This window comes from Streptomyces sp. NPDC094448 (genome assembly GCF_044763775.1).
Classification (GTDB): Bacteria; Actinomycetota; Actinomycetes; order Streptomycetales; family Streptomycetaceae; genus Streptomyces.
Genome location: NZ_JBIWGU010000008.1, coordinates 226,308 through 283,099, shown reverse-complemented (window position 1 = coordinate 283,099; position 56,792 = coordinate 226,308). Strand labels below are relative to the sequence as shown.

52 protein-coding genes and 4 tRNA genes (2 of these 56 cut by a window edge) are annotated in these 56,792 nt (G+C 70.2%); 32 read left to right on the top strand and 24 right to left on the bottom strand.

What is annotated here, in order from left to right:
• The 6 genes from rarD to ACIQ9E_RS17845 all read right to left on the bottom strand — a co-directional run.
• A protein-coding gene (gene rarD, locus ACIQ9E_RS17870) for an EamA family transporter RarD (RefSeq protein WP_403707829.1) crosses the window boundary here: on the bottom strand, positions 1-71 show its beginning. The gene continues 1,156 nt to the left of window position 1, outside the view; 71 of the gene's 1,227 nt are visible here — the first part of the coding sequence; its start codon is at positions 69-71; its stop codon lies beyond the left edge, outside the window.
• A 295-nt stretch (positions 72-366) separates the two neighbouring features.
• Positions 367-1,497 carry a 2-oxoacid:ferredoxin oxidoreductase subunit beta gene (locus ACIQ9E_RS17865; RefSeq protein ID WP_403707827.1) on the bottom strand — a complete coding sequence of 377 codons (1,131 nt, stop codon included), beginning with the start codon at positions 1,495-1,497 and terminating at the stop codon, positions 367-369.
• The gene (locus ACIQ9E_RS17860; protein ID WP_403707825.1) at positions 1,490-3,496 is read right to left on the bottom strand and encodes a 2-oxoacid:acceptor oxidoreductase subunit alpha; all 2,007 of its coding nucleotides are present in this window, start codon (positions 3,494-3,496) and stop codon (positions 1,490-1,492) included. Before ACIQ9E_RS17860 ends, ACIQ9E_RS17865 begins: the two co-directional genes overlap by 8 nt.
• A 250-nt stretch (positions 3,497-3,746) precedes the next feature.
• On the bottom strand, positions 3,747-4,406 hold the full coding sequence (locus ACIQ9E_RS17855) for a LuxR C-terminal-related transcriptional regulator (RefSeq protein ID WP_403708156.1): 660 nt from the start codon (positions 4,404-4,406) through the stop codon (positions 3,747-3,749).
• An 835-nt stretch (positions 4,407-5,241) separates the two neighbouring features.
• A complete protein-coding gene (locus ACIQ9E_RS17850) occupies positions 5,242-6,573 on the bottom strand; it encodes a sensor histidine kinase (protein ID WP_403707823.1) in 1,332 nt (443 codons plus the stop codon).
• Positions 6,574-6,702: 129 nt separating this feature from the next.
• Positions 6,703-8,166, bottom strand: a complete 1,464-nt coding sequence (locus ACIQ9E_RS17845; protein WP_403707821.1) for a sensor domain-containing protein — start codon at positions 8,164-8,166, stop codon at positions 6,703-6,705.
• Between the two features lie 188 nt (positions 8,167-8,354).
• Between ACIQ9E_RS17845 and ACIQ9E_RS17840 the strand changes: the two genes are divergently transcribed.
• The 13 genes from ACIQ9E_RS17840 to ACIQ9E_RS17780 all read left to right on the top strand — a co-directional run bounded on the left by ACIQ9E_RS17840 (position 8,355) and on the right by ACIQ9E_RS17780 (position 21,008).
• Complete coding sequence (locus tag ACIQ9E_RS17840) at positions 8,355-8,765, top strand: NADH-quinone oxidoreductase subunit A (RefSeq protein WP_403707819.1); 411 nt, start codon at positions 8,355-8,357, stop codon at positions 8,763-8,765.
• Positions 8,756-9,511 (top strand): NADH-quinone oxidoreductase subunit B, encoded by a 756-nt coding sequence (locus tag ACIQ9E_RS17835; protein WP_403707817.1) that lies wholly within the window; start codon positions 8,756-8,758, stop codon positions 9,509-9,511. Before ACIQ9E_RS17840 ends, ACIQ9E_RS17835 begins: the two co-directional genes overlap by 10 nt.
• Positions 9,508-10,998 (top strand): NADH-quinone oxidoreductase subunit C, encoded by a 1,491-nt coding sequence (locus ACIQ9E_RS17830; RefSeq protein ID WP_403707815.1) that lies wholly within the window; start codon positions 9,508-9,510, stop codon positions 10,996-10,998. Before ACIQ9E_RS17835 ends, ACIQ9E_RS17830 begins: the two co-directional genes overlap by 4 nt.
• Positions 10,995-11,960, top strand: a complete 966-nt coding sequence (locus tag ACIQ9E_RS17825) for an NADH-quinone oxidoreductase subunit H (protein ID WP_403707813.1) — start codon at positions 10,995-10,997, stop codon at positions 11,958-11,960. The genes ACIQ9E_RS17830 and ACIQ9E_RS17825 overlap by 4 nt, the downstream gene beginning before the upstream one ends.
• 2 nt (positions 11,961-11,962) lie before the next feature.
• Positions 11,963-12,709 carry a 4Fe-4S binding protein gene (locus ACIQ9E_RS17820; protein WP_403707812.1) on the top strand — a complete coding sequence of 249 codons (747 nt, stop codon included), beginning with the start codon at positions 11,963-11,965 and terminating at the stop codon, positions 12,707-12,709.
• Positions 12,706-13,506 carry an NADH-quinone oxidoreductase subunit J gene (locus ACIQ9E_RS17815; RefSeq protein WP_403707810.1) on the top strand — a complete coding sequence of 267 codons (801 nt, stop codon included), beginning with the start codon at positions 12,706-12,708 and terminating at the stop codon, positions 13,504-13,506. Before ACIQ9E_RS17820 ends, ACIQ9E_RS17815 begins: the two co-directional genes overlap by 4 nt.
• Positions 13,506-13,910, top strand: coding sequence for an NADH-quinone oxidoreductase subunit NuoK (gene nuoK / locus ACIQ9E_RS17810; RefSeq protein ID WP_403707809.1), 405 nt, complete (start codon positions 13,506-13,508; stop codon positions 13,908-13,910). The genes ACIQ9E_RS17815 and nuoK overlap by 1 nt, the downstream gene beginning before the upstream one ends.
• Entirely contained in the window at positions 13,907-15,919 is a 2,013-nt protein-coding gene (locus tag ACIQ9E_RS17805; RefSeq protein ID WP_403707807.1) for an NADH-quinone oxidoreductase subunit L, read from the top strand. The genes nuoK and ACIQ9E_RS17805 overlap by 4 nt, the downstream gene beginning before the upstream one ends.
• 3 nt (positions 15,920-15,922) lie before the next feature.
• Entirely contained in the window at positions 15,923-17,506 is a 1,584-nt protein-coding gene (locus ACIQ9E_RS17800; RefSeq protein ID WP_403707806.1) for a NuoM family protein, read from the top strand.
• Entirely contained in the window at positions 17,503-19,062 is a 1,560-nt protein-coding gene (locus ACIQ9E_RS17795) for an NADH-quinone oxidoreductase subunit N (RefSeq protein ID WP_403707804.1), read from the top strand. The genes ACIQ9E_RS17800 and ACIQ9E_RS17795 overlap by 4 nt, the downstream gene beginning before the upstream one ends.
• A gap of 164 nt (positions 19,063-19,226) precedes the next feature.
• A complete protein-coding gene (gene htpX, locus ACIQ9E_RS17790) occupies positions 19,227-20,084 on the top strand; it encodes a zinc metalloprotease HtpX (protein WP_006347300.1) in 858 nt (285 codons plus the stop codon).
• The gene (locus ACIQ9E_RS17785; protein ID WP_403707802.1) at positions 20,081-20,473 is read left to right on the top strand and encodes a YccF domain-containing protein; all 393 of its coding nucleotides are present in this window, start codon (positions 20,081-20,083) and stop codon (positions 20,471-20,473) included. The genes htpX and ACIQ9E_RS17785 overlap by 4 nt, the downstream gene beginning before the upstream one ends.
• 265 nt (positions 20,474-20,738) lie before the next feature.
• Positions 20,739-21,008: a GlsB/YeaQ/YmgE family stress response membrane protein gene (locus ACIQ9E_RS17780; protein ID WP_403707801.1), complete on the top strand. Its 270-nt coding sequence runs from the start codon at positions 20,739-20,741 to the stop codon at positions 21,006-21,008.
• A 36-nt stretch (positions 21,009-21,044) separates the two neighbouring features.
• Here ACIQ9E_RS17780 and ACIQ9E_RS17775 read toward each other — a convergent pair whose 3' ends face one another.
• From ACIQ9E_RS17775 to ACIQ9E_RS17765, 3 genes are all read right to left on the bottom strand, one after another.
• Entirely contained in the window at positions 21,045-21,815 is a 771-nt protein-coding gene (locus tag ACIQ9E_RS17775; protein ID WP_403707799.1) for an alpha-ketoglutarate-dependent dioxygenase AlkB family protein, read from the bottom strand.
• Positions 21,812-22,372 (bottom strand): methylated-DNA--[protein]-cysteine S-methyltransferase, encoded by a 561-nt coding sequence (locus ACIQ9E_RS17770; protein WP_403707797.1) that lies wholly within the window; start codon positions 22,370-22,372, stop codon positions 21,812-21,814. The genes ACIQ9E_RS17775 and ACIQ9E_RS17770 overlap by 4 nt, the downstream gene beginning before the upstream one ends.
• Before the next feature lie 234 nt (positions 22,373-22,606).
• Positions 22,607-23,095, bottom strand: a complete 489-nt coding sequence (locus ACIQ9E_RS17765; RefSeq protein WP_403707795.1) for a YajQ family cyclic di-GMP-binding protein — start codon at positions 23,093-23,095, stop codon at positions 22,607-22,609.
• A 208-nt stretch (positions 23,096-23,303) separates the two neighbouring features.
• On the opposite strand from ACIQ9E_RS17765, the gene ACIQ9E_RS17760 reads away from it, so the two are divergent.
• Positions 23,304-23,385: transfer RNA gene (locus ACIQ9E_RS17760), tRNA-Tyr, on the top strand.
• A 162-nt stretch (positions 23,386-23,547) separates the two neighbouring features.
• Here ACIQ9E_RS17760 and ACIQ9E_RS17755 read toward each other — a convergent pair.
• The 3 genes from ACIQ9E_RS17755 to ACIQ9E_RS17745 all read right to left on the bottom strand — a co-directional run bounded on the left by ACIQ9E_RS17755 (position 23,548) and on the right by ACIQ9E_RS17745 (position 26,176).
• Positions 23,548-24,072, bottom strand: coding sequence for a GyrI-like domain-containing protein (locus ACIQ9E_RS17755; protein WP_403707793.1), 525 nt, complete (start codon positions 24,070-24,072; stop codon positions 23,548-23,550).
• A gap of 71 nt (positions 24,073-24,143) precedes the next feature.
• Positions 24,144-24,800 carry an SDR family oxidoreductase gene (locus ACIQ9E_RS17750; protein ID WP_403707791.1) on the bottom strand — a complete coding sequence of 219 codons (657 nt, stop codon included), beginning with the start codon at positions 24,798-24,800 and terminating at the stop codon, positions 24,144-24,146.
• A gap of 155 nt (positions 24,801-24,955) precedes the next feature.
• Positions 24,956-26,176 (bottom strand): amidohydrolase family protein, encoded by a 1,221-nt coding sequence (locus tag ACIQ9E_RS17745; RefSeq protein ID WP_403707789.1) that lies wholly within the window; start codon positions 26,174-26,176, stop codon positions 24,956-24,958.
• 520 nt (positions 26,177-26,696) lie between these two features.
• Between ACIQ9E_RS17745 and ACIQ9E_RS17740 the strand changes: the two genes are divergently transcribed.
• From ACIQ9E_RS17740 to ACIQ9E_RS17705, 8 genes are all read left to right on the top strand, one after another.
• A tRNA-Thr gene (locus tag ACIQ9E_RS17740) sits at positions 26,697-26,769 on the top strand.
• 50 nt (positions 26,770-26,819) lie between these two features.
• A tRNA-Met gene (locus tag ACIQ9E_RS17735) sits at positions 26,820-26,892 on the top strand.
• A gap of 90 nt (positions 26,893-26,982) precedes the next feature.
• A complete protein-coding gene (gene rpmG, locus ACIQ9E_RS17730) occupies positions 26,983-27,147 on the top strand; it encodes a 50S ribosomal protein L33 (RefSeq protein ID WP_006347275.1) in 165 nt (54 codons plus the stop codon).
• Between the two features lie 413 nt (positions 27,148-27,560).
• Entirely contained in the window at positions 27,561-28,013 is a 453-nt protein-coding gene (locus ACIQ9E_RS17725; RefSeq protein WP_403707787.1) for a MaoC family dehydratase N-terminal domain-containing protein, read from the top strand.
• Positions 28,013-28,441: a MaoC family dehydratase gene (locus ACIQ9E_RS17720; protein ID WP_403707785.1), complete on the top strand. Its 429-nt coding sequence runs from the start codon at positions 28,013-28,015 to the stop codon at positions 28,439-28,441. Before ACIQ9E_RS17725 ends, ACIQ9E_RS17720 begins: the two co-directional genes overlap by 1 nt.
• A gap of 173 nt (positions 28,442-28,614) precedes the next feature.
• Positions 28,615-29,175, top strand: coding sequence for a TetR/AcrR family transcriptional regulator (locus ACIQ9E_RS17715; RefSeq protein ID WP_403707783.1), 561 nt, complete (start codon positions 28,615-28,617; stop codon positions 29,173-29,175).
• A 344-nt stretch (positions 29,176-29,519) separates the two neighbouring features.
• Positions 29,520-30,938 (top strand): DHA2 family efflux MFS transporter permease subunit, encoded by a 1,419-nt coding sequence (locus tag ACIQ9E_RS17710; RefSeq protein ID WP_403708153.1) that lies wholly within the window; start codon positions 29,520-29,522, stop codon positions 30,936-30,938.
• A gap of 186 nt (positions 30,939-31,124) precedes the next feature.
• Positions 31,125-32,180 carry a UDP-N-acetylmuramate dehydrogenase gene (locus tag ACIQ9E_RS17705; protein WP_403707781.1) on the top strand — a complete coding sequence of 352 codons (1,056 nt, stop codon included), beginning with the start codon at positions 31,125-31,127 and terminating at the stop codon, positions 32,178-32,180.
• Positions 32,181-32,257: 77 nt separating this feature from the next.
• On the opposite strand, the gene ACIQ9E_RS17700 is transcribed toward ACIQ9E_RS17705, so the two are convergent.
• Positions 32,258-33,280 carry an adenosine deaminase gene (locus ACIQ9E_RS17700; RefSeq protein ID WP_403707779.1) on the bottom strand — a complete coding sequence of 341 codons (1,023 nt, stop codon included), beginning with the start codon at positions 33,278-33,280 and terminating at the stop codon, positions 32,258-32,260.
• A gap of 129 nt (positions 33,281-33,409) precedes the next feature.
• Complete coding sequence (locus ACIQ9E_RS17695) at positions 33,410-34,636, bottom strand: pyridoxal phosphate-dependent aminotransferase (RefSeq protein WP_403707777.1); 1,227 nt, start codon at positions 34,634-34,636, stop codon at positions 33,410-33,412.
• Positions 34,637-34,909: 273 nt separating this feature from the next.
• Between ACIQ9E_RS17695 and ACIQ9E_RS17690 the strand changes: the two genes are divergently transcribed.
• From ACIQ9E_RS17690 to ACIQ9E_RS17645, 10 genes are all read left to right on the top strand, one after another.
• Positions 34,910-34,982, top strand: a tRNA-Trp gene (locus ACIQ9E_RS17690).
• Positions 34,983-35,093: 111 nt separating this feature from the next.
• The gene (gene secE / locus ACIQ9E_RS17685; protein WP_403707775.1) at positions 35,094-35,375 is read left to right on the top strand and encodes a preprotein translocase subunit SecE; all 282 of its coding nucleotides are present in this window, start codon (positions 35,094-35,096) and stop codon (positions 35,373-35,375) included.
• Between the two features lie 93 nt (positions 35,376-35,468).
• Positions 35,469-36,356 carry a transcription termination/antitermination protein NusG gene (nusG, locus tag ACIQ9E_RS17680; RefSeq protein ID WP_403707773.1) on the top strand — a complete coding sequence of 296 codons (888 nt, stop codon included), beginning with the start codon at positions 35,469-35,471 and terminating at the stop codon, positions 36,354-36,356.
• Positions 36,357-36,512: 156 nt separating this feature from the next.
• A complete protein-coding gene (rplK, locus tag ACIQ9E_RS17675) occupies positions 36,513-36,947 on the top strand; it encodes a 50S ribosomal protein L11 (RefSeq protein ID WP_003956479.1) in 435 nt (144 codons plus the stop codon).
• A 141-nt stretch (positions 36,948-37,088) separates the two neighbouring features.
• Positions 37,089-37,811 (top strand): 50S ribosomal protein L1, encoded by a 723-nt coding sequence (rplA, locus tag ACIQ9E_RS17670; RefSeq protein WP_403707771.1) that lies wholly within the window; start codon positions 37,089-37,091, stop codon positions 37,809-37,811.
• Positions 37,812-37,984: 173 nt separating this feature from the next.
• Positions 37,985-38,911 (top strand): hypothetical protein, encoded by a 927-nt coding sequence (locus ACIQ9E_RS17665; RefSeq protein WP_403707769.1) that lies wholly within the window; start codon positions 37,985-37,987, stop codon positions 38,909-38,911.
• A gap of 332 nt (positions 38,912-39,243) precedes the next feature.
• Complete coding sequence (gene rplJ / locus ACIQ9E_RS17660; RefSeq protein ID WP_006347262.1) at positions 39,244-39,774, top strand: 50S ribosomal protein L10; 531 nt, start codon at positions 39,244-39,246, stop codon at positions 39,772-39,774.
• 108 nt (positions 39,775-39,882) lie between these two features.
• A complete protein-coding gene (gene rplL / locus ACIQ9E_RS17655) occupies positions 39,883-40,269 on the top strand; it encodes a 50S ribosomal protein L7/L12 (protein WP_403707767.1) in 387 nt (128 codons plus the stop codon).
• 672 nt (positions 40,270-40,941) lie between these two features.
• Positions 40,942-44,424 carry a DNA-directed RNA polymerase subunit beta gene (gene rpoB, locus ACIQ9E_RS17650; protein WP_006347260.1) on the top strand — a complete coding sequence of 1,161 codons (3,483 nt, stop codon included), beginning with the start codon at positions 40,942-40,944 and terminating at the stop codon, positions 44,422-44,424.
• Between the two features lie 100 nt (positions 44,425-44,524).
• A complete protein-coding gene (locus ACIQ9E_RS17645; RefSeq protein WP_403707765.1) occupies positions 44,525-48,433 on the top strand; it encodes a DNA-directed RNA polymerase subunit beta' in 3,909 nt (1,302 codons plus the stop codon).
• A 104-nt stretch (positions 48,434-48,537) separates the two neighbouring features.
• Here the strand turns inward: ACIQ9E_RS17645 and ACIQ9E_RS17640 are convergent, their stop codons facing one another.
• The 10 genes from ACIQ9E_RS17640 to ACIQ9E_RS17595 form a co-directional block, all read right to left on the bottom strand.
• The gene (locus tag ACIQ9E_RS17640) at positions 48,538-48,819 is read right to left on the bottom strand and encodes a hypothetical protein (RefSeq protein WP_403707763.1); all 282 of its coding nucleotides are present in this window, start codon (positions 48,817-48,819) and stop codon (positions 48,538-48,540) included.
• Positions 48,806-49,057, bottom strand: coding sequence for a hypothetical protein (locus tag ACIQ9E_RS17635; protein ID WP_403707761.1), 252 nt, complete (start codon positions 49,055-49,057; stop codon positions 48,806-48,808). The genes ACIQ9E_RS17640 and ACIQ9E_RS17635 overlap by 14 nt, the downstream gene beginning before the upstream one ends.
• Before the next feature lie 47 nt (positions 49,058-49,104).
• Entirely contained in the window at positions 49,105-49,995 is an 891-nt protein-coding gene (locus ACIQ9E_RS17630; protein WP_403707759.1) for a peptidoglycan-binding protein, read from the bottom strand.
• 173 nt (positions 49,996-50,168) lie between these two features.
• Positions 50,169-50,885 (bottom strand): hypothetical protein, encoded by a 717-nt coding sequence (locus ACIQ9E_RS17625; protein ID WP_403707757.1) that lies wholly within the window; start codon positions 50,883-50,885, stop codon positions 50,169-50,171.
• Positions 50,885-51,994 (bottom strand): hypothetical protein, encoded by a 1,110-nt coding sequence (locus ACIQ9E_RS17620; RefSeq protein ID WP_403707755.1) that lies wholly within the window; start codon positions 51,992-51,994, stop codon positions 50,885-50,887. Before ACIQ9E_RS17620 ends, ACIQ9E_RS17625 begins: the two co-directional genes overlap by 1 nt.
• The gene (locus tag ACIQ9E_RS17615) at positions 51,991-53,073 is read right to left on the bottom strand and encodes a hypothetical protein (protein ID WP_403707753.1); all 1,083 of its coding nucleotides are present in this window, start codon (positions 53,071-53,073) and stop codon (positions 51,991-51,993) included. Before ACIQ9E_RS17615 ends, ACIQ9E_RS17620 begins: the two co-directional genes overlap by 4 nt.
• 49 nt (positions 53,074-53,122) lie before the next feature.
• Entirely contained in the window at positions 53,123-54,046 is a 924-nt protein-coding gene (locus tag ACIQ9E_RS17610; RefSeq protein WP_403707751.1) for a phage distal tail protein, read from the bottom strand.
• Between the two features lie 78 nt (positions 54,047-54,124).
• Positions 54,125-55,387, bottom strand: a complete 1,263-nt coding sequence (locus ACIQ9E_RS17605; protein ID WP_403707749.1) for a hypothetical protein — start codon at positions 55,385-55,387, stop codon at positions 54,125-54,127.
• Complete coding sequence (locus tag ACIQ9E_RS17600; RefSeq protein ID WP_403707747.1) at positions 55,384-56,562, bottom strand: phage tail protein; 1,179 nt, start codon at positions 56,560-56,562, stop codon at positions 55,384-55,386. Before ACIQ9E_RS17600 ends, ACIQ9E_RS17605 begins: the two co-directional genes overlap by 4 nt.
• Before the next feature lie 40 nt (positions 56,563-56,602).
• Positions 56,603-56,792, bottom strand: the end of a protein-coding gene (locus tag ACIQ9E_RS17595; RefSeq protein WP_403707745.1) for a hypothetical protein. It continues 500 nt past the right edge of the window; only the last 190 of its 690 coding nucleotides appear in the window; its start codon lies beyond the right edge, outside the window; its stop codon occupies positions 56,603-56,605.

Sequence of the window (56,792 nt, the reverse complement as noted above, 5' to 3'; positions counted from 1 at the left end):
ACCAGGCCCCACATGGCGTAGGCGCTGATCCCGTACAACAGCCCCGCTCGCTGCTCGCCGTCCGCTGACACTGAGACCTCCCGCCCCCGCCGCGCTGTACGCACCTCTGTACGTCGCCCGTGCGCCTGTCCGCATACTGCCGCCGACGACGGTACGCGCATCGGCCCCGAGCTGTCATGCCCGTATCGGCATACGGTCATGACCGGAGCGCGGGCGCTCAGGATCCGGGGCGGAGCATGGCGGCCGGGCCCTGGTCGGACCCCGGCGGCCGCCGGGCCGGGGCAGCGGAAACCGCCCCCGGCCGCGAGTAGGCGGCAGGGGGCGGCTCCATCGGACCGAACGGGTCCGGCGGGCTGTCGGGGCGGATCAGCCGACGACGGTCCAGGTGTCGTTGCCCGCGAGCAGCGAAGCCAGGTCGCCCTTGCCCCGCTGCTCCACGGCCTGGTCGAGCTGGTCGGCCATGAGGGTGTCGTACACCGGTCGCCGGACCGAGCGCAGCACACCGATCGGGGTGTGGTGGAGGGTGTCCGCGTCCGCCAGCCGGGAGAGCGCGAAGGCGGTGGTCGGCGAGGCGCTGTGCGCATCGTGGACCAGGATCCGGGGCTCGTTCTCCGGGGTGACCTCGACGACTTCCAGATCACCCGTCGCCTGGTTCCGGACGACGCCCTTGGCGCCGTCGGCGCCGAAGCGGATCGGCTCTCCGTGCTCCAGCCGGATCACCGCCTCCTCGGCCTGCTGCTTGTCCTTGAGGACCTCGAAGGCGCCGTCGTTGAAGATATTGCAGTTCTGGTAGATCTCCACCAGCGCCGTGCCCTCGTGGTCGGCGGCGGCACGCAGGACCGAGGTGAGGTGCTTGCGGTCGGAGTCGACGGTCCGGGCGACAAAGGTGGCCTCCGCGCCCAGCGCCAGCGACACCGGGTTGAAGGGGGCGTCCAGGGAGCCCATCGGGGTCGACTTGGTGATCTTGCCGACCTCGGAGGTGGGGCTGTACTGGCCCTTGGTCAGACCGTAGATCCGGTTGTTGAACAGCAGGATCTTCAGATTGACGTTCCGCCGGAGGGCGTGGATGAGGTGGTTGCCCCCGATGGAGAGCGCATCGCCGTCACCGGTGACCACCCAGACGCTCAGATCGCGGCGGGACGAGGAGAGCCCGGTCGCGATGGCCGGCGCCCGGCCGTGGATGGAGTGCATCCCGTAGGTGTTCATGTAGTACGGGAAACGGGAGGAGCAGCCGATCCCGGAGACGAAGACGATGTTCTCCTTGGCGAGGCCGAGTTCGGGCATGAAGCCCTGGACGGCCGCGAGGATCGCATAGTCACCGCAGCCGGGGCACCAGCGGACCTCCTGGTCCGACTTGAAGTCCTTCATGGACTGCTTGGCCTCGGCCTTGGGCACCAGGGAGAGCAGACCCGAGGCGGCGCCGGTCCCGGGGGGCACCGCCCCCGCGGCGGCCGGAGCCGTCGGCGCGGTCGCGGGATGCGCGGCGGTCTCAGTCATCAATGGCCTCCTTGAGAACCGTGGCCAGCTGCTCGGCCTTGAACGGCATGCCGTTGACCTGGTTGAAGCTGTGCGCGTCGACGAGGTACTTCGCCCGGATCAGGGTGGCGAGCTGCCCCAGGTTCATCTCCGGAACCACCACCTTGCGGTAACGCCCGAGTACCTCGCCCAGGTTTCCCGGGAAGGGGTTGAGGTGACGCAGATGGGCCTGCGCGATCGGCGCGCCCGCGGCGCGCAGCCGGCGGACCGCGGCGGTGATCGGGCCGTACGTCGAGCCCCAGCCGAGCACCAGGGTGGTCGCGCCGTCCGGGTCGTCGACCTCCAGATCGGGCACGGCGACTCCGTCGATCTTGGCCTGGCGGGTGCGGACCATGAAGTCGTGGTTGGCCGGGTCGTACGAGATATTGCCCGTGCCGTCCTGCTTCTCGATGCCGCCGATCCGGTGTTCGAGGCCGGGGGTGCCGGGCACGGCCCACGGGCGGGCCAGGGTCTCGGGGTCCCGCTTGTAGGGCCAGAAGACCTCGGTGCCGTCGGCCAGTTCGTGGTTGGGGCCGGTGGCGAGGCGGACCCGCAGATCGGGCAGCTCGTCCGGCTCCGGGATCCGCCACGGCTCGGAGCCGTTGGCCAGATAGCCGTCCGAGAGCAGAAAGACCGGGGTCCGGTAGGCCAGGGCGATCCGGGCGGCGTCGATGGCCGCGTCGAAGCAGTCGGCGGGGGTGCGGGGGGCGACCACGGGCACCGGCGCCTCGCCGTTCCGCCCGTACATCGCCTGGAGCAGATCCGCCTGCTCGGTCTTGGTGGGCAGACCGGTGGAGGGACCGCCGCGCTGGATGTCCACGATCAGCAGCGGCAGCTCCAGGGAGACCGCCAGACCGATCGTCTCGGACTTCAGCGCCACACCGGGGCCGGAGGTCGTCGTCACCGCGAGCGCCCCGCCGAACGCGGCGCCGAGCGCCGCGCCGATCCCGGCGATCTCGTCCTCCGCCTGGAACGTCCGCACACCGAAGTTCTTGTGCTTGGACAGCTCGTGGAGGATGTCGGAGGCCGGGGTGATCGGGTAGGAGCCCAGATACAGCGGCAGATCCGCCTGCCGGGCGGCGGCGATCAGCCCCAGCGAGAGGGCGAGGTTGCCGGAGATGTTCCGGTAGGTCCCGGTGGGGAAGGCCTTGGTGGCAGGCGCCACCTCGTAGGAGACGGCGAAGTCCTCCGTCGTCTCGCCGAAGTTCCAGCCGGCCCGGAAGGCGGCGATATTGGCCTCGGCGATCTGCGGCTTCTTGGCGAACTTGGTCCGCAGGAAGCTCTCCGTGCCCTCGGTGGGGCGGTGGTACATCCAGCTCAGCAGTCCGAGCGCGAACATGTTCTTGCTGCGCTCGGCCTCCTTGCGGGAGAGCCCGAAGTCCTTCAGCGCCTCGATGGTGAGCGTCGTCAACGGCACCGGGTGGACGTTGTAGGCGTCGAGGGTGCCGTCTTCCAGCGGGGAGGCCTCGTAGCCGACCTTGGCCATCGCCCGCTTGGCGAACTCGTCCGTGTTGACGATGATCTCGCCACCGCGCGGCACATCGGCGAGGTTCGCCTTGAGGGCGGCCGGGTTCATCGCGACCAGCACATTGGGGGCGTCGCCGGGGGTGAGGATGTCGTGGTCGGCGAAGTGCAGCTGGAAGCTGGAGACGCCGGGCAGGGTTCCGGCAGGGGCGCGGATCTCGGCCGGGAAGTTCGGCAGCGTGGAGAGGTCGTTCCCGAAGGAAGCGGTCTCGGAGGTGAAACGGTCTCCCGTGAGCTGCATACCGTCGCCGGAGTCGCCCGCGAACCGGATGATCACCCGGTCCAGCTTGCGGACCTCCTTCACCGGCACCGCGCTTTCACCGGCGGCCGGGGCGGTGTCCGCTTCGGCCGCGGAGGCGCATGGTCCACCGACAACCGTCTCGCTGGCGTCGCCGGCCCCGCTGACCCCGTCGGCCTCGTCGGCATGCTCGGCTGGGCTACTGACCTGGCTGGTCACTGAACTGGACCTCCCTTGAGGCGGCTGCTGGGGCCGGCCGTCCCACTGGCCGTTCCTCGTGCAACCCTACGTCGGTAAGGGTCACCTTCCCCGTGCCGCTCATATGCTGGACTGGAATGTGAGACGCCTCTTTGTCCTGGTCTGTCATATTTCACCCCGCCTCGGGGGCTGACCGGGCCGGACACTCCCGGCTCGTACTTTGGTAGTAGGACCCGTCTCCCCGTGCGGTATCTGACGGGCTATCAGTTCGCTAGGAATTGAGATAGGTGAGCACGGCCAGCACCCGGCGGTGATCCCCGTCACTGGGGGAGAGCCCGAGCTTCTGGAAGATGTTGCTCACATGCTTCTCGACCGCGCCCTCGCTCACCACCAGCTGCTTCGCGATCGCCGAATTCGTCCGCCCCTCGGCCATCAGACCGAGGACCTCCCGCTCCCGCGGTGTCAGTTTGGCCAGCACATCCTGCTTCCGGCTGCGGCCCAGCAGCTGGGCCACGACCTCGGGGTCCAGTGCCGTCCCCCCGCCGGCCACCCGTACCACCGCGTCCACGAACTCGCGGACCTCGGCCACCCGGTCCTTCAGCAGATAGCCCACGCCCCGGCTGCTGCCCGCCAGCAGCTCCGTCGCGTACCGCTCCTCCACGTACTGGGAGAGGACGAGGACTCCTATGCCCGGATGGTCCCGGCGCAGCCGCACCGCCGCCCGGACCCCCTCGTCCGTGTGTGTCGGCGGCATCCGCACATCGGCCACCACCACGTCCGGCAGCGTCCCCGCCGCGGCCAGGTCGCTCACCGTCTTGACCAGCGCGTCCCCGTCGCCCACCCCGGCGACCACATCATGGCCGCGATCGGTCAGCAGCCTCGTCAGCCCTTCGCGGAGCAGCACCGAGTCCTCGGCGATGACCACCCGCACCCTGTTGTCTGCCACCACAGCCCCGTTCCCCCACACATTCGATCCATCCCGGTCCGTCTGCTTGCGACCACCAGCATCCCAGTATCGGGACGGACCCGGGAAAGCCTGTGGATAACTCACCGGCTCAGGGGGAACCGGGGGCCGGAGAAGAACGGACCAGGGGGCAAGGTGCGTGGTGCCGCTGGGGCGAGGGTGAGGGCCTGCGTACGGAAGGGGCGGGTACCTTACGGGTCCGTACGCCAGAAAGCCGGTGCCCCCCCGCCGCGCCGACCGCACGGCGATGCACCGGCTCAACGGCCGCTCCCCCGGAGCGGTCCCTGAACAGGCGGCAGCCGGGGGAGCTCCGGAGCCCGGGGGAGGCGCTGGAACCAGGGGCGACCGCCGGGTCATTCAGCCCCGCAGCCCCGCAGCCCCGTAGGTCCGTAGGTCCGGCGGGCCCCGCAGCCCGGTTGCCCGGAAGTTCCGCGGTCCCCACGGGCTCCGCGGCCCTGCAGTCCCGGCCGCCTTGCCCTGCTGTTCCGCTGTCCCGCGCGGGCGGGCACGGGTTCCGCGTGGCCGGGCACGGGTCCTGCGCGGGTGGGCGCGGGTCCCGCGCGGCCGGGCACGGAGCCCGGCAGTGGCCGGCCCGCCGGGGAGCGGCAGCACGGGCGGCGGCCCGATCACCGGCATCAGCGCAGCGGCCGGGCCCGCCGGGGGAGCGGCGGGCGCCGGGCCTCCCCGGACCTGGCGCGACCGACGCCCCGGATGACCCCGGCGAGATACAGCGAACCCCTGCCCCTGCGGTTTCTGCGGTTCCCACGGCACCGGGTCCGGCCCGCGGGCCGCAGGCCGGAGGTCACCCCCGCCAGGGCAGCTCCGCGGTCACCATGGTGGGCCCGCCGGCCGGGGAGTCGACCGCGAGAACGCCGTCGACCGAGTCCAGCCGCTCCGCCAGCCCTGCGAGCCCGCTGCCTGCGGTCACATCGGCACCGCCCTGTCCGTCGTCGCCGACCTGAATCATGAGCCGGTTCTCCGACCGCCACACCTCGACGGTCGCCTTGCGGGCCCGGGAGTGCTTGCTGACGTTCTGCAGAAGCTCCGAGACGGTGAAGTAGGCGATGCCCTCGATCGCCGCGGCCGGCCGCGAGTCCAGATCCACGTCCACCGCCACCGGGACGGTGCAGCGGGAGGCGACGGAGGAGAGCGCGGCGTCGAGTCCGCGGTCGGTGAGGACCGCCGGATGGATGCCACGGGCCAGATCGCGCAGCTCCTGAAGTGCGATCTTGACCTCGCCGTGGGCCTCGTCGACCATCGCCGCCGCGGCGTCCGGGTCCTCCAGCAGCTTCTCCTTCGCCAGCCCGAGGTCCATGGCGAGGGCCACCAGCCGGGCCTGGGCGCCGTCGTGCAGATCACGCTCTATTCGGCGCAGGTCCGCGGCGGCGGTGTCGACCACGATCCCCCGGTCCGACTCCAGCTCCACCACCCGCTCCGCCAGCTTCGACGGGCCCAGCAGCCCCGAGACCATGATCCGGTCCACATAGGCGAAGCCCCGGATCAGCCATGCCGAGACCAGCACCGTCGCCAGACCGGCCACCGAGGTCACGGCCATCTCGAACGGTGTGTCCAGGAACAGCTCCGTGTCCTTGCCGTCGCCGTAGAGCATGATGCCCGGCTGGTCCCAGTAGGTCGGAAACATCCACCGCCACAGCGGATACAGCAGCAGCGACCAGCCCGTGACCCAGGCCGTCAGTACGACCGTGAAGGAGGTCACCGCCCATGGGAAGTGCAGCAGTGAGTAGAGCAGCTGCCGCCAGGACGACCCGCTCTTGAGCACCGCGCCGATCCACGACATCAGCCCGTTGCCACGCGGCCGCAGCGGTTCCGGCGAGTCCACGTCGAGATCGAGCAGCAGCCGGGCCCGGCTCCGCTCCAGGGCCCCGAAGGCCCGGCAGCCCGCGAGTGCGGCCGCCAGGACGGGAACCCCGACAAAGGTGATCAGCAGCCCGGCGCTCAGCGAGACCGTCGTCACCGTGAAGGTGAAGAAGATGATGCTGACCGGCAGGCTCAGCATCACGTACCAGAACTCGCGCCACGTCCGCCCCTCGAACGGCGCGCGCAGCGCCGACGGCACGATACGACGGCGCTCGACGTGCCCTTCGTACCGCTGCATTCGATCTTCCGTTGCCATCGGGTTCGTTCCTTCTGCGATGCGGGCTGCGGTCATGAATCCAGGATGCTTCTCCGCCGACCGGGCCGACCATGGTGTTCGGGGGCCTCTTCAAAGGGGGGTTATCCCCACCCTGCCGGCGGGGCGGCCCTACCCCCGCCCACTCGTCGCCCTGCCCGCCTTCCCTGCGGCCGGCATCGCGTTCCGGTCACGCCACGGGATCTCCACCGTCACCGTCGTCGGACCGCCCACCGGGGACTCCAGCACGAACAGCCCGTCCACCGCCCCCAGCCGCTCCGCGAGGCCCGCCATGCCCGTCCCCCCGTCCAGCCGGGCACCGCCCTTCCCGTCATCCGTGACCTGGATCATCATCCGCCCCTCCACTCGCCATACATCGACGGCCGCCTGTCGCGCACCGGAGTGCTTGCTGACGTTCTGCAGAAGCTCCGAGACGGTGAAGTAGGCGATGCCTTCGATCGCCTCCGCGGGCCGCTCCGCAAGATCGACCGAGACCGCCACCGGGACGGTGCAGCGGGAGGCGACGGAGGAGAGTGCGGCGTCGAGTCCGCGGTCGGTGAGGACCGCCGGATGGATACCGCGGGCCAGATCGCGCAGTTCCTGGAGGGCGAGTTTGACCTCGCCGTGGGCCTCGTCGACCATCGCCGCCGCGGCGTCCGGGTCCTCCAGCAGCTTCTCCTTCGCCAGCCCCAGCCCCATGGCGAGGGCCACCAACCTGGCCTGGGCGCCGTCGTGCAGATCACGTTCGATCCGGCGCAGGTCCGCGGCGGCGGTGTCGACCACGATCCCCCGGTCCGACTCCAGCTCGGCGATCCGCCGCTCCAACTCGTCGGACGGCGAGAGCAGCCCCCGTACCATCGCGCGGTCGGCACTCCCCAGACCGCGGGCGAGATAGCCGAGCACAGGCCAGAGCGCCAAGAGCCCCAGCAGCGTGATCGCGAATGTCACCACGCCCCAGGGCAGCCTTATCAGGCAGTACAGCACCGCACGCCAGCCGACCGGATCCTTCAGGGCCGCCCAGAGACGGCCGAAGAACCCGTCGTCCGGGTGCGCGCCGCGCAGCGGGCTGGGCTCGTCGATCCGTACCCCCAGCAGACCGCGCGCCCGCGCCCGCTCCGATCTGCCGATCAACCGCGCCCCGGCCAGCCCCGTCGCCAGCACCGGTAGTCCGATCACCGTCACGGAGAGCGCCGTGCCCACGAGGATCGTGACGATCACGTAAACGAAGTGCAGCAGCGACAGCGGCAGATCGGCGAGGAGATGGGCGACCTCCTTCCAAGTGCGCGCGTCATAGGCGAGGCCCGGTGACGGCAGCCGCTCCGGCCCGCGGTCCGGCCCATGCCCTGACCCGTTCCGCGGCTTGTCCTTCGGCCCTTCCTTCGGCCGTTTCTTCGGTCCGTCCGTCGGCTTGTCCTTCGGCCCGTTCTGCGGCCTGTCCTGGGGTGCGCCCTTCGGCCCGGACGAACCGGGCCTGGCCCGGTGGCCCCACCCGTCGGCGGCCGCGGGGCGCCCCTTTTCGGGGCGGGACGCGGAATCGCCGGAAGACCCCTGCTCAGGGCCTCCGGCCGGGTGGGATGAGAGATGTCCGGCAGTCATAACCGTCAGCCTGCCCGGCCGGGCCACCCGGCGCCATGAGGGTAGGTCGCCGGATAAGGGTAGGGATAACCCCACCCTGGCCGACGCGACTGCTTACCTTGCTTTTAACAGGGCCTAGACTCCCGTGCGTGCGGAACGTGGTTTCCGTGTGTTTTCACAGTGGACGAGGTCAGGGAGCGAGGGCAGAGGTGCCGGAACCGACCGTGGTGGGACTCGCGGCGGAGCGGGCCGACGACTACTTCGCCGGTTACTCGGCAGTCGGGTTGCTCGCGCTGATCGGCGTGATCTTCGTGGCCGTCGCCTTCGGCGCGGGACGCCTGCTGCGGCCCGTCGTCCCGACCCCGGAGAAACTGCTCACCTACGAATGCGGAGTCGACCCGGTCGGCGAGGGCTGGGCGCACACCCAGGTCCGTTACTACGTCTACGCGTTCCTCTACGTGATCTTCGCGGTCGATTCGATCTTCCTGTTCCCCTGGGCGACGGTCTTCGCCGCGGCGGGGTACGGCGCGACGACTCTTGTGGAGATGTTCATCTTCCTCGGCTTCCTTGCCGTGGGCCTGCTGTACGCATGGAAGAAGGGCGTCCTGACATGGACGTGACCCCGCCCCACTCCGGCGCGCCGGAACCCTCCGGAACACCGGAATCCTCGGGCACCTCGGAATCCTCGGGCACCACGGAGTCTTCGGGTCCGCCGGAGTTCACCGGTCCGCCGGAGCCTTCCGGAGAGCGGCCGGATCCGGTCCTCCTCCCGGAACCCAAGCGGTTGGGGGTCCTCTCCAGGCTCGCCCCGGAACCCATGAAGGTCGTCCTGAACTGGGGCCGCCGCTACAGCCTCTGGGTCTTCAACTTCGGGCTCGCCTGCTGCGCGATCGAGTTCATCGCCGCGTCGATGTCCCGCCACGACTTCATCCGGCTCGGTGTGATCCCCTTCGCGCCCGGCCCCCGCCAGGCCGATCTGATGATCGTCTCGGGGACGGTGACGGACAAGATGGCTCCGGCCGTGAAGCGGCTGTACGAGCAGATGCCCGAGCCCAAGTACGTCATCTCCTTCGGTGCCTGCTCCAACTGCGGCGGCCCGTACTGGGACTCGTACGCGGTCACCAAGGGCGTCGACCAGATCATCCCCGTCGACGTGTACGTGCCCGGCTGCCCGCCGCGGCCCGAGGCGCTGCTCCAGGGCATCCTGAAACTCCAGGAGAAGATCGCCCAGGAATCCCTCGGCGAGCGTTACGCGGAGAAGGCCCCGGTCCGGCCCTCCGCGGCCCAACTGGGCAGCACGCTGGTCGCCCCGCCCGCGCCGGGTGGGTCGTCCGCGCCGGGTTCCGCGGAAGGCGGTGCCTCGTGACCGCCGCATACGACCGCCTCCCCGACGCGGCCGCCGTGACGGAGCTGTTCGGGCCCGAGGCCACGGCCGAATCCGCGTACGACCTGCTCACCGTCGACGTACCGGCCGCAATGTGGCTCGACGCCCTGGAAACCGCCCGCTCCACCCTGGGCTGCACGTACTTCGACTGGCTGAGCGCCGTCGACGAGCCCGGCACCGGCTTCCGGGTCTGCGCGCACCTCGCGGCCCTCCCGGACGCGCCCGGCGGCCGGGTCCGGCGGCTGCTGCTGCGCACGACGGTTCCGCACGAGGATCCCGTACTGCCGTCCGCCGTGGCGGTGTACGCGGGTGCGGAATGGCACGAGCGCGAGACGCACGAGATGTTCGGCGTCGGCTTCACCGGCCATCCGCACCTCGCCCCGCTGCTGCTGCCCGACGGTTTCGAGGGCCATCCGCTGCGCAAGGACTTCGTCCTCGCGGCCCGGGTCGTCAAGGCCTGGCCCGGTGCGAAGGAACCGGGTGAGTCCGGAGCGGGGCACGGCGGCCCCAAGCGGCGGCAGATGCTGCCGCCGGGTGTCCCCGACCCCAACGAATGGGGCCCGCTGAAGGGCCAGTTGCCCCCGGCCCCGGCCCGCCCCGCCCGTACGCCCCGTACGACGGCGGCAGCCGGTGAACGGCCCGTGCGCCGTGCCCGCACGGCCGGTGAGGGCTCCGCGAGCCAGGCACCGGGCGCGGCGGAGGGCCCGGCGGCCCCGCGCCGGTCGCGCAGCGCGAGTGAGGGCTCCGCGAGCCGGCCCACGCCGTCGGCGGAGCCCGCTCGGGAGACGCCCGTTCCGGAGACGCCGCCCCGTCCGCCGCGCCGCTCGCGCAGCGCCAGCGACGGCTCCGTCAGCCAAACCCCGGACGGCGGTACGGACGCCACCGCCCCCGCGGACGCCACCGAACCCTCCTCCACCGCAAGCACGCACCCCGCCCCGGCCCCCGGTACCCGCCGCGACCGGGCCACGGAAGACTCCGGTACGGAGCAGTCCGGCCGCCCCCGCGGTACGGACGCCCCCTGGCACCACGCCCGCCCCGCCTTCGACGACACCGCGGCCGCGGAGACCCCGGAACCCGGCGCCCGCACGACCGCATCGGAACCGGGACCGAAAACGGCACCGGAACCGGAACCGGCATCAGAACCGGCACCGGAACCAGCATCGCCATGGGAACCGGAACCAGCATCGGAACCGGCCCCGGGCGCCGCACCGGCGACCGAAGCCGCCCCGCCCGCCCCGCCCGCCGGTCCTGGCACGGGCCCCGAGACCGCGGCACCCGAACCGCAGGGCGGGCCCGCCGGCGAAGCGTCCGGCACCGGAAGCGCCGACGACGCGCCCCGTGCCGAACCGCGGCCCGCCGAGGCCCCGGAAGCTCCCTGTACCCCCTCCCGTAAAACCACTCCACCGCACCGGACCGCACCCGACGAGGGTGACGGGCCTGACGACACCGCCGGAGGCGACCCCGCGTGAACGACGCCCTCGACGTCGCCGTCCGCCTGCTGGTCGTCTTCGTCGTCTTTCTGACCTTCCCGCTGATCATCGGCCAGACCGAGCACAAGGTGATGGCGCATATGCAGGGCCGACTCGGTCCCATGTACGCCGGCGGCTTCCACGGCTGGGCCCAGCTCGTCGCCGACGGGGTGAAGTTCGCGCAGAAGGAGGACGTGGTCCCGGCCGGCGCCGACCGCCGGGTCTTCCAGCTCGCGCCCGCCGTCGCCCTGCTGCCCTACCTCCTCGTCCTCGTCGCGATCCCGATCGGCCCCGGCGAGGGCGCGGTCGGCCAGGTCGTCGACGCGGGCATCTTCTTCGTCCTCGCGATCATGGGCGTCGGGGTCCTCGGCTCGCTGATGGCGGGCTGGGCCTCGGCCAATAAGTTCTCCCTCCTCGGCGGGCTGCGCACAGCCGCCCAGCTGCTCGCCTACGAACTGCCGATGCTGCTCGCGGCAGCGTCCGTCGCCATGGCGGCGGGCACGGTCTCCCTCCCCGGCATCCTGGACGCCTTCGAGTGGTGGTGGCTGCCCTGGCAGATCACGGGCGCCGTCGTCTTCTTCGTCGCCGGTCTCGCCGAACTCCAGCGCCCTCCCTTCGATATGCCGGTCGCCGACTCGGAGATCATCTTCGGGGCGTACACCGAGTACACCGGACTGCGGTTCGCGCTCTTCCTCCTCGCCGAATACGCGGGGATCGTGGTGCTCTGCGGACTGACCACCGTCCTCTTCCTCGGCGGCTGGCACGGCCCGATGGGCGCCGACGGACTCGGCTGGGTCTGGACCCTGCTCAAGACCGCGGTCCTGGCGTTCGTCGTGATCTGGCTCCGGGTGTCCTATCCCCGGATGCGGGAGGACCAGCTCCAGCGGCTCGCCTGGACCGTCCTCGTCCCCCTCGCCCTCGCCCAGATCGCCCTCACGGGCATCGTGAAGGTGGTGATCTGACCGTGCCCCCGATCCCCGGCTCGGGCCTGGCCAAGGGCCTCGCCGTGACCCTGCGCACGATGATGCGCAAGTCCGTCACCGCGCAGTATCCGGAAGTCCAGCCCGATCTGCCGCCCCGTACCCGCGGCGTGATCGGCCTGTTCGAGGAGAACTGCACGGTCTGCATGCTGTGCGCCCGGGAGTGCCCCGACTGGTGCATCTACATCGACTCCCACAAGGAGACGATTCCGGCGGTTGCGCCCGGCGGCCGCGAGCGCAGCCGCAATGTCCTCGACCGGTTCGCGATCGACTTCTCCCTCTGCATGTACTGCGGTATCTGCATTGAGGTGTGTCCCTTCGACGCGCTGTTCTGGTCGCCGGAGTTCGAGTACGCGGAGACCGACATCCGCGAACTCACCCACGAGCGCGACAAGCTCCGCGAGTGGATGTGGACGGTGCCCGCGCCGCCCGCCCTCGACCCCGCGGCCGAGGAGCCGAAGGAGATCGCGGCGGCCCGTAAGACGGCGGAGAAGCAGGCTGCTTCCCGCGCCCAGGAGTCCACCACTCCCGTATCCGCTCCCGAAGCCCGCCCCGGCCCCGGCCGCAGCGAAACCGACCCGGACCGTCCCACCGGCCCCGGCCGCGGCGAAACCGGTCCCGGCCGCGGCGACACCGGCCCCGAACGTGGCGAGACCCGCCCCGACCGCCCCGCCGGTCCCGGATCCGCCGGACCGGCCGACCCGCCGCCCGGCGAAGGAGGTACGGCATGATCCCCTTCGCCGCCGCCGCACCCCAGGGCTTCCTCTCGCCCACCGGCGTCGAGATCGCCTTCCTCCTCGTCGGCCTGGTGACCCTCGGCGCCGCCGTCATGACCGTCACCACCCGCCAGCTGATCCACGCCGCCCTCTGGCTGGTCGTCGCCCTCGGCGGCCTCGCCGTCGAGTACCTGCTGCTCACGGCCGAGTTCATCGCCTGGGTGCAGGTCCTTATCTACGTCGGTTCCGTCGTCGTCCTCCTCCTCTTCGGACTGATGCTGACCAAGGCCCCGATCGGGCGCTCCCCGGACGCCGACTCCGGCAACCGGGCGGTGGCCCTCGCCGTCGCCGGAACCGCTGCGGCCGCCCTGGTCTGGGTGGTCGTGGACGCCTTCCGCACCACGTGGATCGACCTCGACGGCCCCGCCCAGGGCTCCACGGCGACCGCGGGCGAAATCCTCTTCCGACACTGGGTGCTCCCCTTCGAAGCCCTCTCCGTCCTGCTCCTCGCGGCACTGGTCGGCGCGATCGTGCTGTCCCGCAGACACAGCGACGACCCCGGCAACACCAGCGCTACCAGCAACCCCGGCGGAACCAACGTCACCAGCCCCACCGGCAACACGGGCCCCACCAGGCCCACAGCCGCCACCGACGCCGCCAGGAACACCGACGCCAGGAACACCGACGCCGCGAGGAACACCGGCACTGCGAGGAACATCGCTCCCGGCCCCCAGACCCCGCCCGAGGCCCGGACCCCGCGCCGCCGCGCCGGCGGATCCGCCGACGGCACGGTGACCGAGGGGGGGAACTGATGCATCTCGCCTACCCCGCCGTACTCTCCGTCCTCCTCTTCTGTACCGGCATCTACGGCGTCCTCGCCCGCCGCAACGCGATCCTCGTCCTGATGTCCGTCGAGCTGATGCTCAACGCCGTCAACCTCAACCTGGTCGCCTTCGACGTCTGGCTCCGCGACGCCCTCCACTCCGGCCAGGCCCTCACCCTCTTCACCATCGCCATCGCGGCCGCCGAGATCGGCATCGGCCTGGCGATCGTGCTGATGGTCTACCGCAACCGCGGCTCGTCCGACATCGACCGGCTCCGCGACACCGCCGAGCACCCCGACGGCCCCGGCGATTCCGGGTACGACCCCGACCACCCCGACGCGGCCGCCACCGCCGACGCCCCGGCGACGCAGAAGGCCGAGGCCACCGCGTGACCACCATCACCCTCGCCGTCCTCGTCCCCCTCCTGCCCTTCCTCGGAGCTGTCGCCGGACTGCTGCTCGGCCGCACCGCCCCCGGCTTCGTCCGGCCCCTGGCCGTGCTGCCGACCCTGGCCGCGGCAGCCCTCGCGGCCGTCGTCGCCGTCCGGCAGGGCGGCGAGGAACCGATCTCCGCGGCGACCCGGCTCACCCCCACCGGCTCCGTCCCCATCGACCTCGCCCTCTACCTCGACGGCTTCGCGGTCCTCGTCGCCGTCCTGGTCGGGGTCGTGGCGTCCTGCGTGCAGATCTACTCGACCGCCTATCTGCGCGACGACCCCCGCTACCCCTCCTACGCCGCGCTCGTCTCCCTCTTCACCTCCGCGATGCTGCTCGTCGTCTACTCCGGCGACCTGATGGTGCTCCTGGTCGGCTGGGAGATCATGGGCATCTGCTCGTACTTCCTCGTCGGCCACTACTGGGAGACCCCCGAAGCGCGGGCCGCGTCCCTGAAGGCCTTCCTGGTCACCAAGCTCGGCGATGTCCCCTTCCTGATCGGTCTGTTCGCCCTCGCCACCGATGCGGGCACCTTCCGGATCACCGGCATCCTGGACACCGTCGCCACCGGCGGCCTGGACCACCCCACCCTGGTGGCGCTGCTCCTCCTGGCCGGCGTCGCGGGCAAGTCCGCACAGTTCCCCCTGCACGTCTGGCTGCCCGACGCGATGGCGGGCCCGACCCCCGTCTCCGCGCTGATCCATGCCGCGACGATGGTCGCCGCCGGTATCTACTTCATCGCCCGGCTCCTCCCGGTCTTCGCCGCCTCCGCCGCCGCGCTCACCGTGCTGGCCGTCATGGCCGCCGTCACCATGGTCGGCTCCGGTCTGGCCGCCCTCGCACAGGACGACATCAAACGCGTCCTCGCCTACTCGACCATCGGCCAGCTCGGATACATGGCGGGCGCCCTCGCCGTCGGCGACCGTGGTGCAGCCGTCTTCCACCTCCTGTCCCACGGCGCCTTCAAGGCACTGCTGTTCCTCGCCGCCGGAGTGGTCATCCACGCAGCCGGCACCAATTCCCTCGCCGCGATGTCCCGGACGAGCGGCCTGTCCCGCCGCGCCCCGGACGCCTACTGGACGATGACCGTCGCCCTTCTCGCGCTCGCCGCCATCCCCCCCTTCGCGGGCTTCTTCTCCAAGGAAGCCGTCCTCGTCGCCGCCGAACACACCGCGCTCGGCGAATCGGGCACCGCCCCCGGCGCCGCGGGCTGGACCGTCCTGATCGCCGGACTGGTGACCGCCCTCCTCACCGCCGCCTACGCGACCCGGCTCTGGCTACTGGCCTTCCGCGGCCACGGCCCCGAAGCCCCCGACCGCGGCCGGGAACCCCTCGCCATGACCTCCGTCCTCTGGCTGCTCGCGATCCCCTCCCTCGGATTCGGCATCACCTTCGGCTGGTTCGACGGCTGGTTCGACGACCAGGGGCTGGCCCCCACCGTGACCACCGCCGTCCTCGGCACCGGCACCGCCGTCATCGGCGGACTGCTCACCTACGCCGCCTGGCGCTCCCTGCGCTCCCGCGCCGGGGTACTTCCGGACCGGGCCATCGCCTCAGCCCACGCGGCCCACCCCGACGCCCCGCCGTCGACCGTCGAAGCCGAAACCATCGCCGCCCACGCCCCGGCCTACGGCTCCGTCGCCGCCGCCCCCGACCCGGCGGACCCCGGCCGGCTCCTGCTCGGCCCACTCCACCGCCACGCCGCCACCGGCTTCCACCTCGACGCCGTCTACCACACGCTGTTCGTGCGACCCGTCCTTGCCGGCGCCGAGTTGGTCCGCTTCCTCGACCGCGAGGTGATCGACACCTACGTCCGCGGTACGGCCCTTGCGGCGAACGGCCTCGGACGGCTCGTCCGCCGCGCCCAGACCGGCAACGTCCAGACCTATGTGAGCTGGCTGCTCGCCGGCAGCGCGGCCCTGGTGATCGCGGCCGTCGCCCTCTCCACCACGAACGCGGGGTCCTGAGCCGTGATTGATATCAGCGAATCCGTGATGCAGGCCCTTCTCGCGTTCATCGTCGCCGTCCCCCTTCTCGGCGCCGCCGCGGCCCTGCTGCCCGCCCCGCCGGGCCTGCGCGGCCGCAGCCCCGAACAGGCCGTACTCCGCCACGGCGTCACCGTCACCGGAGCCGTCCTCGCCGCCGCCGTGATCCTCGCCGCGGGCTTCGACCACGACCAGCCGTCGAGGATGCAGGCGACCACGGACATCAGCTGGATCCCCGCCCTCGGCGTACGCATCCACCTCGGTGTCGACGGCATCTCCCTGCCCCTTCTGCTCCTGACCGCGCTACTGACCTTCCTCTGCGCGCTCTACACGTACTTCAAGCCGCCCTCCGGGCCCTCCCCCAAGGCGTTCGTGGCGCTGCTGCTCGTCCTCGAAACGGGCACCCTCGCCACCTTCGCGGTACTCGACCTGCTGCTGTTCTTCCTGGCCTTCGAGACGGTGCTCATCCCGATGTACTTCCTCATCGCCCGCTGGGGCGGCGAGGAGCGGCGGACCGCCGCCTGGAAGTTCATCCTCTTCATGCTGCTCGGCTCGGTCGTCATGCTGCTCGGCTTCCTGCTGATCGGCCTGAAGACCGGCACCTTCGACATGGTGGCACTCGCCACTGACAACGGCCGGGGACTCAGTGCGTCCACGCAGGTCATCGCGGTTCTGGCGATCGGCGTCGGCCTCGCGGTGAAGACCCCGATGTGGCCGCTGCACAGCTGGCTGCCCGCCGCCCACACCGCCGCCCCGACCGTCGGCTCCGTACTCCTCGCCGGAGTCATGCTGAAAATGGGTACGTACGGCTTCGTCCGGATCGTGCTCCCGGCCGCGCCCGACGGCATGCGGACCTTCGCGCCCTACCTCGCCGCCTTCGCCGCCGTCGGCATCGTCTACGGATCCCTCGCCTGCCTCGCCCTCGCCCGCAACGGCGCCTCCGGCGACCTCAAGCGGCTGATCGCCTACTCATCCGTCGGCCACATGGGCTTCGTCCTCCTGGGCATCGCCACCATGACCCCGACCGGAGTGAACGGCGCCCTCTTCGCCAACATCGCCCACGGCCTCATCACCGGCCTGCTGTTCTTCCTGGCCGGAGCGGTCAAAGACCGGTACGGCACCGCCGACCTCGACACCCTCGCCGGGGCCACCGGCGCCGCGCTCTACGGCCGCACCCCCCGCCTCGGCGCCCTCCTCGCCTTCGCCGCCGTGGCCTCCCTCGGACTCCCCGGCCTGGCCGGATTCTGGGGCGAGATGCTGGCGCTCTTCGGCGCCTTCGACCCGGCGGAGGGCCTCAACCGTCCCGCCTTCCTCACCTTCATGGTGATCGGCGGCTTCGGCACCCTCCTCACCGCCGCGTACCTCCTGATCGTCGTCCGACGCGTCTGCATGGGCGTCCCCGCCCCCGCCGGACCGGACACCCGGGCCGTACCGGACGTCCACGGCTACGAGCTGGCCGTGTGGACCCCGCTCGTCGCCCTCACCGTCCTCGCCGGACTCTGGCCCGCGGTCCTCCTCGGCCTCACCGACCCGGCCGTGCAGAAGCTCCTCTCGGGAGGCTCGTCGTGACCCTCGCCACCCCCATCGCCGCGGACGCAGGGGTCGCCAGTCTCGTCCAGAACGTCGACTGGGTCACCATCGCGCCGCCGGTCATCGCGGCCGTCACCGGACTGCTGATCCTCGTCGCCGACCTCTTCGTCCCCGCACACCGCAAGGGCCTCCTCGGCCTCGGCGCCCTCGCGGGCCTGCTCGCCGCGATCGCCGCCCTCGCCCCGCTGCGCAGCGGCGACAACCGGACGTTCTGTCTCACCACCGACCCCACCACCTGCAGCTACGTCGCCGACCGCTTCACCCTGGCCATCCAGCTCCTGGTACTCGGCGGCGCCCTGCTGACCGCGCTGCTCTCCCTCCGCGAGACCCGCCACCGGCTCCCCGCGGGCGAGTTCTGGTTCCTTCTGCTGTCCTCCGCGGCCGGAGCCGCCCTGCTGCCCGCCTCCCGCGACCTCGCCACCCTCGTCGTCGCCCTCGAAGTGGCCTCCCTGCCCGCCTTCGCCCTCGTCGGACTGCGCCGCGGCGACCGCCGCTCCAGCGAGGCGGCCCTCAAGTTCTTCCTGACCTCGGTCACCGCGACCGCCGTGACCCTCCTCGGCGTCAGCTTCGTCTACGCGTCGGCCGGCAGCCTCCACCTCACCCGGATCGCGACCGCGAACGTCCCCGGCGAGCTGGACACCCTGGCCAGGACCGGCGTCGCCCTCACTCTCATCGGCTTCGCCTTCAAGACCGCCGCCGTCCCCTTCCACTTCTGGGTCCCCGACACCTACGTCGGCGCACCCCTGCCCGTCGCCGCCTATCTGTCGGTCGTCGGCAAGGCGGTCGGCTTCTCCGGACTGATCCTCGTCGCCGTGATCGCCTTCCCCGGATACGCCGACGTCTGGGGCCCGGCGATCGCCGTACTCGCCGCCCTCACCATGACCGCGGGCAACGTCGCGGCCCTGCGCCAGCGCGCCGACCGCCCCCTCAGCGCCGTACGCCTGCTGGCCTGGTCCTCCGTCGCCCAGGCCGGCTTCCTCCTGGTACCCGTCGCCGCGGCCGGATACTCCAGCGACGACCAGATCGGCTCCACCGTCGCGTACGCCCTGATGTACGCGGTCGTGAACCTCGGCGCCTTCGCGGTCGTCGCGCTCGTCGCCCGTACCCACCGGCTCAACCGGATCTCCGACTACCGGGGGCTGTACGCGACCCGTCCGCTCACCGCCCTGACCATGGGTTTCTTCCTGCTCTGCCTGGCCGGGCTGCCGCCGGGCATCATCGGCCTCTTCGCGAAGGTGACGGTGTTCTCCTCGGCCGTGGACGCCGGTCTGGGCTGGCTGGCCGTCCTCATGGGCATCAACGTCGCCCTCGGCCTCGTCTACTACCTGCGGTGGACCGCGGTCCTCTTCCGCACCCCCGCAAACGCCCCCGCCCCCGCCCCGGCCCCCGGAACCACCGTCACCACGACTGCCACCGCGACCGCCGCCGTGCCCGCCCCCTTCGCCGTCGCCCTCGCCCTGACGGCCACCGCCGGAATCCTCCTCTCCGGATACCCCCAGCTCGTCCTCCGGTTCGCGGCGACCGGCCTCTTCTGAGCGGTACGTCCCGCCTCCGCTCACCCGATCGGACCGCACCGGTGCCCGGGGCGGCCGGGGAACTCGACCCCTTCGCCTCGCGTTGACCAGTACAGAAGGGTCCACTGGAGGGTGGAGCACCACCAGTAAGGGGTTCCCCTGCCGCACCATCTGGAGGGCGTACCGTGCACCGCCGGCACAACGGGCTGAAGACCGCCGTACTCCTCGGGGGACTGTCCGCACTCATCCTCGTCATCGGCAGTTTTTTCGGCCGTACGGGACTGATCGTCGCGCTCTTCGTCGCGCTCGCCACCAACGCGTACGCCTACTGGAACAGCGACAAGCTGGCCCTGCGCGCCATGCGCGCCCGCCCCGTCAGCGAATTCGAGGCCCCCGCGCTCTACCGCATGGTCCGCGAACTCTCGACGGCCGCCCGCCAGCCCATGCCCCGTCTGTATATTTCCCCCACCCAGGCACCGAACGCCTTCGCGACCGGCCGCAATCCGCGCAACGCCGCCGTCTGCTGCACGGAAGGCATCCTCCGCATCCTCGACGAACGCGAACTGCGCGGAGTCATCGGCCACGAGCTCAGCCATGTCTACAACCGCGACATCCTGATCTCCTCGGTCGCCGGCGCCCTCGCCTCCGTCGTGATGTTCCTGGTGAACTTCGCCTGGCTGATCCCCGTCGGCCGCTCCGACGACGACGGCCCCGGACTGCTCGGCATGCTGCTGATCATGATCCTCGGCCCGGTGGCGGCCGCCATCATCCAGCTCGCCGTCAGCCGTTCCCGGGAGTACGAGGCCGATGCCTCGGGCGCCCGGCTCACCGGCGACCCGCTCGCCCTCGCCAGCGCCCTGCGCAAGCTGGACGCCGGGACCAAGCAGCTTCCGCTGCCGCCCGAGCCCCGGCTGGAGACCGCGAGCCACATGATGATCGCCAACCCTTTCCGCCCGGGCCGGGGCGCCAAGCTCTTCTCCACGCATCCGCCCATGGCCGAGCGCATCGCCCGACTCGAAGAGATGGCAGGTAGGCAGCCATGAAGACCGTCCTCAACATCATCTGGCTCATACTCTGCGGCTTCTGGATGTTCCTCGGCTATCTGCTCGCGGGCGTCCTGCTCTGCATCACGATCATCGGCATCCCCTTCGGCATCGCCGCCTTCAGGATCGGCGTCTACGCCCTCTGGCCCTTCGGCCACACCGTCGTCGACCGCCCCGACGCGGGCGCCCCCTCGTGCGTCGGCAACGTCCTCTGGCTGGTCCTGGCCGGCTGGTGGCTGGCCCTCGGTCATATCGTCACCGGCGTCGTCCTCTGCCTGACCATCATCGGTATCCCGCTGGGCCTGGCGAACTTCAAGCTGATCCCGGTCTCCCTGATGCCGCTCGGCAAGGAAATCGTCCCCACCGACCAGCCCTTCGCCGTCCGCTGACTCCCGGACCCTCACCACCCGCCGCCGGCCCCGACCTGCGCGCCGAGGGCGTTCGATCCCGTCTTCCTCACTCGAACGGGTGTATTCACCCGAGTGCGGGATAGAAGCCGGTGAGGAACACGTTGACCAGGGTGTAACAGACGCGCACCACTCGACCGACCGCTCGCAACCCCCCGCCGGTCATCCGGCGTCATCGCCTGCGAGAGACCGCGGAATCGCGCCGCCACGACAGGGCGCGCCATATGGACGGAAGGAAGTTCACAGCATGAGCGTTCTCGGCTGGATCGTCCTCGGGCTGCTCGCCGGAGCCATAGCCAAGCTGCTGCTGCCGGGCCGCGACCCGGGAGGCCTGATCATCACGACCCTCCTCGGTGTCGTCGGTGCTTCCCTGGGCGGCTGGATCTCTGCCGAGTTCTTCGACCGGTCCATCAGCAAGCAGTTCTTCGACGGGCCGACCTGGCTGGCGGCGATAGGCGGCTCCCTGGTGCTGCTCGTCGGATATCGGCTGCTCTTCGGCCACTCCCGCTCCCGCTGACACCACCCTCGTCGGCCGGCCGCCCGGCCACCGGGGTCAGCCGGTCCCCGACAGGCCCGTCTCGCGCAGGGTGATGTTCAGCCGCCCCGTCCTCAGCCCGCACCGGGGATCGGCCGTCCCGGCATACACCTTCGGCACCCCGTGGTACGCAAACCGAGAAGGCCCGCCGAAGACGAACAGGTCTCCGGATGCCAACTCCACATCGGTATAGGGCCTTCCCCGGGTCTCGGTATTGCCCAGCCGGAAGACACAGCGGTCCCCGATGCTCAGAGAGACCACCGGAGCCCCCGACCGCTCTTCCTTGTCCTGGTGCATCCCCATCCGGGCGGCGCCGTCATAGAAGTTGATGAGCGCCGTGTCCGGGGTATAGCCGGCGGTCTCCGCGCCGGTCGCAGCATCTGCCGGTCCATCCCTGCCCGCCCCGACGCCGTACGCCGCCGCCAGCGCCGAACGGCTCCACTCCACCAGCCAGTCCGGGAGATCGGCGACCCGGGCGCCGTTCACATCATCGGCGGTACGGCTGTATCGGTACGGCTGCCAGTGCCAGCCGAGACACACCGTCCGCACCGACATCACACCGCCGCCGGGAAGCACGGTACGGCGCAGCGGCACCGGGCCGCGCGCCCAGTCCCGACAGGCCTCGACCAGCTCCCGCTGCCGCTCCAGCGACAGCCAGCCCGGCACATGCACCGCGCCGGGTGCGACCACTGCCGGTTCCCTCGGAAAGAGTTCCCAGGCTCCTTCCCCTGCGCCCGGCTGCGCAGGGGAGCCTCCGAGGCCCCGGATCCCCCCGGACCGCGCACTCATGACACCGGCGCGCCCTCAAGCACCAGGAGGTGTTCCTTGCGCTCCAGCCCCGCCGCGTACCCCCGCAGTCCGCCGTCCGCCCCGACGATCCGGTGACAGGGCCGGACCACCAGCAGCGGATTGCGCCCGATAGCGGTACCCACCGCGCGTACGGCCGCGCCCGAGGCACCGATCTGCCGGGCGATCTCCCCATAGGTGGTGGTCGTCCCATGCGGAACGGCGTCGACCGCCCGCCAGACCCGTCGCTGGAAGTCGGTGCCCTCGTCCGCGTACTCCACGGCGAAGCCGGTCAGCCTGCCGTCGAAGTACGCGGCCAACTGCGCGGCGATCTCCGTAAAGGCACCGGGTTCGTGACGCCAGCCCTCCTGCACGGTAGCGGCGCCCTTCTGCTCGGGCAACGACAACGAGACCAGCGCGGTCCCACCGGGAGCGGCGGCCGACTCCACGCCGACCAGCAACAACTCCCCGAGCGGGCTGTCGAGGCTCGCCCAGAGCCTGGGGGCTGCCGGGTCGGCGGGCGGGGACGCTGCGGCGGGGGTCGCCGTGGTGATGGCCATGGCTCGGTCCTCTCCTCGGAGCGACGGTGACTGCTGTACGCCTTCGAGTCTGCGCCCCGAGAGCGCCCCGCGCCGGCGGGAATCGGACATCACGCCCACAGTCGCCCACCACCTGTCTCCTGCCCCGACGCCCCGCACCCGGCGGGTCAACGGCCGGGCGTGCGTCCGTGTGTCCGTCGGCGGTCCCGGTGCGGCGGGGCAGACGGCACACGGCCGTATGCCCGGCCGCTCGGTTCAGCGATAGTTGACGAACTGAAGCGCGAAGTCGAAGTCCTGGCCCTTCAGCAGCGCGATCACGGACTGGAGGTCGTCCCGGCTCTTGGAGCTGACCCGCAGCTCCTCGCCCTGCACCTGTGCCTTGACGCCCTTCGGGCCCTCATCGCGGATGATCTTCGCGACCTTCTTGGCGTTCTCCTGGCTGATCCCCTCCTCGATGGAGGCGAAGATCTTGTACTCCTTGCCCGAGAGCTGCGGCTCGCCGGCGTCCAGGACCTTCAGCGAGATCCCCCGCTTGATCAGCTTCGACTGGAACACATCGAGGATCGCGGAGACCCGCTCCTCCGAGTTCGCCTGCATCAGGATCTTCTCGCCGGACCAGGAGATGGAAGCTCCGACGTTCTTGAAGTCGTAGCGCTGGGAGATCTCCTTGGCGGCCTGGTTGAGGGCGTTGTCGACCTCCTGCCGCTCGACCTTCGAGACGATGTCGAAACTGGAGTCGGCCATGTGCTGTGGCTCCTTGTATCGAGATGCGGAATCACGCGGCCCGGCTCCCGGACCACGCGGGCAAGCCTACGGGCTGCCCCGGCCCCGAGGGCTGATCAATCCGGTGGCGGAGCACCCCTGCACATCGGGTATCGTTTACGTCGTCGCCACAGAGAACTGCACGACAAGCAGTCTCCGACGACCCCTTCGGGGCCGGGCGATTTCCCATGGCGGTGTGCCCGAGTGGCCAATGGGAGCGGACTGTAAATCCGTCGGCTTAGCCTACCCAGGTTCGAATCCTGGCGCCGCCACGTGAAGAAGGACCCCCGTCCAGTGACTGGACGGGGGTCCTTCGCGTTCTCCCGGACGCCGGACGCCGGACGCCGGACGCCGGACGCCGGACGCCGGACGCCGGACGCCGGACCTCGCCCCGACCCGGTGCGAGAGGCCGAAGGCCGGAGGCCGGGCCCGGGTCAGTCGGCCAGGCGGAAGGCGAGTTGGATCTGCCACCTGTTCATATCGGGTTCCACCCGGGGGTCGGTGAGATAGGACTCCAGGCGGCAGCCCCAGCGTTCCGCGCCGTCGGCCAGCGGAGTCATGTCCCAGGTCAGGCCCTCGCGGTCGGCCCAGGCGCGCAGGGCCGTGACGGTGTCGAGGAGGCCGTCCGGGTGCCCGGTGCGGACGACGGTGGCGTACCGCCCGGCCGGGAGGCTCCCCGCCCGGATGTCCCGTTCGGGGGCCACCGGTGACGTCAGCGGGATCCCGGCCTCGACATCGGACTCGCCGGCCATATCGACCGTACGGAAGCGGAAGAAGGGCGCCCCCGCGAACTCCGCCCCCTGCGCGGCCGCCCAGCCGATCAGCTCTCCGAGGCGGTCGGCGATCACGGCGAGGTGCTCCATGCGGACCGATGCCCGGACGCAGACGTAGAACTGCTCGGGTTGGTCGACGATTTCGGGCCGGAACCCGGGGGCTGCGGTGCTGCTGTCGGAGTTCACGAGAGGTGGAACCTTCCGGAGGCCGCGGGCTCGTCGCCCGCGGCCGTGGACAGGACGGAACCGCGAGGGGATCAGTTGCCGGCGATATCGCGTACGGCGACGCCGACCGGCACCGAGCCGCTGATCAGCTCCAGGGTCAGCCCGGCCGTCGCCGGAGTGTCGAGCAGTTCGGCGATGACCGCCGCCACATCGTCCCGCGGCACCGCTCCCCGGCCTGTCGACGCCGTCAGCCGGACCAGTCCGGTCCCGGCGTCGTCGGTCAGGGCGCCGGGCCGCAGGATCGTCCAGTCGAGACCGGACCGGGCCCGGACGTCGTCGTCGGCCGCCCCCTTCGCCCGCAGATAGGCGTCGAACTGGCCGTCCCCCTCGTGCCGGGCATCGGCCCGCATGGACGAGACCACCACATGACGGCGTACCCCGGCCCGCTCGGCCGCGTCCGCGAACAGCACGGCCGCACCGCGGTCGACGGTGTCCTTGCGGGGGATCCCGCTGCCCGGCCCGGCGCCCGCCGCGAACACCGCGGCATCGGCGCCCCGCAGTACCGCGGCGACCTCGTCGACCCCCGCCGACTCCAGGTCCAGTACGACGGGTTCGGCGCCGGCGTCCCGCAGTGCGGCGGCCTGTTCCGGTGAGCGGATGACGCCCACCACTTCGTGTCCGCCCGCCGAGAGCAGCCGCTCCAGTCGCAGGGCGATTTGACCGTGTCCTCCAGCGATCACAATGCGCATGCCACGACCGTACGCCGGAAGGCCGCGCCCCGCCCGGCCGCGCCGATTCCTTCACCGGCCCGTGTGCCGCCCACAACTCCGTCTCGCCGCGGCCCGCGCTCTGCCCGGACCGCCCCTGCGGAACCCCGTCTCCGGATGATCCGTCCGCGCCGCGGCTACGGGCGGCCCTGGCGCGGCAGCTCCAGGGCGACCGCGACCGCCGAATCGCAGTACTCACGGACGGCGCTGGTACGGGCCACCACCCGGCCCCGGTGGATCACGATCCTGCTGTACGCCAGCGACAGCACGCCCGCGATCCGCTCCCCGCGCACCGCCAGCAGCTCGGCCGGGAACCCCGCCTCCACCCGTACCTCCGGCAGGCCCATCGCCTCCCGCGCGGCCGCGGCCACCGTCGCGTACGCGTCCTCCGCCCGCAGCCCGTCCCGGGACGCCAGCAGATAGGCGGCCTCCAGCGGATCGCCCCGCCCCACCGGGTTCGACACGTCCCGCAGCGCCCCGCTGCCCGCGGCCACCCGCACCCCGGCGGCCCGCAGCAGCCGGACGGGCGCGCTGCCCCGCTGCTCCATCGCCCCGCAGCCGCCCTGCGGCAGACAGACCACAGTGATCCCGGCCGCGGCCAGCTGGTCCGCGGCCCGGGCGGCGACCTCGTGCGGCAGCAGGGCGAGCCCGGCACAGGGGCCGATCGTCACTCCGGGCCGTACCCCGCCCGCCATGGCCGCCAGCCGCGCCAGCCGGGCCGGATCGTCGCCGCGGGTGTGCAGATCGACCGGGCAGCCGTGTTCGGCGGCGACCTCCAGCAGCGCCTCCACATAGCCCGCCGGGTCCGGATCGGCGTCCGGACAGCCACCCACCACCGCGGCACCCATCTTCAGCGCGTCCCGGAGCATCACCAGCCCGTCCGCGCCCGCCAGCCCGGTCAGCAGCCGGGGTACGGCCACCGCCGTCAGATCGGTCAGCCCGCGCAGCGAACGGCGCGCCTGGAGCACCGCCTCCAGCGGTCCGAGCCCCTGTACGTCCCCGATCCGGACGTGCGAGCGGAGCGCCGTCGCCCCGTGGCCGAGCTGGAGCAGCGCGGCTTCGGTGGCCCGTCGCTGGACATCGTCGGGTTCGTACGAGACGGGGCCCGGCGAGTCGGCGGTCAGCGCGGTGTCGCTGTGGCCGTGGGGTTCGGCGGGCGCGGGCAGCAGCAGATAGCCGCCGAGGTCGACGCGGGCGCAGTGCGGGGCGAGGCTGCCCGCCGTGCCGACCGCCTCGATCCGCCCGCCGCTGAGCCGGACGTCGACCGTGCGGCCGTCCGCCAGCCTGGCGCCGCAGAGCAGCAGCGCGGAGGGGTCGGCGGTGGCGCCGTCGGGAGGCCGTGGCTGGCTGTCGGGCATGGCGCTCCTGTGCAGTGCAGGTGTAGTCGGCCCCTGGGGGATCTCCTGTGGATCGCCTGTGGATCGGGCCGACCGCATGAGCTGACAAAGCGGGACGGGCTGAGCGGGACGGGCTGAGCGGGCTGGGCAACGGGGGAGGGAGAGGGGAGGGGGGAAGAGCACGCAGTGCGGTTCGAGCCTAGGGGCGGCGGGGGCCCGCTTCGAGGAGGAGCGGAATAGTCGTACCGGCGTGGCCACGGGTGGCGTACGGGACGGGGTGGCGCGACACGCGGGGGCCGGAGTGGTGGTGCGGCGGCCGGCAGGGGCCCGGAAAGCGCCGTCGGGTGGGCGCGCTCAGCCGGGCCGCCCCGGCGCTGCGGAGCCCGCCGTGGGCAGGCCGCGGCAGGGCAAGCGCGCCCCTGCGGATCTCCTTGACGACCTCCCGCCGGCGGTCGGCGCATGATCGGTGACCGACGCGGAGCCGGGGTGGCGAAACGGATTTGGGCGAACGGCGACCGACCGTGTAATGTCTTCATCGCTCGCCCCAATAGCTCAGTCGGTAGAGCGTCTCCATGGTAAGGAGAAGGTCTACGGTTCGATTCCGTATTGGGGCTCTGATGCCAGAGTTCCCCGCCCCTTCGAGGGCGGGGAAATCCGGTATCGCAGCGGTGTAGCTCAGTCGGTAGAGCAAGCGGCTCATAATCGCTGTGTCACCGGTTCAAGTCCGGTCACCGCTACACACGGTAGCCGATTGCGGGGTCGGTCCTTCGATCGGCTACCCTTTCATGCGTTCGTCATAATTTCCCATCCGTCCAAGGAGCACTCACGTGGCTGCCACCGACGTCCGCCCGAAGATCACGCTGGCCTGCGTGGAGTGCAAGGAGCGGAACTACATCACCAAGAAGAACCGGCGTAACAACCCGGACCGTCTTGAGATGAAGAAGCACTGCCCGCGCTGCAAGGCGCACACTGCGCACCGCGAAACGCGCTGAACCAGGCTCGTACACGAGGCCGTCCCCGTCCGGGGGCGGCCTCGTGTCGTTTGATCATCGCGTGCCTGAGCAGCGCGGGTCCGCAGCAGCGCGCGTTCGGAACGGTACGTACCGACGATCCAGGTACCGGCGATCTACGGGCCGGAGAAGTACGGGCTGAAGGTGTACAGGCCGAAGGTGTACGGGTCGGACCACCAGGTACCCGAACAGCGGCCCGTTCCCGAGCGGCACGGTCCGGAGAAGCGCGACCGCGGACGCGTGTACCGCGAAACAGAGCGGTGTGTGGGGAACGCCACGTTGCCGGTACGGCAAGGATGACGGCGCGCGATCATGAGACCACCGGCGGCCGACTGCCGTGGCCGACGGCTACACGATCATTCGCGGCAGACCATTTCAGGAGGGAGAGCCAGCCGATGGCGCTCGACCAGTCCTTCGTCGGGCGGAGTTATCCGCCCACCCCGCCCTATGAGGTCGGCCGGGAAAAGATCCGCGAATTCGCGGACGCGGTCGGGGACGCCAATCCCGCGTACACGGACCCGGAGGCCGCGCGGGCGCTCGGCCACGACGATGTGATCGCCCCGCCGACCTTCGCCTTCGCGATCACCTACCGGGCCGCGGGCGAGGTATTGCGCGATCCGCAGCTCGGTCTCGACTACAGCCGGGTGGTGCACGGCGCGCAGCGTTTCGCGTACACCAGGCCGGTACGGGCCGGGGACCGGCTCTCCGTCGTCTCCACCATCGAGAGCATCAAGTCCATGGCGGGCAACGATGTGCTCGACATCCGGGGCGAGGTGCACGACGAGTCCGGTGAGCACGTGGTGACCGCATGGACCAAGCTGGTGGCGCGCGGCGCCGAGGAGGCGTGATGGCGGCGAAGATCTCCTTTGCGGACGTCGAGGTCGGGACCGAACTGCCGGCCGGGTCGTTCCCGGTGGACCGGGCCGTACTCGTCCGGTACGCGGGCGCGTCCGGTGACTTCAACCCGATCCACTGGAACGAGGAGTTCGCGCGCGAGGTCGGGCTGCCGAACGTGATCGCCCATGGCATGTTCACCATGGCCGAGGCGATTCGCGTGGTCACGGACTGGGCCGGTGACCCCGGGGCCGTCGTGGACTACTCGGTCCGGTTCACCAAGCCCGTCGTCGTGCCCAACGACGAGAAGGGCGCGCTCGTCGAGGTGAGCGGGAAGGTCGCGGCCCTGCTGGAGGAGAACACCGTCCGGGTGGATCTCACCGCGGTCAGCGACGGGAACAAGGTGCTGGGCATGGCCCGCGCGGTGGTCAGGCTGGCCTGATCCTCGCCCGCCCCGCCGGACCCGAAGGCGAAGGCGGAGGCGGCGGCGGGACAAAGGGCGCTCTCCTGCGGAGGGCGCCCTTCGCGTCTCGGTGCCGGGGTGTTCGCCTCCCTTCGGAGGCGGGCCGGCGCCGACGGGTTGACGAGTTAGTAATTGGTTACTAACTTACTCTCATGGTCAGAATGAGCGCGGAGGAACGGCGCGAGAGCGTCGTCCGGGCGGCGATCTCGGAGTTCGCCGTCGGTGGGTACAACGGCACGTCGACCGAGGCCATCGCCCGGCGCGTCGGGGTCTCCCAGCCGTATCTCTTCCGGCTGTACAAGAACAAGCGTGAGCTGTTCCTCGCCGCGACCCACCGCTGTATGGAAGACATGGTCGCGGTCTTCACCGAGGCCTTGGAGGAGTCGCCGGAAGGCGACCCCGAGACCGTGATGGCCGCCGCGTACTTCCGGCTGATCGGCGACCGCGAGAAGCTGCTGATGCAGATGCAGGTCTATGTGGCGGTGGCGACCGCCGAGGCCGCGGGGGACGCCGAGTTCGGTGAGACGGTACGGCGGGGCTGGCTGGAGATCTGGGATCTGGCGAGCGGCGCCCTGGGCGGCGACCGGGAGCATATCGGCCGGTTCATGGGCTACGGGATGCTGATCAACACCCTGGTGTCCCTGGGCTTCCCCGGCGATCACCGCGTCTGGCAGGGCTGCTTCGATATGACGCCCGGCTCCGTCGCGGAGTAGCGGCACAGGAGCGTGCGGAACGTTCCCCGTACGACTCCGTGAAGTTGTACGACTCCGTACGACCGGGTACGGCCCGCATGGCCCCGTAACTCCGTACGACTCCGTACGGTTCGCACGACTCCGCACGACTCCGTAGGCCCCCGTGCACGGCCTGTACGGCTCCGCCCGTACGGCATTCCGGTACGACACGTCCCGGATGGCGTACGCCGGAAAAAGTTAGTGATCCATTACTAAATATTTGCCTTCGAAGAAACCCTGGGGGAAACGTGGAGCACACGGCACACCGGAAGTGGCAGCCACAGGAGAACCACCCGGAAACGACGGCGGACGTCCGCCGCGGCGGCGTGGGCTGGACCCTGCTCATCACCTGCGTCGCCGGATTCATGGCCTCGCTGGACAATCTCGTCGTCACCACGGCCCTGCCCGCCATCCGCTCCGACCTCGGCGGGGGACTAGCCGAGCTGGAATGGACGGTGAGCGCCTACACCCTCACCTTCGCCGTCCTGCTGCTCTTCGGCGCCGCACTCGGCGACCGCTTCGGCCGCCGCCGGCTCTTCATGGTCGGCCTCGGCATCTTCACCGCCGCATCGGCGGCCGCCGCGCTGGCCCCCGGAATCGACGGACTGATCGCCGCCCGGGCGCTCCAGGGCGTCGGCGGGGCGATCATGATGCCCCTCACCATGACCCTGCTGACCGTCGCGGTCCCCGCCGCTCGCCGCGGTGCCATGCTCGGCATCTTCGGCGCCGCCAACGGACTCGCCGTCGCGGGCGGCCCCCTCGTCGGCGGTGCGCTCACCGAACACCTGTCCTGGCAGTGGATCTTCTGGCTGAACGTGCCCATCGGAGTTCTGCTGCTGGTCCTCGCCCGGCTGCGGCTGGCCGAGTCGTACGCTCCGGACGCCCGCCTCGACGTCCCCGGCACGCTCCTTGCCAGCGGCGGCCTCTTCGGCATCGTCTACGGACTGATCAACGGCCATGTCGACGGCTGGACCAGCGTCCCCGTCCTGGGCTCCCTGACCGCCGGGGTGCTGCTGCTCGCCGCCTTTGTCCGGCACGGAATGGTCGCCGCCCGCCCCCTGCTCCCCATGCGCCTCTTCCGCGACCGCGGCTTCGCCGGGATCAACGCGGCGTCCGCACTGATGTTCCTGGGGATGTTCGGCTCCATCTTCCTGCTCAGCCAGTTCCTCCAGGGGGTTGTCGGCTACTCGCCGACCGAAGCCGGACTCCGGATGCTGCCGTGGACCGCGATGCCGCTGCTCGTCGCGCCCCTCGCCGGCCTGCTCTCCGACCGGATCGGCGGGCGGCCCGTCGTGGCCGCCGGACTCGCCCTCCAGGCCCTCGGGCTCGCCCTGTTCGCGCTGGTCCTGGAGCCCGGGGTGAGCTACCCCGCCCAACTGCCCGCGCTGATCGTCAGCGGAGTCGGCATGGCCCTCTTCTTCGCGCCCGCCGCGAGCGTGGTGATGTCCAGCGTCCGCCCCGGCGAGCAGGGCATGGCGTCCGGGGCGAACAACGCGCTGCGGGAGGTCGGCGGCGCGCTCGGGATCGCCGCCCTGGGCGCGGTGTTCGCCGCCCGCGGCGGCTACGGGTCCCCGCAGACGTTCGTGGACGGAACCGTCCCCGCACTGTGGATCGGCGTGGCGGCGGTGGCCGTGGCGGCGGTGGCCGCCCTGCTGATCCCGGGCCGCCGGGGCGTCGCCGCCGAACGGGAGCCCGAGCAGGAGACGGGCAGCCGGTCCCCCGAGCGGGAGCGGGCCGGAGTCTGACCCCGGAGTCCGACCCCGGAGTCCGACCCCGGACCCGGTATCCGACTCGGACCCTGACCCTGACCCCGACCCCGAGCCGGGGCGCGAACCACACCGGTCCGCGCCCCGGCTCCCTTACGCCGCCCCGGCCCTCCTGCGCCCCCGGGATGCACAACGCTCCGGACCCCGTTCCGTACCCTTGTCCGCGTGCAGGAACTTCACGACGCCCCCCTCGCCCCCCTGACCACCTTCCGGCTCGGCGGCCCCGCCACCCGGCTCCTCACGGCGACCACCGACGACGAGGTCGTCGCGGCGGTCCGCGAGGCGGACGAGACCGGGACACCGCTGCTCCTCATCGGCGGCGGCAGCAATCTGGTCATCGGCGACAAGGGCTTCGACGGCACCGCCCTGCGGATCGCCACCTCCGGCTTCCGGCTCGACGGCACCCGTCTCGAACTCGCGGCGGGCGAGGTGTGGACCGACGCCGTCGCCCGCACCGTGGCCGCCGGACTCGCCGGCGTCGAATGCCTCGCGGGCATCCCGGGCTCCGCCGGCGCCACGCCGGTCCAGAACGTCGGTGCGTACGGCCAGGAGGTCTCCAGCACCATCACCGAGGTGGTCGCGTACGACCGGCACCGCGGCGAGACCGTCACCCTCACCAACGCGGAGTGCGCCTTCTCGTACCGCCACAGCCTCTTCAAGGAGCACCCCGACCGCTATGTCGTGCTCCGGGTCCGCTTCCTGCTGGAGGACGCGGAGGGGCTCTCCGCGCCCGTCCGGTACGCGGAGACCGCACGCGCCCTCGGTGTCGAGGCCGGCGACCGGGCGGAGCTGGGCGCGGTCCGTGCCACCGTCCTCGCGCTCCGCGGCGGCAAGGGCATGGTCCTCGACGCGGACGACCACGACACCTGGTCCGCCGGATCCTTCTTCACCAATCCGATCCTCGACGACACCGCGTACGAGGCGTTCCTCGGCCGGGTCAGGGAGCGGCTGGGCGACGGTGCCGTGGCGCCGGCCTACCCGGCGGGGGAGGGCCGCACCAAGACCTCCGCGGCCTGGCTGATCGACCGCGCGGGCTTCACCAAGGGATACGGCAGCGGCCCGGCCCGCATCTCCACCAAGCACACCCTGGCCCTGACGAACCGCGGCGGTGCCACCACGGAGGACCTCCTAGCCCTCGCCCGCGAGGTCGTGGCGGGCGTCCGCGAGGCTTTCGGCGTCACCCTCGTCAACGAACCGGTCACGGTCGGCGTCGACCTCTGATCCGCAACCCCCGGCCGTAACCCCGGACCCCGGACCCCGAGCCCCGAGCCGTACGGACAGTCCTGTACGGCTCCCGGCTACGGACCGGCCAGCCAGGCATCCACCCCGGCCAGCAGCTCCCCGCGCACCGGCTCAGGGGCCGCCGACGCCTCGATGGACTGCCGGGCCAGGGCCGCCAGCTCGGGATCGGTGAATCCGTGGTGGCGCCGGGCCACCTCGTACTGCGCCGCCAGCCGGGAGCCGAAGAGCAGCGGGTCGTCCGCGCCCAGCGCCAGCGGTACGCCCGCCTCGAACAGGGTCCGCAGCGGGACGTCCTCGTGCTTGTCGTAGACACCGAGCGCCACGTTCGACGTGGGGCAGACCTCGCAGGCCACCCCGCGGTCCGCGAGTCTCCGCAGCAGCCCGGGGTCCTCCGCCGCGCGCACCCCGTGACCGATCCGGGAGGCCCGCAGATCGTCCAGACAGTCGCGTACGGAGGACGGGCCCGCCAGCTCGCCGCCGTGCGGCGCCGCCAGCAGCCCGCCCTCCCGGGCGATCGCGAAGGCCCGGTCGAAATCGCGGGCCATGCCCCGGCGCTCGTCGTTGGAGAGCCCGAAGCCGACGATGCCCCGGTCCGCGTACCGTACGGCCAGCCGGGCCAGGGTCCGGGCGTCCAGCGGGTGCTTCATCCGGTTCGCGGCCACCAGGACCCGCATCCCGAGCCCGGTCTCCCGGCTCGCCGAGTCCACCGCGTCCAGGATGATCTCCAGCGCCGGGATCAGCCCGCCCAGCATCGGCGCGTACGACGTGGGATCGACCTGGATCTCCAGCCAGCCCGAACCGTCGCGGACGTCCTCCTCGGCCGCCTCCCGCACCAGCCGCTGGATGTCCTCGGGGGATCGCAGACACGAACGGGCGATGTCGTACAGCCGCTGGAAACGGAACCAGCCGCGCTCGTCGGTGGCCCGGAGCTTCGGGGGCTCGCCGCCGGTCAGCGCGTCGGGCAGATGGACGCCGTACTTGTCGGCCAGTTCCAGCAGGGTCGAGGGCCGCATCGAGCCCGTGAAGTGAAGATGCAGATGGGCCTTGGGGAGCAGACCGACGTCACGTACACGTTCCATCCTCGGATCCTGCCGCAAGCGCGGCCGCTCGGCAGCCGTATTCCCTGATCGGGCGCTTGCCCGAACGAAAAAACGGCCCCCGGCCCGGGGAATCCGGGCCGAGGGCCGTCCGTACGGCCGCGGGGCGGGTCAGGCCTTGGCCTCCGCCAGCAGCTTCTGGATCCGGGACACGCCCTCCACCAGATCGTCGTCGCCCAGGGCGTACGACAGCCGCAGATAACCGGGGGTCCCGAAGGCCTCACCCGGGACGACAGCGACCTCGACCTCGTCGAGGATCAGCGCCGCCAGCTCCACGGAGCCGGCCGGGCGCTTGCCCCGGATCTCCTTGCCGAGCAGGTCCTTCACCGAGGGGTAGACGTAGAACGCGCCCTCCGGCTCCGGGCAGACCACGCCGTCGATCTCGTTCAGCATCCGCACAATGGTGCGGCGGCGGCGGTCGAAGGCGGTCCGCATCTCGGCGACCGCGTCCAGATCACCGGAGACCGCGGCCAGGGCGGCGACCTGGGCCACATTGGACACGTTCGACGTCGCGTGGGACTGGAGGTTCGTCGCGGCCTTGATCACGTCCTTGGGGCCGACGATCCACCCCACGCGCCAGCCGGTCATGGCGTACGTCTTCGCCACCCCGTTCACCACCAGGCACCGCTCGCGGATACCGGGCACCACGGCGGGCAGCGAGGTGAACGAGGCGTCGCCGTACACCAGGTGCTCGTAGATCTCGTCCGTCAGCACCCACAGGCCGTTCTCCTCGGCCCAGCGGCCGATCGCCTCGGTGTCCTCACGGCTGTAGACGGCGCCGGTGGGGTTGGACGGGGAGACGAAGACGACGACCTTCGTCCGCTCGGTGCGGGCGGCTTCGAGCTGCTCGACGGAGACCCGGTAGCCGGTCGTCTCGTCGGCCACGACCTCGACCGGGACACCGCCAGCGAGCCGGATCGACTCCGGGTACGTCGTCCAGTACGGGGCCGGGACGATGACCTCGTCACCCGGGTCCAGGACCGACGCGAACGCCTCGTAGATCGCCTGCTTGCCGCCGTTGGTCACCAGGACCTGGGCCGGGTCGACCTCGTAGCCGGAGTCCCGCAGCGTCTTCGCGGCGATGGCCTTCTTCAGCTCGGGAAGACCGCCGGCCGGGGTGTAGCGGTGGTACTTCGGGGTCCGGCAGGCCTCGACGGCCGCCTCGACGATGTAGTCGGGCGTCGGGAAGTCGGGCTCGCCCGCGCCGAAGCCGATCACCGGGCGCCCGGCGGCCTTGAGGGCCTTCGCCTTGGCGTCGACGGCGAGGGTCGCGGACTCGGAGATCGCGCCGATGCGCGCGGAGACCCGGCGCTCGGTGGGAGGGGTTGCAGCGCTCATACGTCCATGGTCCCAGACGCAGAATCGGTGCTGCACATCCGTTTCGCACCCCGGACGGCGGGGTGGGGGACGGTATCGGGAAGAGCCGGCCGGGTCCGGCCCCCGGCCTGCGAAGAAACGATCAACCAGAGCTTTGCAGGTGGGCGACAAGAACCGCTGGGGCGTTGTCTGTTCGACGTCGGCCCCGCGACCACGTACACTCACTCGTCGTTGGCCCCTCACGGACCGCTGCACCGGAACCATCCGGGATGCTGTACGTTGGGGAAGTCACAAAGGGTCGTAGCTCAATTGGTAGAGCACTGGTCTCCAAAACCAGCGGTTGGGGGTTCAAGTCCCTCCGGCCCTGCTACACACACACCTTCGCCAGGATGTGTGCGCATGTACGCAGATTCATTGAACCGCCGTGCGGCTCCACCGGGCGCGGCACGGCCACGACCCGGGAATCAGGTGAGAGAAAGTGACGGACGCCGTGGGCTCCATCGACACGCCTGATGCCGAAGACGCGACTTCTCAGGAGAAGCCGCGCAAGGGCGGCAAGCGCGGCAAGAAGGGCCCTCTCGGCCGTCTCGCGCTCTTCTACCGGCAGATCGTCGCCGAGCTCCGCAAGGTCGTCTGGCCCACGCGGAGCCAGCTGACGACGTACACGACCGTGGTCATCATCTTCGTCGTCATCATGATCGGCCTCGTGACCGTGATTGACTATGGGTTCCAGGAAGCCGTTTCGTACGTCTTCGGCTGATCCCGCGAATAAGGGCGGCGTCACCGGGTGCGTACCGGGGCGGCGTCCTTTCCGCATGTTCCACCCATCTGTATCCAGGAAGAAGCAGCCACCGTGTCTGACCCGAACCTGAACGAGGCCGTCGAGCCGGACGACGCGAGCTTCGAGTCCGTGGAGTCCGCCGAGGACGAGCTCGACATCGTTGAGGCTGCGGACTCCGTCGACCCGGACGAGGCGGAAGCTGCGGACGAGGCCGCCGGTGAGCCGGCCGAGGACGCCGCGCTGCACGTCGAGGCCACTGACGCCGACACCGACGCTGACGACGGCACCGAGACGGAAGCGGACGCCGCCGAGGACGAAGAGGTCGCCGAGGCCGAGGAGCCGGTTGACCCGATCGCCGCACTCCGCGAGGAGCTGCGCCTTCTCCCGGGCGAGTGGTACGTGATCCACACCTACGCCGGGTACGAGAAGCGGGTCAAGGCCAACCTGGAGCAGCGCGCCGTCTCGCTGAACGTCGAGGAGTTCATCTACCAGGCCGAAGTGCCCGAGGAAGAGATCGTCCAGATCAAGAACGGCGAGCGCAAGAACGTCCGCCAGAACAAGCTTCCCGGCTATGTCCTGGTCCGGATGGACCTCACCAACGAGTCCTGGGGCGTCGTCCGGAACACACCGGGCGTCACCGGCTTCGTCGGCAACGCCTACGACCCGTACCCGCTGACCCTGGACGAGATCGTGAAGATGCTCGCTCCGGAGGCGGAGGAGAAGGCCGCCCGCGAGGCCGCCGAGGCCAAGGGCGAGCCGGTGCCGTCCCGCAAGGTCGAGGTCCAGGTGCTGGACTTCGAGGTCGGCGACTCCGTCACTGTCACGGACGGCCCCTTCGCGACCCTCCAGGCGACGATCAACGAGATCAACGCCGACTCGAAGAAGGTCAAGGGTCTGGTCGAGATCTTCGGCCGGGAGACCCCGGTCGAGCTGAGCTTCGACCAGATCCAGAAGAACTGACACAGAGCTTCCGACCAGGTCAGGACCGCCCTTCACGGGGGTCCTGACCTGTCGGTTTTTAACCGTCCGGCTATACCCGTTATCGTTGGGCGGTATGCCTCCATCCGGATGATCGGGTGGAGTGCTGAAAACTCTCACTAGGACCCGGAGAGAGCAATGCCTCCCAAGAAGAAGAAGGTCACGGGGCTTATCAAGCTCCAGATCCAGGCCGGCGCGGCCAACCCGGCTCCGCCGGTCGGCCCGGCCCTGGGTCAGCACGGCGTCAACATCATGGAGTTCTGCAAGGCCTACAACGCCGCGACCGAGTCGCAGCGTGGCATGGTCGTGCCGGTGGAGATCACGGTCTACGAGGACCGTTCCTTCACCTTCGTCACCAAGACTCCGCCGGCCGCGAAGCTGATCCTCAAGGCCGCTGGTGTGGACAAGGGCTCCGGCGAGCCGCACAAGACCAAGGTTGCCAAGCTCACCCGCGACCAGGTCCGCGACATCGCCACGACCAAGATGCCCGACCTGAACGCGAACGACCTGGACGCCGCGGAGAAGATCATCGCGGGTACGGCTCGTTCCATGGGCATCACGGTCGAGGGCTGACGACCGGGCGGTACATCGCCCCGGGACGTTACCCCGGGAAGGCTTCGGCAGAACGCCGCAGCCGCCCCCTGACCTTTCGGTGGTAGGGCCAAGCGCTGGCCCGCACCACGACTCCACACCTGAAACACAACAGGAGCAGAAGTGAAGCGCAGCAAGATTTTCCGCGCCGCGGACGCCAAGATCGACCGGGAGCGCCTGTACGCGCCCCTGGAGGCCGTCCGTCTCGCCAAGGACACCTCGTCCACCAAGTTCGACGGCACCGTCGAGGTTGCCCTGCGTCTGGGCGTCGACCCGCGCAAGGCCGACCAGATGGTCCGTGGCACCGTGAACCTTCCGCACGGCACCGGCAAGACCGCCCGGGTCCTGGTCTTCGCGACCGGTGACCGTGCCGAGGCCGCGGTTGCCGCGGGCGCCGACATCGTCGGCTCCGACGAGCTGATCGACGAGGTGGCGAAGGGCCGTCTGGACTTCGACGCCGTCGTCGCCACCCCGGACCTCATGGGCAAGGTCGGCCGTCTCGGCCGGGTGCTCGGTCCGCGTGGTCTGATGCCGAACCCGAAGACCGGCACCGTCACCCCCGATGTCGCGAAGGCCGTGACCGACATCAAGGGCGGCAAGATCGAGTTCCGTGTCGACAAGCACGCGAACCTCCACTTCATCATCGGCAAGGTGTCGTTCGACGAGACCAAGCTGGTGGAGAACTACGCCGCGGCGCTGGAGGAGATCCTCCGTCTGAAGCCGTCCGCCGCGAAGGGCCGCTACATCAAGAAGGCGACCCTGACCACGACGATGGGCCCCGGCATCCCGCTGGACTCCAACCGCACCCGCAACCTCCTCGTCGAGGAGGACCCGGCCGCCGTCTGATCAGACGCCGGCCGCGGGTTCGCGCAGGGTTGACACCGGTCCCCGTGCCTCTTCGGAGGCACGGGGACCGGTGCGTTCCCCGGCTGTTGCCGTACCCGGATATAGCTGTCGGTGCCATGGGTTACGGTTCGAAGAGTTCACGGAGAAGACATCAAGAGGAACAAGGGCGGGTCATGAACAAGTCCATACGGAGGCGTGCGGGCCTCTCCCTGACGGCCGTTGCCGTGATCGCCGCGGTGTCGGCGTGCGGTGGCGAGGACGCGAAGAACGGCGCCGGGACCAAGCTGCAGTCCGGTGCCCAGCTGACCAAGGTGCTCAAGGCTTCGTACACGAAGACCGAGGAAGCGAAGTCCGCCAAGGTCGACATGGTGATGACCATGCCGGACTCGAAGGAGCTGGGCGGCGGCGGGGAGATGAAGCTCTCCGGTGTCATGGGCTGGGACCCGACGCTGATGGACATGACCATGTCCGGCGACGCCTTCGCGGCGGCCCCCGGCGCTCCCGAGCAGATCCGCATGATGTGGCTGGACAACGTCATGTACCTGGATGCCGGTGCCGAGCTGGCCAAGCGGATGGACGGCAAGCGCTGGCTGAAGATGGACGTCGGTGCCGCGGCCGAGATGTCCGGTGACGCGGCGCTGCAGAAGCAGATGACCAATGGCCTGGACAATATCGACCAGAGCCCGGCCGAGCAGCTCGCCCTGCTGCTGGAGTCCAAGAGCATCAAGCACGCTGGCCCGGTGAAGCTGGACGGCGTCGACACCCAGCACTACAAGGGGACCATCTCCGTCGCGGAGCTGGTGGCCGCCAACGAGTCCATTGTCCTCGACAAGCGCGAGCGGGCTCGGCTCGTCAAGGATCTGAAGGAGGCGGGTATCACCTCCTACGACGCCCAGGTCTGGGTGAACAAGAACGGTCTGCCGGTGAAGACGGACATCTCCATGAAGACCAAGGAGGGTCCGATCTCCATGGTCACCAACTACTCCGACTACGGCGCCAAGGCATCCGTGACGCCCCCGCCGGCGGACCGGACCTTCGATCTGGCGCAGATGCTCAAGAAGGCCGCCGAGGCCATGAAGAAGGCCGGTGCAGGCCTGTAAAGGACCGTCTCCCGCCCCGGTCCGGCGCCCGTGCCGGGCCTCGTCGTCTCCCGTCCGCTGTCCGGACGGGAGACGATTTGCTTCCGGACAAACCCGTCGCGTACGCTTCCCGAGAAGCCAAAGACCGCTGGTTGTTGCCGCGTACTCGTCAGAGGATGCGGCGGCCGAAGGATCCGCTAGCTGCGGACGACCTGCGCAGGTGACTGTGGAGAAGCTCCCGGATTCCATCCGGTCGAGCTACGCCCCGTGCGCCTGCGCCGGGGCGTTTCGTTTTGCCCAGTTCCTCCTTCGGGTCCGCGCGGTCCTCATCACCCGGAAGGAGGCCGACGCTCATGGCAAGGCCCGACAAGGCTGCCGCGGTAGCCGAGCTCGCGGATCAGTTCCGCGGTTCGAATGCCGCTGTGCTGACCGAGTACCGGGGTCTCACCGTGGCCCAGCTCAAGCAGCTGCGCCGTTCGCTCGGTGAGAACGCCCAGTACGCCGTGGTGAAGAACACGCTGACCAAGATTGCGGCCAACGAGGCCGGGATCTCCTCGCTCGACGACCTGTTCAACGGTCCGACGGCGGTTGCCTTCATCACCGGTGACCCGGTGGAGTCGGCGAAGGGTCTTCGTGACTTCGCCAAGGACAACCCGAATCTGATCATCAAGGGCGGTGTCCTTGATGGCAAGGCGCTGTCCGCCGATGAGATCAAGAAGCTCGCGGACCTCGAGTCCCGCGAGGTTCTGCTCGCCAAGCTGGCGGGCGCCATGAAGGGCAAGCAGACTCAGGCTGCCGTGCTCTTCCAGGCGCTCCCGTCGAAGCTCGTCCGCACCGTGGACGCGCTCCGTGCCAAGCGCGACGAGCAGGGCGGTGCCGAGTAATTCGGCTCGCGTATTGACCACCGCCCCGTGCGGGGGTCGCAGCGGGCCGAACGTACGCCCGCCTCTATGTACATCCGGCACCAGCCGAATTAGTGGAAGGACGCCATCATGGCGAAGCTCAGCCAGGAAGACCTGCTCGCGCAGTTCGACGACATGACCCTCATTGAGCTCTCCGAGTTCGTGAAGGCCTTCGAGGAGCGCTTCGACGTCACCGCCGCCGCCGCCGCGCCGGTCGTCGTCGCGGGTGGCGCTGCCGGTGGCGACGCCGCCGCCGTCGAGGAGCAGGACGAGTTCGACGTCATCCTCACGGGTGCCGGCGAGAAGAAGATCCAGGTCATCAAGGTCGTGCGTGAGCTGACCTCCCTGGGTCTGAAGGAGGCCAAGGACCTCGTGGACGGCGCCCCGAAGCCGGTCCTCGAGAAGGTCGCCAAGGACGTCGCCGAGAAGGCCGCCGAGTCCCTCAAGGGCGCGGGCGCGGCTGTCGAGGTCAAGTGACCCTCCAGCCGTAGCAGCCGCTCCGAACGGCGTTCCGACGCCGTGAGGACACTGTGAGGCTCGTCTCGTCTTCCGTCAGGACGTAACGGGACACCTTCGAAGGGCGATCACCCAACCGGGTGGTCGCCCTTTGTCGTACCGTGACGGCCGGCTCGTGGCGGCTTGCACCGGGGGCTGCGACGAGTATGGTGATCATCTCCGTGCACCGCGCCGGCCCGGGACCCGGGTGAGGGCGGTGTCCCACGGTGGCGGAGGGTGCGCCGTGTGTCCGGGCAGTGACGGTTCCGGCCGCAGGTCCGGGGCAGGGGGCCTTGACGAACCGCACGCAGCGCGCAATTCTCAGGACGCGTCGTCACAACCGATCCGGATCCGAGGCATGGATCGGTGAACGAGTGGGAAGTATTGACGTGCGCCTCCCGGGCGCGAGGGCGTAGCGGAGATGAGAACAACGAGGGCAGCGAGGGTCTCGAAAGCCCGCACTGGACATCAGTGTGCCAAGTGGCTACACTGACCCTTTGCGCTGCCTGTTAACTGCCTCCTGCCCGTCACCAGGGGCATCCCCTCGCATGAGCACAGTGGGCCGAGCCTCCCCTGACCTGGGGTTTCTCAGTCCTTGTCCGGCTTGGGACCGGTACGCGCGTAGTGAGTCCGAGCCCTCGGAAGGACCCCCTCTTGGCCGCCTCGCGCAACGCCTCGACCGCGAATACGAACAATGGCGCCAGCACCGCCCCGCTGCGCATCTCCTTTGCAAAGATCAAAGAGCCCCTTGAGGTTCCGAACCTCCTCGCGCTCCAGACCGAGAGCTTCGACTGGCTGCTCGGCAATGCCGCGTGGAAGGCTCGGGTCGAGGCGGCCCTGGACAGCGGACAGGACGTCCCCACGAAGTCCGGTCTGGAGGAGATCTTCGAGGAGATCTCCCCGATCGAGGACTTCAGCGGGTCGATGTCGCTGACTTTCCGCGACCACCGCTTCGAGCCTCCGAAGAACTCGATCGACGAGTGCAAGGACCGCGACTTCACCTACGCCGCGCCGCTCTTCGTCACGGCGGAGTTCACCAACAACGAGACCGGCGAGATCAAGTCGCAGACGGTCTTCATGGGTGACTTCCCGCTGATGACCAACAAGGGCACCTTCGTGATCAACGGCACCGAGCGTGTCGTCGTATCGCAGCTGGTGCGCTCGCCCGGTGTCTACTTCGACTCCTCCATCGACAAGACGTCCGACAAGGACATCTTCACCGCCAAGATCATCCCGTCCCGGGGTGCCTGGCTGGAGATGGAGATCGACAAGCGCGATATGGTCGGTGTCCGTATCGACCGCAAGCGCAAGCAGTCCGTCACCGTCCTGCTGAAGGCGCTCGGCTGGACCACCGAGCAGATCCTGCAGGAGTTCGGCGAGTACGAGTCCATGCGCGCCACCCTGGAGAAGGACCACACCCAGGGCCAGGACGACGCGCTGCTCGACATCTACCGCAAGCTGCGTCCGGGCGAGCCGCCCACGCGTGAGGCCGCCCAGACGCTGCTGGAGAACCTCTACTTCAACCCCAAGCGCTACGACCTGGCCAAGGTCGGCCGCTACAAGGTCAACAAGAAGCTGGGTGCGGACGAGCCGCTGAACGCGGGCGTCCTGACCACCGACGACGTCATCGCCACCATCAAGTACCTGGTGAAGCTGCACGCCGGCGAGGTCGAGACGATCGGCGAGAACGGCAGTGAGATCGTCGTCGAGACCGACGACATCGACCACTTCGGCAACCGCCGTCTCCGCAATGTCGGCGAGCTGATCCAGAACCAGGTCCGTACGGGTCTCGCCCGTATGGAGCGGGTCGTGCGCGAGCGCATGACCACCCAGGACGTCGAGGCGATCACGCCGCAGACCCTGATCAACATCCGGCCGGTCGTCGCCTCCATCAAGGAGTTCTTCGGCACCAGCCAGCTGTCGCAGTTCATGGACCAGAACAACCCGCTGTCGGGGCTCACCCACAAGCGCCGTCTGTCGGCGCTCGGCCCGGGTGGTCTCTCCCGTGAGCGGGCCGGCTTCGAGGTCCGTGACGTGCACCCCTCGCACTACGGCCGCATGTGCCCCATCGAGACGCCCGAAGGCCCGAACATCGGTCTGATCGGCTCGCTCGCCTCGTACGGCCGGGTCAACGCGTTCGGTTTCGTCGAGACCCCGTACCGCAAGGTCGTCGACGGCCAGGTCACCGACGAGGTCGACTACCTGACCGCCGACGAGGAGGACCGCTTCGTCATCGCCCAGGCGAACGCCACGCTCAACGACGAGCTGCGGTTCGCCGAGGCCCGGGTGCTGGTCCGCCGCCGTGGCGGCGAGGTCGACTACGTCCCGCCGGCCGAGGTCGACTACATGGACGTCTCGCCGCGCCAGATGGTGTCGGTCGCGACCGCCATGATCCCCTTCCTGGAGCACGACGACGCCAACCGTGCCCTCATGGGCGCGAACATGATGCGCCAGGCCGTTCCGCTGATCACGGCCGAAGCGCCGCTGGTCGGTACCGGCATGGAGTACCGCTGCGCCGTCGACGCCGGTGACGTCATCAAGGCCGAGAAGGACGGTGTGGTCCAGGAGGTCTCCGCGGACTACATCACCGTCGGCAACGACGACGGCACCTACACCACCTACCGGGTGGCCAAGTTCTCCCGCTCCAACCAGGGCACCTCGGTCAACCAGAAGGTCATCGTCGCCGAGGGCGACCGGGTCGTGGAGAGCCAGGTCCTGGCCGACGGTCCGGCCACCGAGAACGGCGAGATGGCGCTCGGCAAGAACCTGCTCGTCGCGTTCATGCCGTGGGAGGGCCACAACTACGAGGACGCGATCATCCTGTCGCAGCGCCTCGTCCAGGACGACGTCCTCTCCTCGATCCACATCGAGGAGCACGAGGTCGACGCCCGTGACACCAAGCTCGGCCCCGAGGAGATCACCCGGGACATCCCGAACGTCTCCGAGGAGGTCCTCGCGGACCTCGACGAGCGCGGCATCATCCGGATCGGTGCCGAGGTCATCGCCGGTGACATCCTCGTCGGCAAGGTCACCCCGAAGGGCGAGACCGAGCTGACCCCCGAGGAGCGGCTGCTCCGCGCGATCTTCGGTGAGAAGGCGCGCGAGGTCCGTGACACCTCGCTGAAGGTGCCGCACGGCGAGACCGGCAAGGTCATCGGCGTCCGCGTCTTCGACCGAGAGGAGGGCGACGAGCTGCCGCCCGGCGTCAACCAGCTGGTCCGGGTCTACGTGGCCCAGAAGCGCAAGATCACCGACGGTGACAAGCTGGCCGGCCGCCACGGCAACAAGGGTGTCATCTCCAAGATCCTGCCGATCGAGGACATGCCGTTCCTGGAGGACGGCACCCCGGTCGACATCATCCTCAACCCGCTCGGCGTCCCGTCCCGGATGAACCCGGGACAGGTCCTCGAAATCCACCTCGGCTGGCTGGCCAGCCAGGGCTGGAAGGTCGAGGGCAACGAGGAGTGGATGGAGCGGCTGAAGGCGATCGGCGCGGACGACGTCCGCCCGGGAACCAATGTCGCGACCCCGGTCTTCGACGGCGCCCGCGAGGACGAGATCGCCGGTCTCTTCGAGTCGACGATCCCCAACCGCGACGGTGACCGCATGGTCCTGCCGTCCGGCAAGGCCCGGATGTTCGACGGCCGCTCCGGCGAGCCGTTCCCGGACCCGATCTCGGTCGGGTACATGTACATCCTCAAGCTCCACCACCTGGTCGACGACAAGCTGCACGCCCGGTCGACCGGTCCGTACTCGATGATCACCCAGCAGCCGCTGGGTGGTAAGGCCCAGTTCGGTGGCCAGCGGTTCGGTGAGATGGAGGTGTGGGCGCTGGAGGCTTACGGCGCCGCGTACGCCCTCCAGGAGCTGCTGACCATCAAGTCCGACGACGTCACCGGCCGAGTCAAGGTCTACGAGGCGATCGTCAAGGGCGAGAACATTCCCGAGCCCGGCATCCCCGAGTCCTTCAAGGTGCTCATCAAGGAGATGCAGTCCCTGTGCCTCAACGTGGAGGTGCTGTCCTCGGACGGTATGTCCATCGAGATGCGCGACACCGACGAGGACGTCTTCCGTGCCGCGGAAGAGCTCGGCATCGACCTGTCCCGGCGCGAGCCGAGCAGCGTCGAAGAGGTCTGACGGGTGTCCGGCCGGGATCACCCCCGTGGTGATCCCGGCCGCTGCCCCGGACCCCGTACAGACCACCTTGAGACACAACCCTGAGAGGGATTGACGCATAGTGCTCGACGTCAACTTCTTCGACGAGCTTCGGATCGGCCTGGCCACCGCTGACGACATCCGCCAGTGGTCGCACGGCGAGGTCAAGAAGCCCGAGACGATCAACTACCGCACGCTCAAGCCCGAAAAGGACGGACTCTTCTGCGAGAAGATCTTCGGTCCGACCCGGGACTGGGAGTGCTACTGCGGCAAGTACAAGCGCGTCCGCTTCAAGGGCATCATCTGTGAGCGCTGCGGCGTCGAGGTGACCCGCGCCAAGGTGCGCCGCGAGCGGATGGGCCACATCGAGCTGGCCGCCCCCGTGACCCACATCTGGTACTTCAAGGGCGTTCCGTCGCGCCTCGGATACCTGCTGGACCTCGCGCCGAAGGACCTGGAGAAGGTCATCTACTTCGCCGCGTACATGATCACGTTCGTGGACGAGGAGCGCCGCACCCGCGATCTGCCGTCGCTGGAGGCCCATGTCTCCGTCGAGCGCCAGCAGATCGAGAACCGCCGCGACGCCGACCTCGAAGCCCGCGCCAAGAAGCTCGAAGCCGACCTGGGCGAGCTGGAGGCCGAGGGCGCCAAGGCCGATGTGCGCCGCAAGGTGCGCGAGGGCGCCGAGCGCGAGATGAAGCAGCTGCGCGACCGCGCCCAGCGCGAGATCGACCGTCTCGACGAGGTGTGGAACCGCTTCAAGAACCTCAAGGTCCAGGACCTGGAGGGCGACGAGCTGCTCTACCGCGAGCTCCGCGACCGCTTCGGCACCTACTTCGACGGTTCGATGGGCGCCGCCGCGCTCCAGAAGCGTCTGGAGTCCTTCGACCTGGACGAGGAGGCCGAGCGCCTCCGCGAGATCATCCGGACCGGCAAGGGCCAGAAGAAGACCCGTGCGCTCAAGCGCCTCAAGGTCGTCTCCGCGTTCCTCCAGACCAGCAACAGCCCCAAGGGCATGGTGCTGGACTGCGTTCCGGTCATCCCGCCGGACCTGCGTCCGATGGTGCAGCTCGACGGTGGCCGCTTCGCGACCTCCGACCTCAACGACCTGTACCGCCGCGTCATCAACCGCAACAACCGTCTGAAGCGTCTGCTCGACCTCGGTGCCCCCGAGATCATCGTGAACAACGAGAAGCGGATGCTCCAGGAGGCCGTCGACGCGCTGTTCGACAACGGCCGCCGCGGCCGCCCGGTCACGGGTCCCGGCAACCGCCCCCTGAAGTCCCTCAGCGACATGCTGAAGGGCAAGCAGGGCCGCTTCCGCCAGAACCTGCTCGGCAAGCGCGTGGACTACTCCGCGCGTTCCGTGATCGTCGTCGGTCCGCAGCTCAAGCTGCACCAGTGCGGTCTGCCGAAGGCCATGGCGCTGGAGCTCTTCAAGCCGTTCGTGATGAAGCGCCTGGTCGACCTGAACCACGCGCAGAACATCAAGTCGGCCAAGCGCATGGTCGAGCGCGGCCGCACCGTCGTGTACGACGTCCTCGAAGAGGTCATCGCCGAGCACCCGGTGCTGCTGAACCGTGCGCCCACGCTGCACCGCCTCGGCATCCAGGCCTTCGAACCGCAGCTGGTCGAGGGCAAGGCCATCCAGATCCACCCGCTCGTCTGCACCGCGTTCAACGCGGACTTCGACGGTGACCAGATGGCCGTCCACCTGCCGCTGTCGGCGGAGGCCCAGGCCGAGGCCCGCATCCTGATGCTGTCCTCGAACAACATCCTCAAGCCGGCCGACGGCCGTCCCGTCACCATGCCCACCCAGGACATGGTGCTCGGCCTCTTCTTCCTCACCACGGACGAGGAGGAGCGCGAGGTCCGCGGCGAGGGCCGGTCCTTCGGCTCGACCGCCGAAGCGATCATGGCGTTCGACGCCCGTGAGCTGTCCCTCCAGGCCAAGGTCGACATCCGCTTCCCGGTGGGCACCATCCCGCCGCGCGGCTGGACGCCTCCGGCCGACGAGGACAACGAGGGCTACGGCACCTCGTGGCAGCAGGGCGACAGCTTCCGGCTGAAGACGACGCTGGGCCGTGCGCTCTTCAACGAGCTGCTGCCCGAGGACTACCCCTTCGTCGACTACTCCGTCGGCAAGAAGCAGCTCTCCGAGATCGTCAACGACCTCGCCGAGCGCTACCCCAAGGTCATCGTGGCGGCGACGCTCGACAACCTGAAGGCGGCCGGCTTCTACTGGGCCACCCGCTCCGGCGTCACCGTCGCCGTGACGGACATCGTGGTCCCGGAGGCGAAGAAGGAGATCGTCGCCTCCTACGAGGCCAAGGACGAGCGGATCCAGAAGCAGTACGAGCGCGGTCTGATCACCAAGCAGGAGCGCACGAACGAGCTGATCGACAACTGGACCCGCGCGACCAACGAGGTCGCCGACGCGATGAACGCGAACTTCCCGAAGACCAACCCCATCTTCATGATGGTGGACTCGGGTGCTCGCGGAAACATGATGCAGATGCGTCAGATCGCCGGTATGCGTGGTCTGGTGTCCAACGCCAAGAACGAGACGATTCCGCGTCCCATCAAGGCGTCGTTCCGCGAGGGCCTGTCCGTGCTGGAGTACTTCATCTCCACGCACGGTGCCCGTAAGGGTCTCGCCGACACCGCCCTGCGTACCGCCGACTCGGGTTACCTGACCCGTCGTCTGGTGGACGTCTCGCAGGACGTGATCATCCGCGAGGAGGACTGCGGCACCGAGCGCGGTCTGAAGCTGCGGATCGCCGACCGCGGCGCCGACGGTGTGCTGCGGAAGACGGACAACGTCGAGACGTCGGTCTACGCCCGGATGCTCGCCGAGGACGTCGTCATCGACGGCCGGGTCATCGCGCCCGCCAATGTCGACCTGGGCGATGTGCTCATCGACGCGCTGGTCGGCGCGGGCGTGGAGGAGGTCAAGACCCGCTCGGTCCTGACCTGTGAGTCCGCGGTCGGCACCTGTGCCTTCTGCTACGGCCGTTCGCTGGCCACCGGCAAGCTGGTCGACATCGGTGAGGCGGTCGGCATCATCGCCGCCCAGTCCATCGGTGAGCCCGGTACCCAGCTGACGATGCGTACCTTCCACACCGGTGGTGTGGCCGGTGACGACATCACCCAGGGTCTGCCGCGTGTCGTCGAGCTGTTCGAGGCCCGTACGCCCAAGGGTGTCGCCCCGATCTCGGAGGCGGCCGGCCGCGTCCGGATCGAGGAGACCGAGAAGACCAAGAAGATCGTCGTCACCCCGGACGACGGCAGCGACGAGACGGCCTTCCCGATCTCGAAGCGTGCCAAGGTCCTGGTCCACGAGGGCGACCACGTGGAGGTCGGGCAGCCGCTGACCTTCGGTGCGACCAACCCGCACGACGTGCTGCGGATCCTCGGCCAGCGGGCCGTCCAGGTCCACCTGGTCGGCGAGGTCCAGAAGGTCTACAACTCGCAGGGCGTGTCGATCCACGACAAGCACATCGAGATCATCATCCGGCAGATGCTGCGCCGGGTGACGATCATCGAGTCCGGCGATGCGGAGCTGCTGCCGGGCGAGCTGGTGGAGCGGTCGAAGTTCGAGACCGAGAACCGTCGTGTGGTCACCGAGGGCGGTCACCCCGCCTCCGGCCGTCCGCAGCTGATGGGTATCACCAAGGCCTCGCTGGCCACCGAGTCGTGGCTGTCGGCGGCGTCCTTCCAGGAGACGACCCGGGTGCTCACCGACGCGGCGATCAACGCCAAGTCGGACTCCCTGATCGGCCTCAAGGAGAACGTCATCATCGGTAAGCTCATCCCGGCCGGTACGGGTCTGTCCCGCTACCGCAACATCCGGGTCGAGCCGACCGAAGAGGCCAAGGCCGCGATGTACTCGGCCGTCGGCTACGACGACATCGACTACTCGCCGTTCGGCACCGGCTCCGGCCAGGCCGTTCCGCTGGAGGACTACGACTACGGTCCGTACAACCAGTGAGTAGCCGCGGTGGCCCGGCCCTGACCGGCTGAGCCACCGCGTCCACAAACGAGTCGAAGGGCGGTCACCCCGTGCGGGGTGACCGCCCTTCGTGTTCTGCCGGCTCAGCGGCCGGTGAGCTGCCAGACCGCGGTGGCCAGACCGGCGCTCGCGGTGAGCGCGGCGATACTGGCGAGGGGCCAGCGGGCGCGCTCCAGGGAGTCCAGCCGGGATTCCATATCGGCCAGTTGTTTGTCGGTCTGGTCGCTGCGCTGGACGAGCAGCGCGAGAGAGCCGTCGACCCGGGCGAATCCGGCTTCCAGGGTGCCGCGGAGCCGTTCCAGCTCTACGGCGACACCGATTCCGGCCCCGGCGCCCGGCGGGGTGCCGGGGTCAGCCCCGGCCATCTGCGGTGCCCTCCGGAGCGGGCTCGGGGCGGTATCCGCCGAGCCAGGAGGGAAGCAGCCGCTGTACGGATACGAGCGCCATGACCCTGGCCAGTGCGCCCGATACGGCCAGGGCAGTGGCCACCCAGGGCAGGGTGGCGGGCAGCCCGGACGCGTCGACGATCGCGGGCAGGGCGACGGCGATACCGACCGCGGTCTGAAGGACCGTACGGGCGGTCCGCCGGGCGGCTTCGGACATTCCGCCTCCTTGAGGTGCGGGGGCCACCCGCCGGGGTGGCCCGGGTCTTACGGGGTGTGGGGGACCTTCAGGGCGTTCCAGGAGGCGGCGCCGGGCCAGCCGTCCGCGTCGGCGCCCCGGAACCCGAGCTTCCGTTGCCAGCGGGCGTAGGAGCGGCGGTCCGCGTCGCCCCAGCGGGGGCCCGGCCCGACCGCGTACTCCCCACAGCCCTCGGCCAGCAGCCTCCGCCCCATGGCGGTGATCACGGGGGAGCTGGGGGCGGCCTGGAAGAAGGCCGTACCGGGGAAGGGGTGGTGGCGGGGGCCGGCGGGCCCGGTCGGCTTCGCCCCGAGCCGCCGCGCGATCCGGTCGCGCATGCCGGGCATGGTGAAGCCGCGGGGGTCGATCTTCCGGTCCGTCCACTCCAGATGGCCGATGACGCTCTTCGCGGTCCAGCCGTGGGCGCGGCAGAGCGCGGCGGACGCCCGTTCGACCGCGTCGAGCTGGGCGGCGGGCCAGGGGTCCTTGCCGTCGCCGCGGTTGACGCATTCGAAGCCGTAGAAGTGGATGTTCCCGTCGACGGCGCCGGAGCTGCCCTGGTGGTGTCCCGGCGGCGGCGGGCGGGTGCCGTAGCTCTCGTCCGCGACGGCCCGCAACACGCGGGGGTCGCCGCCGCCCGCGTGGTTGGCGCGGCCGTTGCCGACCAGATGGACGCTGCCGTCCTTGGCGATCACGGCATGGCAGAGGGGGCCGGGCAGTGCGGCGTGGCCCCGGAAGCACAGGTCGACGGAGGCTTCGGTGCCGGAGGTGACGGTGTGGTGGACCATCACTCCGTGCACCGGGCCGAAGGCTCCGGCGCGGTTGCGGTGGTTGCCGCGCCAGCCGGGGCGTTCGACGACCGTGAGGCCTTCGGCGCGCAGCGCGGCGACCAGACGGTCCGCGGTCAGCGGGGTGGCCATGGGATGTCCTTAACGACGGTACGGATAGGAGCCCGGCCCGGGGTCCGGTGCGGCGGCCCGCGGCGGCGGGGGAACGGGGCAGGGCGAAGCGGCGGGCGGGAGCCGCAGCTCGCCGCCGGGGGCCGCGGTGGTGGTCGTGCTCCCGGGTTCCTGCGGCGTTTCGGGGGCGGCGGTCATGACTGGCGGCCCTCCGCGTAGAGCACGCCCACGGCCGCCTTGCCGCTGCCCGCGGCGACACGCCCTTCGACGTAGAGACTGCTCCAGTCGTACGCGGCTCCACCGTGCACGGCGGTCACCTCCTCGGTGAAGGCGGCGCCGGTCGCCGTGACGACCGGGCCGAGCCGGACCGTCGTCCCGTCGGCCGCAAGCAGGCGGACCCGGGCTTCGACGGTGGTGCCGGGGTCGGCCTGTACCCAGACCCCGACGGCGATCCGCGGGTGCTGGAGGTACATGCCGCCCTGGAGGACCCGGGTCCACTCCGCCGAGGTGACGGCGGTCGGCGCCGGATAGAGCGGGATCGGGATGTACGGGCGGGCCAGCCCGCGGCCGGAGGCGTCGTCGGCGAGGACGACGTTCCCGGCCCGGTCCCGGGCGCTCAGGGTCTGGCGGCCGTCCCCGGCGCCGTACAGGCCGAGGGCGAGGGTGCCGTCGTCGCGGCGGATGAGCACGCCCTGCTGCTGGCTGCCGTCCTCGTTGACGCCGATGGAGCCCAGCGCGGCCAGTTCGGCGTCGGTGGCGTCGCGGACGCTGATCCGGCCGGCGTCGGCGACGGTCAGCGGGTTGGTGACCATTGTCAGCGCGGGCCGGGTGCCCGCCGCCAGCGACACCCGGTCCAGCCGGCGGCGCAGATCGTGGATCAGGTCGATGAGGTCTTCGGGGAGCATGGGCATCAGCGGCGCTCCAGAAAGAGTTCGGCGGTCTCCGGACGGCCGCGCTGGGGCGGGGCTATCTTGATTCCGACCACGCGGTAGCGCCCATCGAAGCCGTCCGGGTGCCATTCGTCGGTGATCCGGAGCCGGACGGTCCGGCCGAGCAGCTGCGGCGGTACGGGGATACGGTCGTCGAGGCGGACGGTGACCTCGGGGATGACGACGGTGCCCCTGGCCCTGCGGAGCAGCATCACGGCGTGCCGCTCCAGTCGCCAGGGCCAGATGACCTGCGGAAGGTCGGCGCTGAGGTCGATCTGGGGCCAGCCCTCGGCGATCAGCTCATGGTCCGGGACCACCCGCGAGACGATCTGGCGGGCTTCCTGGCTCGCGTTCCGCTCGATGGTGCCGCCCCGGACCCGGGCGTGGGTGCCGCCGCGGGTCGCGTCCCGGGGAAAGGAGTAGCCGAGGATCGAACCGGGCCGGTCGAGCACCAGATCCGCGCCTTCCCGCTCCAACTGGGGGCTGCCCAGCCGGAGACGCTTCTTCCGTTGTCCGGTGCCGGGGTCCCGGGTGACCTCGATGTAGTGTTCGAAGCCGTGGTCGGCGTCGGCGATCTCCCGCAGCGCGTCGTCGACGACGATCTCGTCGGTGGACCGCCAGGAGACCTCCAGCGGTTCCCCGGACTTCTCCTCGCCCACGATGACGCCGATATCGCCGCCCGGGGAAGCCTGCATGTAGTTCCACAGGTCCCGGGCGAAGGCGAGTTCGTCCTGTTCGCCCACGGAGACGAAGTCCCGGCGGATGCGCCGCCGGGCGGCGTAGGAGTCGAAGGTCGAAGCCTGGATGGTGAGGGACATCGTCCCCTTGTCGTCCGAGGTGAGGGTGGTCGTCCAGAGGATTCCGCCCCACCACAGATCGCCGCCGCGCTCCAGGTAGACCGCGGTCCGGCCCTCCTGGAGGGCCTGGGCGCGGGCGGCAGTCGCGGCGTCGGGGATCGGCAGCGTGCCGGTGAGGGAGCCCACCCGGCCGATGTAGTCGTCGACCTGGACGTCGCGCAGCGGGAGGGAGTCCAGGACCCGGTCGGTCCGCAGATCGCAGAACAGCACCCGGTAGGGGCTGACGGTGGTCATGCCGAGGTCGCCGCTTCGTAGGTGCCGCTGCCGACGATGTGGTCCCCGTTCGTCCAGGCCCAGGGGAAGGCGGCGTCGATGATGCCGATTCCCGGGGCGGCGCCGCGCGCCAGACCGGAGCTGAGTTCGATCTCGAACCAGTTGGCGCCGGTGATCCGCATCCGGCCGACGCCGCGGTCCGAGGGCTTGGCGGGCAGCGGGGTCGGGACGGCGACGTGGTGCAGTTCGGCGAAGCCGATGCCGTGCGTGTGCCGGGCGGTCGAGGCCACCGGCAGGCCGAACCGCCAGTTGGTGGTGCTCGACTGGAAGTTGGTGGTGCTGCCGAAGACCACCCGGAAGGTGAAGTGGACGGTCAGGCCGTGCTGGACGTACCAGCAGTCGTGGGTCCAGTTGCCGGGCACCGGATTGGTGCCGCTCGCCACGGTCCAGGTCGGTGTCCAGGGCCGCCAGGCCTGCGGCCGGGGGTAGGTCTCCCAGACGCCGTTCGGGCCCCCGGTCCACCGTTCCAGCCGGTCGCCGCTGTCGCGGTACTGGCCCTTGTACCAGCCGTTGAATCCGCCGGTGGGCACGATGCCGCCGAGCGCCGCGGTCGGGTAGCGGCGGTTTTCGACCGCGGTGGCCCAGTCGATGTGCCCCGCGTTCCGGGCGACCGTGACCGTGAAGAGCGGCAGCGTATTGGGCGGTGCCGCCGGCTCCTGCGGACCGGTGACGGCGGTCACCCCCTGGATGACCTTGATCACGGCACGGGCGGCCCCCGAGGCATCGTACGGATTGTCCTCGATGGCCAGCACGATGCGGTCCTTGCGCGAACCGTCCGGGGAGCTGGGGGCGAGGGTCACGGTCTCGTCCTCGGTCACCACGACCAGATAGGCGCCCTGCCGGTCTCCCGTCTGGACGACGGCGCGACCGGGCATGATCTGGCACTGGAACGCACCGAGACCCTTGAGTTCGAGCCCGCCGGGGAGCACGCCGCCACGGGAGGTCAGCGCGCCGACGGGGGTCAGCAGGGCGGAGGTGGCCAGCCGGGTGTCTTCCGGTGTCTGCCCGGTGGGGGCGTGCCAGACGGTGCGAATGGTCATGGGGTACTCCTCTGGAGGTCGTGGAGGTCGGTGCGACGGGCTGCGGAAGTCACCATTCGGCGCTGCGCCAGCCGACGGCGAGGGTCGCGGCGGTCGTCGACGAACGCGGCCGGTAGGCAACCTCGTTGACGCCGGGCTCCAGCGTGAACAGCTCCTCGGGGGTGCTGTCGGCCGCCGCGGTGTACCGCCGGGAGGCGGTCTGGTTGAGCGTCACCGCTCCGTCGGACGTGTCGATGGTGAGGACGTCGTCCTGGCCCAGGTCGATGAGGTAGCGCAGGGTGCGCCCGGTCCGCCGGTTGGTGATCACGGGGTGGGAGCAGGGGCCGCTGAGAGTGAGGACCGGATGGCTGGGCGCGCTGCCGTCGTTGACGACCACGAGATCGCCGGCCACGGACGGGGCGCCCCAGTCCAGGGGCCAGCTCAGCGGCCAGCTCAGACCGGGCGACGGCTGGGGCGCCCCGGTGATCAGGGAGCGGGCCTCGACGGAGTAGCGGCGGGGGTCGGTGGCCACCCATTGCACGGTGACCCGACCGGTGCCCTGGGCGAGCAGATTGCGGTCGGCGGGCAGTACGCGCTGGCTGATCCGGGCCCGTACGGCGAGCGTCTCGCCGTGGATCCGTACCGCCAGCCACTGCTCGGTGTGGCGGAGCCCGAAGGCGCGGCGCAGGGTGCGCAGGGTGTCGGCCGGGTCGGTGCCGGGCGCGGGCAGCAGCCAGATCTGGCCGCCGATCCGGCGCGGGCGGGCGTACTGCGTGCCGGGCCAGGAGCCGTGGGTGGTCGGACGGTCGGCGTCGGTGGTGTCGGCGTCCGGGAGGTCCTCCCAGCCGGTCAGTCCCTGGCGGTCGATCTCGTACGGGGTGCCGGGGCCGAGCAGCAGATCGCCCCACTGGATCTGCCCGTCGAGGCTGATCAGCGAGGCGGGGGAGGAGTCGGTGCCGATATCGGAGTTGAGGGGCGGGGCGGGTGTGGCCATGGGGCCGTCACCTCCGGTGCGGAGTCTGTGGGCGGCGCGGCGGTGCCCGGTGCCGCGCGGTACGGGCCGGGCCGGGGGCTACGCGGCGCGGGCGAGGAACAGCAGCTCGTCGGCGATCTCGTACGCACCGGCACCGGCGGGCTCGTGGAAGCTCTCCACGTGGCGGGGCCGCCGTACGGTCCGCGCGGTCCGGCCGTCCGGTTCCGCCGCCCGCAGTCCGGCGACGTCACCGAGTGGGGTGATGGAGCCCGGGAGGGCGCCGTGCGGCGGGCTGACCAGGCCGCCTTCGGCGAGGAAGCTGGTGATCTTCTTGCCGATGGCCTTGGGGTCGAAGAGCTTCTTGAAGTCGATGTTCTCCCAGGCGTCGATCAGCCATTCGGCGAACTTGCCCGGGATCTGGAGGATTCCGCCGATGGTCCCCAGGCCGTTGCCGACCGCGTCGGCGATGCCCTTCAAGGCGTTGACCGTGGCGTTCTTTACCTTGTCGAATTCGGGCGGGATCTTGCGGTCCAGCCAGTCGGCGACCGGTTTGACGACAGCCTTGATGCCGTCCCAGGGGTCCTTGAAGAGCTTGATGAGGCCGCTGGTCGCCCGTCCGATGCCGTCGCGGGCGGCGGCGAAGCCGTTCTTGACGTCGGTCCCGATGGAGTTGACCGGGTCCACGATCCGCTTGCGGACGAAGTCGATTCCGTCGGCGACCGCGGTCCGGGCCTTGCCGATGATCGGGAGGACGTGCTTCTTGATCCACTCGAAGCCCTCGCGGAGCTTGTCGAAGCCCTTCTTGACGAGGCGCTGTCCCGTTTCCGAGTTGAGTGCGAAGTCGATGATCAGGTCGATGATGAGGACGACGGCGATGGCCGCGCCGCCGAACGGATTGGACTGCATGGCGACGGAGATCCCGACCATGGCGACGGCGCCCGCGGCCAGCCCGATGCCGAGCCCGGTGAGCAGGGGGGACATCACGCTCATGACCGCGCCGAGCGGGTCGACGATCTTTCCGAAGCCGCCGCCGCTGTCGGCCAGGCTCTTCGCCGCCCGGCCGGACGACCTGGACCTCTCACGGGTGTTCTTGAGCTGACCGGCGGCGATACCGGAGTTCCGGCCGACGGCCCTGACCGGGGCGATGGAGGGAGTGGCCCGGGATTTGAGGTCGGCCACCGCCGCCCCCGCGTTCCGGGCCGCGGTGCCGACCTTGTCGGCCGCGCCCCTGATCCCGCCGATGCGCTGGACGGCGGTCCTGACGGCGCCGACGGACTGGTTGTGCCGGTTCCGCAGGGTGTTCATCGGCGCGTCGACCCCGGCGAGCGGATGACCGCCGCGGGGAGCGGCGATCGCGCTCATCCGCGGGCCTTCGCCAGGAACATCAGCGCCTTCGCCGTCGACCGCGGGTCGGTGGTGGGCGCCGCGTGGTAGTGCTCGATATGGAACCCGGGCCCCGCGCCCGCCCGGGTGCGGGCGTTCAGCGCGGTGTGCCGCAGCAGCCGGTTCAGCTTGGACAGCGGCAGTACGGCTTCGGCCTCACCGGCCTCGGCGATGATCGCCGGCACACCCCCGGCCCGGGGCGCCACCACACCGCCCTCGGCCAGTCTGGGGATCCTCGGGATGTCCGGAATCCCCTTGCCGCCGATGCCCGGAACCCAGTCGGGGACCCTGAAGTCAAAGGAATTGACCTTGCCGATGGCGCTGTTGACGATGTCGATGACACCGTTGATCGGGCTCTTGACCGCGTCCTTGATCTTGCCGAAGGTCTTGCTCGCGGTGTCCTTGAGGCCTCCCCACTTCTTCCCCAGCTCGTCCTTGACGTGCTTGAAGACCTCGGGGACCTTCTTGACGAAGTCGGCGACGGGCTTGATATGCCCCTTGATCTTGTCCCAGATGTCCTTGACCTTGTCCCGGGCCGCCTTGAGCGGGTCCTCGATCCGCTTCTTGACGTTGTCGAAGCCGTCCTTGACGGACTTCCGGATCTTTCCGACGATGTCCGAGACTTTCTCCCGGGCCTTGTCGAACGTGTCCTTGACGCTCTTGCCGAAATTCTTGATGATCGGGCCGACTTTTTTCCACACATCGTCGATGACCTTCTTGACGGCGTCGAAGGCCTTCTTGAGGATCTTCCGCATGCCCTCCGATTCGGTCGCCATCTGGACGACCTTCTCGATGAGCGGCATAAAGAGTTCCAGCAGACGGGTGAAGATATTGCCCTTCATGGACTTGTTGAGCCCGTCCATGCCCTTCTTGGCGTTGTCGGCCCCGCCCTTGAACTTGCCGATGTTGGTGCCGCCGGTCTGACCCGACTTCCCGGCCTTGGTGACGGACTTCTCGGCACTGTCGGCCCGGTCCTTCAGGGTCTTCAGCTCCGAAGCGGCGCTCTTGGCCGCGTCCCGGAGCTTCTTGACCCCGCCTTCGCTGTTCTGTGCGCCGTTCTTCAGGGTTCCGGCGGCGCGGTTGGCGTCGTCGGACTTCGTCTTGAAGTCCTTGAGCGAGCTGTTGGCGCTGTTGAGCGCTTTGACCAGAGACATGGAGGTCTCCTCTGCGTGGGAATGTTCCGCGCTCGGCGGTTCAGGCCAGCGCCCGGGTCAGGGCATCGACCTGCCGCTGGAGGCCGTCCAGGGACGGGGGGCGGGCCGGGCCGTCCTGGGCACGGCGGGGCTGGCCGTTCTCCCGGCGGGCGGCGTGGGAACCCTGGCGGAGCCTGTCCTCCAGCTTGTTCAGGCGTTTGTTCAGATGCTGGCGCTCCAGGGTGTTGAGG

Bases quoted from the DNA above. Each gene is read 5' to 3' on its own strand.
- ACIQ9E_RS17785 (WP_403707802.1), top strand. From the start codon at position 20,081: ATGAAGACCGTCCTCAACATCATCTGGCTCATACTCTGCGGCTTCTGG.
- ACIQ9E_RS17630 (WP_403707759.1), bottom strand. From the start codon at position 49,995: ATGGCCACCCCGCTGACCGCGGACCGTCTGGTCGCCGCGCTGCGCGCC.
- ACIQ9E_RS17765 (WP_403707795.1), bottom strand. From the start codon at position 23,095: ATGGCCGACTCCAGTTTCGACATCGTCTCGAAGGTCGAGCGGCAGGAG.
- ACIQ9E_RS17605 (WP_403707749.1), bottom strand. From the start codon at position 55,387: ATGAGCGCGATCGCCGCTCCCCGCGGCGGTCATCCGCTCGCCGGGGTC.
- rplK (WP_003956479.1), top strand. From the start codon at position 36,513: ATGCCTCCCAAGAAGAAGAAGGTCACGGGGCTTATCAAGCTCCAGATC.
- ACIQ9E_RS17615 (WP_403707753.1), bottom strand. From the start codon at position 53,073: ATGACCATTCGCACCGTCTGGCACGCCCCCACCGGGCAGACACCGGAA.
- rplJ (WP_006347262.1), top strand. From the start codon at position 39,244: ATGGCAAGGCCCGACAAGGCTGCCGCGGTAGCCGAGCTCGCGGATCAG.
- ACIQ9E_RS17815 (WP_403707810.1), top strand. From the start codon at position 12,706: ATGATCCCCTTCGCCGCCGCCGCACCCCAGGGCTTCCTCTCGCCCACC.
- ACIQ9E_RS17745 (WP_403707789.1), bottom strand. From the start codon at position 26,176: ATGCCCGACAGCCAGCCACGGCCTCCCGACGGCGCCACCGCCGACCCC.
- ACIQ9E_RS17610 (WP_403707751.1), bottom strand. From the start codon at position 54,046: ATGGCCACACCCGCCCCGCCCCTCAACTCCGATATCGGCACCGACTCC.
- ACIQ9E_RS17720 (WP_403707785.1), top strand. From the start codon at position 28,013: ATGGCGGCGAAGATCTCCTTTGCGGACGTCGAGGTCGGGACCGAACTG.
- ACIQ9E_RS17865 (WP_403707827.1), bottom strand. From the start codon at position 1,497: ATGACTGAGACCGCCGCGCATCCCGCGACCGCGCCGACGGCTCCGGCC.
- rplL (WP_403707767.1), top strand. From the start codon at position 39,883: ATGGCGAAGCTCAGCCAGGAAGACCTGCTCGCGCAGTTCGACGACATG.
- ACIQ9E_RS17695 (WP_403707777.1), bottom strand. From the start codon at position 34,636: ATGAGCGCTGCAACCCCTCCCACCGAGCGCCGGGTCTCCGCGCGCATC.
- ACIQ9E_RS17640 (WP_403707763.1), bottom strand. From the start codon at position 48,819: ATGGCCGGGGCTGACCCCGGCACCCCGCCGGGCGCCGGGGCCGGAATC.
- ACIQ9E_RS17625 (WP_403707757.1), bottom strand. From the start codon at position 50,885: ATGCCCATGCTCCCCGAAGACCTCATCGACCTGATCCACGATCTGCGC.
- ACIQ9E_RS17850 (WP_403707823.1), bottom strand. From the start codon at position 6,573: ATGGCAACGGAAGATCGAATGCAGCGGTACGAAGGGCACGTCGAGCGC.
- ACIQ9E_RS17725 (WP_403707787.1), top strand. From the start codon at position 27,561: ATGGCGCTCGACCAGTCCTTCGTCGGGCGGAGTTATCCGCCCACCCCG.
- ACIQ9E_RS17635 (WP_403707761.1), bottom strand. From the start codon at position 49,057: ATGTCCGAAGCCGCCCGGCGGACCGCCCGTACGGTCCTTCAGACCGCG.
- ACIQ9E_RS17620 (WP_403707755.1), bottom strand. From the start codon at position 51,994: ATGACCACCGTCAGCCCCTACCGGGTGCTGTTCTGCGATCTGCGGACC.
- ACIQ9E_RS17770 (WP_403707797.1), bottom strand. From the start codon at position 22,372: ATGGCCATCACCACGGCGACCCCCGCCGCAGCGTCCCCGCCCGCCGAC.
- ACIQ9E_RS17775 (WP_403707799.1), bottom strand. From the start codon at position 21,815: ATGAGTGCGCGGTCCGGGGGGATCCGGGGCCTCGGAGGCTCCCCTGCG.
- ACIQ9E_RS17665 (WP_403707769.1), top strand. From the start codon at position 37,985: ATGAACAAGTCCATACGGAGGCGTGCGGGCCTCTCCCTGACGGCCGTT.
- ACIQ9E_RS17715 (WP_403707783.1), top strand. From the start codon at position 28,615: ATGGTCAGAATGAGCGCGGAGGAACGGCGCGAGAGCGTCGTCCGGGCG.
- ACIQ9E_RS17845 (WP_403707821.1), bottom strand. From the start codon at position 8,166: ATGACTGCCGGACATCTCTCATCCCACCCGGCCGGAGGCCCTGAGCAG.
- ACIQ9E_RS17750 (WP_403707791.1), bottom strand. From the start codon at position 24,800: ATGCGCATTGTGATCGCTGGAGGACACGGTCAAATCGCCCTGCGACTG.
- ACIQ9E_RS17780 (WP_403707801.1), top strand. From the start codon at position 20,739: ATGAGCGTTCTCGGCTGGATCGTCCTCGGGCTGCTCGCCGGAGCCATA.
- nuoK (WP_403707809.1), top strand. From the start codon at position 13,506: ATGCATCTCGCCTACCCCGCCGTACTCTCCGTCCTCCTCTTCTGTACC.
- ACIQ9E_RS17835 (WP_403707817.1), top strand. From the start codon at position 8,756: ATGGACGTGACCCCGCCCCACTCCGGCGCGCCGGAACCCTCCGGAACA.
- ACIQ9E_RS17600 (WP_403707747.1), bottom strand. From the start codon at position 56,562: ATGTCTCTGGTCAAAGCGCTCAACAGCGCCAACAGCTCGCTCAAGGAC.
- ACIQ9E_RS17700 (WP_403707779.1), bottom strand. From the start codon at position 33,280: ATGGAACGTGTACGTGACGTCGGTCTGCTCCCCAAGGCCCATCTGCAT.